Genomic DNA, 57,671 nt, shown 5'->3' with positions numbered 1-57,671 from the left:
TACCGCATTAACCCCTTCGATCTGACGAAGATTTGGCCGCACTCGGATTACCCGCTGGTCAAGGTGGGCCGCATGGTGCTGGATCGCAACCCGCAGAACTTCTTCGCCGAAATCGAGCAGGCGGCCTTCTCCCCCTCGAACTTTGTGCCCGGTATCGCGGCTTCACCCGATAAGATGCTGCTCGGTCGTATCTTCTCCTACCCGGATGCGCATCGCTACCGCATCGGCACCAACTTCGCGCAGCTGCCCGTGAACGCACCCCACGCGGCGCCGGTGAACAACTATTCGCATGATGGCTCGATGCGCTACAACTTCAACGACCCGTCCGTTCCCACCTACGCGCCGAATAGTTTGGGCGGTCCGCATGCGGATGCGGAACGCGCTGGCGAAGGTAGCTGGGAGTCTGACGGCGAGTTGGTACGCACCGCCTACACCCTGCGCCCGGACGACGATGATTTCTCGCAGGCGCGCACCCTCTACGAAGTAACCATGAACGACGAAGAACGCGAACGCCTGATCAGCAACATCTCTGGTCACGTGAGTGCTGTTCGTTCCGACGAGATTCGTGAACGTGCGTTCCAATACTGGGACAACGTTCACCCTGAGCTCGGCTCTCGCGTCCGCGAGGCCGTGGCAGCCGCCGCATCTGGTTCGTAAGATACGGCAGCGTCTGTTCTCCTGTAGGTTCGAGAACATGACGCACGGCTGCAGCATGGGGTCGGTGACTTTCAGTGAGGTGGAGTCACCGGCCCCATATTTTTAAAACCGTTTGCAGGATTACACCCCCCTCCAAACACAAAATCACCCGGAAGAGATAACACCGTGTGGGTGTTTCTTCCGGGTGATTTTAGCGTGACGGATTTTATGAACTATGCGGATGCACTGGCACCAACGGGAGAAGCGCCGAAGACCGCTTCCTGTTCACGCACAATATCGAGGAGCTCGCGGATCTGCTTGATATCGAGCACAGCGCTGGGGTTGAAGTAGTTGATCTGAATACCCGGGGCGTTGAGCTGTTCCGCGAGGGTCAGTACCTCAATCGCGTGTGCTACGCGCACCTCAATCGCGGGGTCAATAGCGGCAACTTCAATCGGCGAGGTGAACGCCAGCATGTTCGTGGGGTTGCCTTCATCATCGGGGACGAATGCCGGCCCCTGTACCTCACTCTTGGGGTCAATCGCCACCACCAGAATAGAGTTTGGTGCCACCAACGAGCCGAGAAGCTGCTGCATATTGTCGTTGATAAGAGCCATTTTCGCGCCGTCATTGCGGGGCGAGTTCACAACCCACTGCACCTGGGCGCGCTCAATATAGCATTCGTGGTTAGAACCCGGATCTATCGCAATCAGATCAAGGTCGGGGTTGCTCAAGAAATCCATGAAAATCTTGACGGCCGGTTCGCGCAGAATCAGCTCGTCATCGTCGGAGTTTTCACGCATGTAGCTCTTCGAAACGTACTCTGCCGACGAGAATACGCATAGCGCCTGCATCCCGTTTTCAAGGCGAATAACCTGGTAGCGCAGCTGCGATTCGGGACCAATGTCAAGGTGCCCTGCGGGAACAATAGTTGAGCCGGAAGCATCCACGAGCAAATCGCCGCCGAGCATGGTTCGCACTACGTTAATGAGGGTTCGTTCTTTGACATCCTTCTTAAAGGCTTCGAGTGCGGCGGCGAGGTAGGGATTGGGGACCTCGTAATCGGTTTCTTTATGCAAACCCGAAACATCGCGAGCACGACCGTGCATACGTTCGGTTGCCCAAGCGGGAATACGCTCGGAATCACGCGGGAACATGTGCAGATGCTCGCGCACATCCGAAGCACTCAGGGTTCCTTCAGTACCCCAGTTTTCCGGTTCTTCGTCGCGGTTATAGGATGCCCCCACGCTGAACTTCGGTTCGGGCCAGTTATTGGCCGCCACCACTACAGATGCGGTAAACCAGGTGCCGCGGTTGCCGTCGTAGGCGGCGCGCTGGAGTTTGCGCAGATCGGGCAGTACGGGCGAATCTTCCTTGAGGGGGCCCACCGAACCGATGTACTCTTCGCCGTCACGGAATTCACGCACGCGAATATAAACCTGCCCGGCGAGGGGTTTTACGTCGAGGATCATCTCGCTCCACCCGGGCTCAGCCTTGACGACATCAAGAAGCCAGCTACCGATACGGTTGAGCGCATCCTGGGTGCGGGCGGCTCTACTCGTCGGTTCAGAACGTCGGGTATCCGTCATGGTTTTCCATTCCTTTATCGTCAGCTTGCATCTTAGGTCCCGGCGGGAAGCTACCCGCTACTCTAATGATTTTAGCGAAGCATCCGCCGTCACGCCGATTTATAACGTCATGATAGGTTAGGGAACACACTTTTGCGTGTGTGCTCTAGCATCGGTTACCGAGTTGTCTTTTGTTCAATTTTTTCTCCATCCGACCTATAAAATTGGTGCAGTTTGTGGGTACTCACAGCAAAAAGGTTGTTACCCTTAACCTATGACGAATTCTTTGCAGGATCTTATTGACGCATCAATCTTTATCTCGACCGAATACCAGGCGCGGTTGGCTGAACTTATTGGGTCTGCTGACTACGATGTAAACTTCGCCGAGCAGTCCCTCACGTTCAAGGCCGCCGATCCGGTGTCTTTTCAACCCTACCTGCTCGGTACCGAATCTGAAAACCGTGGAACCTGGATTTGGTCGTGGCAGCAATTGGGATATTTTCCAGATTCGGTAGTCTCAGCGGCGCTGCAGGCGCGAGATGCCGGTGAACGCGACTCAGTGCTAGAGCTGAGTACCGACGAAATTCCGCTCTCAGATGGATTAGCACGTCGTCTGACTTTGGCGACTAAGACAGTGACCGGTTTATACGCTCACTATCCCCTGCCGTCGGGGTCCGTGCGGGCGTGGTGCCTGGTTGACAGCCCCGAACTGACCCTGGATGCGCCCACGTACAAAGGTGTAGGGCGCGTAATTGCGAAGGCTCTGCAAAGCGAAGATATTCACGATCATCCACTCGCCATTAATTCTTATGCACGTCAGCGCGGGTTCCATACCGCCTGGGATACCGAGGCCACCGTGGTACTCACCATGACCGACGGTGCCCTGCGGTTGTGGTTCGATGAGGGGCGCATCAGCGGTATTGAGCGCGCGAAGCCCGAGGTGACCGCCCAAGAACTTGAGCAGCTTGCCTCAGAGGCTGAGCAGTACCGTGCGGAATTGGCGGCTGAACGCGCCGAAGTCGAGCAGGCTGCCGCCGCCGAGGCTGCAGAGCAGGTGGCTCTGCGCGAACAGCAGTCGGCAGAGCGTGCGGCGGCACGTGCCGAAGTCGAGCAGGCACCCACCGCACAGAAGCCCGAGGCAGCACAGGTAGCAGAGAGCACCCCCGCGCAGGAAAATGCACAGCAGGAAGAGGCAGCACCGGCTCAGCCTCAGGCTCCTGCGGCGGCTGCAGAGCGCGCTGTACCCGCTGGCGCAGCGCAGAAACCGGTGGCGGGTGTGCGCACGACCGAGAACCTCTACCCGGATACTGAGGCTCCTTTCGATCAGGATCCACGCGAGGATTCCGAGCACGGTCGCGTAACGGTCAATACCCTACCCGGCGATGTCGTTCCGAACGCTGCCGCAGCACAGACCGGCACACCTGCGGGTCAGGCTAAGGCGGCGAAGCCCGGTGCCTCCGAAACCTCGAAGTCCCGCACATCGATCACCCCGCGCGCAGCTGGCAAACCCGGCGCGAGTGCAGGTCAGGGACAGACCACTCCTCAGCCCGGCACACAGAAGTCCGCTGCGGCAGGTGCCCAGCAACAGCCGAAGCAGGCACCTAAACCTGCCGCTTCAGGTACCGGCACATCCGCACCGCAGACCGAGAGCACCCCGGCAACTGCAATTCCGGTAATCAAACCCGCCGAGCAGAAGACCGATCAGCACGAAGAACAGGGGCAGACTCAGGAAACCGGCAAGAAGAAGGGCTTCTTCTCGCGGTTCTTCGGTCTGTAGACAACGCGGTATCAGCAGGTGTACAGGGTCTTTACCCCGTACCTGCGGCATATTATCCTGACCTAGGAATTTCATCATTCCGGTGGGGTGCAACGCTGTATTATGTTGCGCCCCATCGGCGTTTAATAGGCGACTCGCCTCCGCCAGTCGGCGCCTCATACTCGTGCAAGAGTGCAGTGAAGAGTAGAGTTGTTAGAAGTTCACATCTCATCTTTCGTTCACAGATAGGGAGGATCCCTCACACTATGGCGCAGAACGCTCACAGCGCTACAGCACCCACACCAGGCACGGCGGCACACGCTGCACAGACCCGCAACGGTTTTATCTGCCTTTTCACCACCTACGCGATCTGGGGTATGTTGCCGCTGTATTTCTATCTCATGGCGTCTTCGTCTGCGCTGGAGATTGTGCTCTCGCGTGTGATTTTTTCGCTGGCATTCTGCGCGGTTCTGCTCCCTATTTTCCGGTTGACCAAGCCGTTTAACCGGGCGGTGCGTACTCCGCGCACTATGGGTATTTTGACGGTCGCGTCTTTGCTAATCGGTGCGAACTGGATGATCTATGTGTATTCCACCACGCACGGGCATACGATCGACATGTCGCTGGGGTACTTTATTAACCCGCTGGTCTCCGTGGTGTTAGGGGTCGTGTTCCTGCACGAGCGGCTGCGAAAAGTTCAGTGGATCGCCATCGGGATATCGACCGTGGCGGTGCTGATTATGAGCGTGGTGTACGGGCAGATTCCGTGGCTGGGCTTAGGTGTTGCCTTCACCTTCGGAACGTACGGGCTGCTCAAGGCGCGGGTGGGGTCGAGCGTGCATCCAGTGGTGTCGCTATCGCTTGAGACTTTTATTTTGCTTCCAGTGGCGCTCGTGGTGCTGTGGTGGATGAATACGCAGGGACAACTCACGTTGTTTTCGCAAGGCCCCGGGCACTTCTGGCTACTCGCTTCCACCGGCATTGTCACGGTGACTCCGCTGGTTCTTTTCTCGGCGGCGGCGCGGGCTCTGCCTCTGTCGGTGATCGGCATGGTGCAGTATATGGGCCCGACCATTCAGTTCTTCCTGGCGCTCTTCGTGCTGCACGATAGGATTACCCCGGATAAGTGGATTGGCTTATCTCTGATTTGGGTGGCTATCGTAATTTTTACGGTGGATGCGGTGCGCGCCTCACGCACCTCGCGCCCGTCGAAACTCACGGCGGTCGAGACCGGCATGATCCCTATTGTGCAGATTTCTCAGTCCTCTGAGGGCGGCGAAGGCCGGGAGCAGAACTATCTTCTGGATGCGGTGCAGCTCTCGCCCGAAGACACCGAAGATTCCGCAGCGAGTGCCTCCGACAAATCCTGAGCCCTTGCCGTATATGCATAAAAGTGTTGGCACGAGAACCGGTCAGAGTTCTCATGCCAACACTTTTTATTCGCGCCGAATGCGCGAGTATTCTATGTTTTTACGTGCCGGGCACGGTCCGCAGACCTGCCCGCGCGCGTAAACGGTATTATTCGGTGGCTGCCTGCTCGACAGCATCATCCTCAGGTTCTTCGGGGTGCCTGCTCAGGTTTACGAGGGCAAACACCAGGCCGCCCCAGATAATGAGGATTGCCACGATCATCATAGCGATAGCTGCACCGCTCATTATGCCTCCTCACCCTGTGTTTTTGCATGTGCTTTCAACGCGGCATCGTCCACATGCGTGTGGGCGAGTTTACCGCCGATAACGGGCGGTGCCGGAGGTTCCTCGGCAGCACGTGACTTATGCGACCACGGCAGGAATGAAATCACGATGGAACCAATAATCAGGAATGCCACCATGCCCCAGCCGAAGATGCCGAGCAGATCTGCCGGGTAGCCTTCGTAGGGTTTATTAATGGTCTTCACGAGCGTGGAGATCAGGCTGTACCCCAGGATCAGCGGGGTAACGCCCGCCAAGAGAATCATCCAGAGCCAGCCTACTTTCAAGGAGGAGACAGAGTTCAGGTGATCCCGCAGGGTCGGCAGGGCCTGCAAGCAGTAGACAACCACAACAATGGAGGTGAGGCCAGCAGCAAGAATGCCGAAATTATTCACGAAGTTGTCGAGAATATCCAGCACGTACAAGCCGGATGCGGTGGGCATCAGCAGGGTCGAGATAATCGCCAGCGGGATAATTACGATCATGGTTGAGGTCAGGCGTGAGGTCCCAGCTTTATCCTGCACACCGGCGACAATGACTTCAAGAACCGAGATGAGCGAAGTGAATCCTGCGAAGAGGAGCGAACCGAAGAACAGGAATCCGATGAGCGCACCAGCCGGAGCCTGCGAAATAATGGTGGGGAAAGCGATGAACGCCAGGCCGGTACCTTTTTCGACGACTTCGCCTACGGCGATGCCCTGTGCCTGAGCCATGAAGCCCAGCGCCGCGAACACACCAATACCCGCCAGCAGCTCAAATCCGGAGTTGGCGAAACCCACGACGGTGCCCGATCCGGTCAGGTCGGTCTTGGGCTTCAGGTAGGATGCGTAAGTCACCATAATGCCGAAACCGAGGGAGAGCGAGAAGAAGATCTGTCCGTAGGCGGCGACCCACACCTCGCCATTAGTTAGCGCACCCCAGTTGGGAGTAAACAGGGTGTTCAGACCGTTCATCGCGCCGGGCAGGGTGAGCGAGTACGCAACCAGACCTACGAACATAAAGATCAGCAGGGGCATAAACACCACATTGGCGGCACCCACGCCTTTTTGCACACCCAGCGCCATGATGACGATCAGGGAAATCCACACCAGCACGAGCGGAATAAGAATGCCGGGGTTAAAGTCAAAGGAAAGCTTTGGATCCCCCACTTTCAGGAAGTCCTTCATGAAGAAGGATTTCGCGTCGCTGCCCCATTCCTGGTTGAACGAGAAAATCATGTACCGCACCGCCCAGGCGATAATCGCGGCATAGTAGATGGCGATAACCGCGCTAATACCCATGTGCCACCAACCGATGAACTCGGTTTTGCGGTTAAGGCGGCGGAATGCCAGCGGGGACGATGCGCGCCCGCGGTGGCCAATCGCATAGTCGAAGAAGAGGAAGGTGAGGCCTGCGGTCAGCAACGCCACGATGTACGGGATCATGAAGGCGCCGCCACCGTTCTCGTAAGAAACAGCGGGGAAACGCCAAATATTTCCCAGACCAACAGCTGAGCCGATGGCGGCAAAAAGGAAGACCCTGCGGCTGGAGAAGCCTTCACGCTTCGCCGGGGTCTTGGCGGGTTTTGTACCCATGATAGTGGTTACCTCGGTCTAGATGTTCATGTATGCACGTCACGCGACGATGCGCCTTTAAGGGTAGACAGGGCATGTCGTCGTGAACGGAGGCGCGCTAGGGTTTGGGCGCGATTCTCCGGGTGCTCTGTGCTCTCAATGATGTATGGGCACAGACGTTCTTTAGGTTTACCTGATGTAGGCTATTTGGTCAATGATAGCCCATCATGTGGGATTCTGTGGGATTTATGAGGGGAATGTAATAGATAAACGCAAGCATTTTTAAACTAATACTTCTCGATCTTCAGCCCTCACGGCCTCTCATGCCGAGCAGCAGGTGCATCCTGGAAGAGACCGGATTTATCGGTACTTTTACGGCTCTCTACCTTTGAACCCCTCAAGATTCCCACCAGAATTACCGTGAATCCGCACAGCGGAGCAGCCCCGAGGGCGAGCTCGGTACGGCTCACCACATCCAGCGGCACGTGCAGCAGGAGCAAGGCCAACGCAGCCGCACAAACCCAACCGCTCACATATAAACGGTGCATATTCAAGGCAATAGCCAGATTTCCGGCGAGCACAAGCAAGGCGATAATCGCGGATTCAAGGGTCAAAATAGCAAGCATCATTCCGGGTGCAAGACCAGCATATTTAGAGTAGAAAATGTCAAAGAGAAAAGGTCCGATAAGATAGGCAAGCAGTGCGCCGAAAACGCCGATTCCCAGGACCCACAGACACGGGCGTGCTAAAGCGCGCAGTGGGTGATCTTGGTGCTTTAAGAAAGCCGATATGGCGACCCCTTGAAAGGCCTGAAGCGGCATCATAATCGGCGAACGTGTAACCCCAAGAGCAGCGACCAAGGCATTGAACTGTGCGCTTTGATCCTGCGTTGTGAACTGTAAGAAAAAGGGAAACGCCGTCATAAGAATCGATGCACCGGCGGACGAAAGCATGAGCATCACAATATTTCGTGCATACCGCCGCGAACTAACATCAATGCTCGCGTGCCAGACGCGCCGCCCGGTACGTGAAAATACGACGCACGGAAGCCAGATCAGCGAGGCAACGACAACGGCGGTCTCAAATCCGAGCAGGTGCCACGACAACACTACCGCCGCCAATGTTGCCGCCAAACGTATCAGTGCCTCACCACTGCCTAAAACGGCGTAAAAATACCAGGAATCCCGCCCGGCGGATGCGCCGCTAACAGCAGCGTAGACGGCGTACATTACGACACCAAACGCTATCAGTACAACACTCATCTGCGGGTAGGTGGGGAAAGCGGAGGACCACAGTGGTGAGGTCATGACGACGACCGCGGCAATACTCAGTCCTAACAGGGCTGCCACAGCGGAATATGAAAGTCTATTAGTGTGTGTTCGTGATTCCGGGTTCTGCAGAAGGGACGCCCCGACTGCCCGCGTTGTTTCCTGCTGAATAGCGCCGGTTATGCCGTAAATTCCGAACACGAGGGACCAGAATGCTGACTGAAACTGCCTAAACTCACTGTGCGATAAAAAGTACGCAGCAATAACCGATATAGCAAACGTTGCCGCAGCCGCTATAACCGAGCTGAAGAATATTGCGGCAGATTGATATGCGGTAACGGTTTTGTGGGCCATAGTTTCCCTTATAGAACTCTATCGAGTTCAGCTCCACCTGGGCGTTCTTCACACACTACGCTGCATCGATATACACATTCTCGTGAAGAAGTCTTCCTGAAGCAACCGTATCACGCGGTTTAGCCCTCGCGATGCACCACGGCATGTGCGAAGGATTCCAGCGCCGCCTTCGCGGTGGAATCCGGCAGCGGCGCAATGGCCGCGATCGCGCGATCCGCCCAATCATAGGCTATCTGCCACGCTTCCTGCGTGACCGGATGCGCGGCGAGCGCGGATACGGCGGCGGCAAGCGCATCGTCACTCGAGAGGTCTGCCTCAATGAGTGTTCGAACCTGACGGGCTGATTCGTCCCCGGCCTCTGCGGCACGGTTGAGCAGAATGGTCGGCAGGGTCGGCACACCCTCACGCAGATCGGTGCCCTGGGTTTTCCCGGAGGATGCACCATCGCTGACAATATCGATCACATCATCGGCGAGTTGGAATGCCACGCCCACGAGTTCGCCGTAGGTGGCGAGCATCTGAATAACCTCTTCGGAGGCGCCCGCCAAGAGTGAGCCGTACTCCCCCGCCGCCGCGATCAGCGAGCCGGTTTTCCCTTCGATCACGGAGATATAGTGATCGAGAATATCCTGGTTTTCGCGTACACCGGTTGTTTCGTAGAGCTGTCCCAGCACCAGGCGTTCGAAGGTTTGCGCCTGAATTTTCATGGGTCGCGTGCCCAGATCGGAGACCAGCAGCGAGGCACGCGAGAAAATGAGGTCACCCGTTAGGATGGCGACGGAATTTCCCCAAATGGTCTGGGCGGTATCGACGCCGCGGCGTTTAGGCGCATCGTCCATCACATCGTCGTGGTAGAGGGTCGCCAGATGGGTGAGTTCGACGACCACTGCGGCCTCAATCACGTCGTCGTTAATCTGCCCGTCCACGGCGGCGGCAAGCAGAGTCAAGAGGGGACGCACGCGCTTTCCACCGGCGAGCAGTAAGTGTCGGGCGGCAACATCGGCGAGCTTATCGGTGTAGCTGATAGCCTCGGCAAGCCGCTCTTCAATCCGCGCCAGTGAGGTAAGAATCTGGGGGCCAAGCTGCGGGTCGGACGCAATGAGCTCAAACCCGGCGGGCAGGTTGAAATCAAGTCCTGCCATCAGGTCGGTGGCTGCAATGGATTGCTCTGAGGTGCTCACGATGCCTTCTTCGGTGTGTTGGTGCGTAGCTGTATACTGTGTGTTGCTCAATGATGATGTGCTGAGTGTTAGTTTTGGGGTTTGAAGCCACGGTGAATGGCAACAATTCCGCCGCTGAGATTACGATATTTGACGTCCTGCCAGCCCGCCTGTGCGAACTTGTGGGCAAGGGTTCTCTGATCCGGCCAATCGATAATCGACTCCGCCAAATATACATAGGATTCCGGGTTCGAGGAGATCGCGCGCGCTACGGGCGGTATCGCCTTCATAATGTATTCCTTATACACCTTACCGAAAGGGGCGAAGGTTGGGGTTGAGAATTCCAGTACCACGATGCGCCCGCCGGGCTTAGTAACCCGGTACAGTTCGCTCAGCGCACGGGGGTAATCCGCAACGTTACGCAAACCGTAAGACATGGTGACGGCGTCGAAGCTGTCGTCCTCGAAGGGAAGGTCGGTGACATCCGCCCGCACGAAGGTCATATCGGGGCGGCGTTTGCGCCCGACCTCCAGCATTCCTTCGGAAAGGTCCGCGGCGATAACATCAATCCCGGCGTCGGCGAAAGGCTCGGATGAGGTTCCGGTACCGGCGGCAACGTCGAGGACCTTCTGCCCGGGATGTGCATCCACGGCGGCGACGGTCTGTTTGCGCCAGTAGATGTGCCGTCCCAGCGACAAGATGCCGTTCATCAGGTCGTAGCGCTTCGCGACGGTGTCAAACATGGCGGCGATATCGCCGGTCTTCTTGTCAAGGGTTGCGCGGGTACCCTGAACATTTTTCTCTACGTTGCTCACGCCTTCAATTGTGGCATGTTCTGCCGCCCGTGGGGTAGTTGAGCACCTCCTGATGCGTCATCTGAGGTGGCGAACACTTTAACTCACGAAAATATGCACTCTTGTGCCCGGTGTTGCGCACGTGCAGCACGTTTCTCCCGCCGTCCGCTGCGGCGCGACAGTATTCCTGGTTTTATGCATACTATGCATACATAATTCTTCATTTACTCAGAAAAATAGTGAATATTTATAGGCATACTTGCATTCTTTATCGCACAGGTGCACAATGGAAAACATCAAAATTTTCTACACACGGAGCACACCATGTCGATTTTCACCGCAAAACCCAACCTCAAAAAGTCCCTCGCGATCCTCGCGCTCGCACCCCTCGTCCTCACAGGATGCGTCTCAACCGCATCCGACGGCGAAAACGGAGAGGTAAACCTCATCAACAACGGCGTCCTCACCGTCTGCACCAACACCCCCTACATGCCCTTCGAATACGAAGAAAACGGAAAAATCGTAGGTATCGATGCAGATATCGCAAACGCTATCGCCAAAGACCTGGGTGCAGAAGCACAGCTCACCTCCATCAGCTTTGAAGGCCTCGATTCGGGTACCGGGCTCACCAGCGGACAATGCGATATTGCGCTCGGGGGTATCAGCGTAACCGACGAGCGGAAATCCAAGATGGAATTCACCGACGTTTATTTCGAAGACAACCAGGCAATTCTGGTTCCCAAAAACTCTAAGATCTCCTCCGTCGAAGATCTTAAGAACGCCAAAGTCGGCGCTCAGCAGGCAACCAGCGGCGAATCCTATGCCAAAGAAAAAGGCGCGGACGTTGTGCAGTACGAGGACAACGAACTCATGTTCTCGGCATTGAAGACCGGTCAGGTGCAGGCCGTCTCGGCAAACCTCTCGGTTATTTCTGAGGCTCTGACCAAAGACCCCGACTCTTTCAAGATCGCCTATCAGACCTCGGAAAATGCCGACCAGATTGCCGGTGCGGTAGCCCCCGAAAAGAAAGCCCTGCTGGATAAAGCAAATAAGACAATTCAGCAGCTCAAGTCCAGCGGCGAACTCGATAAGATCAAGGAAAAGTGGACCAAGACTAAGTCTTCGCCCTCATCCGCATCTTCATCCAGCGCAAACTAACCGCGATTAGCGCGGCGCGCATTCGTTCGCTAACGTGCGCCGCGCATCCTGAATATCACGATCAACACAGACTACGTTAGTGTAACGATGGCACAGAATAAACTATCTCCCCGCAAAAAACAGGCTATGTTCCGGTACTCCCAGTATGCTCTGCTGGCGGTTATCGCGGTTCTTATTATTGCCCTTGCCGACTGGAAAACACTGTCCAGCCAGGTATTCAACCTTGAGGTTGCGCAAAAGCAGTTCCCGAACGTTATTACGGTAGCGCTCAAGAATACCCTGATCTACACGGCCCTGGGTTTCGCCGTGGGTCTAAGCCTTGGCCTTATCCTGGCGCTCATGCGTATCTCATCGATCGCACCCTACCGGTGGCTGGCGACAATCTATGTCGAAATTTTCCGTGGCATTCCGGCGCTCTTGGTGTTCTTTACCTTCGGCTACGGCATTCCCCTCGCCTTCAAAATCCGGTTTGTCGATAACCTCATTCCGGTAACACTCTCCCTCGGACTGGTGTCCTCTGCCTATATCAGCGAGGTGCTGCGTGCCGGCCTACAGGCGGTTCCGAAAGGTCAGTATGAGGCGGCACGGTCGCTGGGCATGTCGCACACCCGGGCGATGCTCTCGGTAATTATTCCGCAGGCATTCCGCATCGTGCTCCCTCCGCTGACTAACGAAGTTATTCTGCTGACCAAGGATTCCTCGCTCGTGTACCTGCTGGGTGTACAAATCGCGCAGTACGAGCTGGCGAAATTCGGTCGTGAAGGTATTACCGCATCCGGCGCAGGGCTCACTCCCCTGGTGGTCGCGGGCCTGTGCTACCTGATTATTACCGTGCCGCTGGGGCAGCTATCCGCATATTTTGAGAAGCGCACGGGCGCATCACGCAAGTAACCACGACAAAGACTTTGGGAGATTGTCATGACTGACACAGTAACATCGGCGGCATCGGTGAGCATCACGGGGCTACATAAGTCTTATGGCAAAAACGAGGTGCTGCGCGGTATTGATATTCAGGTTGAACCGGGCGAGGTCGTCTGCCTGATCGGCCCTTCGGGGTCGGGTAAATCAACGCTTCTGCGATGCGTAAACCTGCTCGAAGAGCCCAATGCGGGAACCATTACCGTGGGCGGTGTCGAGGTAACCGATCCGGATGCCGATATTAACGCTTTGCGCACCCGCATGGGCATGGTGTTTCAGCAGTTCAACCTGTTTGGGCATCTGAGCGTGCTTGATAACTGCACGATTGCCCAGATCAAGGTCTTAGGGCGTGATCGTGCAACGGCAGAGAAGATTGCCCGCGAACAGCTGGCGAAAGTGGGGCTGGCAGATAAGGAAAATGCCTACCCGAGTAAACTTTCGGGCGGTCAGCAGCAGCGTGTGGCGATCGCTAGGGCGCTGTCGATGAACCCCGAACTCATGCTCTTCGACGAGCCGACAAGCGCGCTCGACCCCGAAATGGTGGGCGATGTTCTTACGATTATGCGTGATCTCGCCGACGAAGGTATGACGATGATCGTGGTGACCCACGAGATGAGCTTCGCCCGCGATGTCGCCGATAAGGTCGTCTTCATGGCGGGTGGCGTGGTCGTCGAAGAGGGACCCGCCGAGCAGGTGATCGGCGGCCCGCAGCATGAACGTACCAAGACATTCTTAGCGCGTGTGCTTGATCCCACCCACGTGGATGAAACCCCCGCAGATCAGGATGCGGCAGCAAACGCCTAGTCCGTTTGCCTTGTTTCAGACCAGCCCCGCAGATACGTTTTCCTCCAAGTGCTCCGTGAGGAAGGTATCTGCGGGGTTTTTACTGTTTCACAGAAAACCTGCTCATAACAGCTTTGCCTGTGTTGGGGAGAATATACGACAATGTCCCGTATCCGTCGCTGGATACGGGACATTACCGTGCTTAAAGGGATTTATTTATTTCTAAGGCGTTGTGCCCTAGACCTGTTCAACCTCAATAGTGATATTAGGCTCCGGATGTGATTCTCCGGTCAGCATAATGACCATCAGGGTTGAGTCTTCGAGTGCCGTTACCGAGTGCAACAGCTTTGCCGTGGTGTGGATGAGTTTACCGGGTTCCAGAATAATGCTCTGCCCCTTGGTACTGTAATCAACCTTGCCTTTAAGCACCTGCACGACCACCGGGTGTACGCTGTGGTGTTCGTGCCAAGATTGACCGGCTGCCAGCTCCATTAGGGTGATACTGCCGCCATCGGCATCAAGGATTTTCTTTGCCTGCGGCTTAGTCTCAAAGGGGGTGAGAACTTCGGTGAGCTGTGGGAAAACAATCACACGCCCTTCGTGAGTACCCGCCATGAGTTCTAACCTTTCGCCGATGATGGTTGTTCTTTTAGGATACGCGCATCCTAAAATTTGCATGAACTATACTAAATTCTATGCCCGTTTTACGAGCGTAGGCAAACAGTGACATATATATTTCATAACGTGATACGGCCCTAGTATTCCCACACGCGCGTATAGGGAGAAGATACCTGGTTACGCGGGCGCAGAAGCCGCACCAGTATCGCCGTGGTGCCCGTGCTAACCGCCAAAATCAGGCAGGTTGAGGCAACGAACACTCCCCCGGGCATAGTGGAAAACATGGTGACCGCATACATCGCGACCGCGCAGAACGAGAGGAACAGGCTTGCAATCGTCAGCAGCGGCACCGCAATGGCTCCCACCACGCGAGGGGTCGGCGCGTTAAATTCTGCACGGCGCAGGTACCGAAGAACGCCCAAGCCGAGAACGGTCCAGAGAGCAACTACCAAAATCGCGCTGATAACATCCGCTGGGCGATGCCAGCCGTTAATAATGGTGGATGCGCCCGTAGCGCAGGTCGCCATTGCAGCCAAGACCGCAATCGTGGGTCGAAGCGCGCGAGGCGCTGCGATGAACAACGCGGCACCTGCAGAAGCGGCGAATGCCGTGTGCCCGCTCGGCGCGGAGTTCAAGAGGGCTTCCTGAATACCGAAATTAGGCTTGGTAATCACATAATTCTTGAGAGCGTGGACGCTCAAACACGCGCCCGTACCCGCAAGAATACCCACAATAGCGGGCAGGATACGGTGCTTCCAGATCAGCCCAATAATAATGCCGATCACCGCGATTACACCGGTAATCGTCGGCAGGTTATCGAGCGCCGCCAAGGTAGGACGCTGGTATTCCGCGAACTGGCTGGCATATTCGGTAAACGCATTTTCGTCGAGCTGCTGCCCGGTACGGCTGTAGATGAAGAACTGGAGCGTGGCGTAGAGCAGAGCACCGAACAGCACCATAACGCCCAGGTGCTGCGCCACAACCTTGGTACTCGGCGGATCATTAGGAATGGGGGCTTCTGCGGGAGCGACCACTCCGGGGGTCGCAGGGTTCGGGCGAGCGCTGTATCCGGCATAGTTCGCGGCGCTCATCGTCGGGTTAGCGGCGTGGGGATGCGCGGCGGCATTGTACTGCGTGCCCGGGGGCGTGGTCTGCATACCGGGAGCACCCGTTGGCATGGCGACCGTGGCAGGATAATCAGCCGAAGGGGCTATATCCGGCTGCACACGGGTTTGGGGCTGGGCGGCACGCGTGTGTTGAACGTAGTGAGCACGCGGATCCTGCGATGCGCTGATGGCTTCGGTTGGAGAATCATCAAAAGCGTCGAGGGCTACCGTGTCAGAGCTTTCACGGGGTTTAGGCGCCTCGTGCGGGTTCGGGATGGCGCGGGTTGCGTCCGTATCTGGTGAGGAAGATGGCAGATCCTGAAGGTTCAGAAATTCGGTCGCATCATCATCGGTTTCATAGGAGGATTGGATGCTCGATAACGGAACCGTCGCATCGGCATCGGCACTGTCGTTATCGGCTAGAGTCTGAGGAGATAGAATACGCGTAGCATCGTCCGTGTCATTTGAGGTACTGGTATGGCGAGGAACATGACCACGCGATGTGTGAGGACCCTGTGACATACTTTTTCCCTCCAAAATGTCTGTGATGCGGTGTCTGTAAACACGACATAGAAAACACTATCTCAGGTTAAGCTATGAAAAATACGTGTTTTCTAAATTCCAAGCTGGGAGTTTACCGAGAATACCTTAAGGAGAAACGCCATGTCATCCGTGCCGCCGTTGGGATACGGGTTCATCACTGAGGGCTTAGCTTTGCCGCCGTTAGAGCAGGTTTTACGCGCCGTTCGAGTGGTTGATATTCCCATGCGGGTGACCTTCCGCTCAGTCAATCGGCGCCAGAGTGCGCTGATACAGGGTCCCGCCGGATGGGGCGAGTTCGCGCCGTTTTTAGAGTATGACGATCATGAGGCGGCGGCGTGGTTAGCCTGTGCGTTAGAGTCCGCCTGGCTGGGGGCGCCGCCCGTTCGACGAACCACTATTCCGGTGAACGCAACCCTTCCCGCGGTGAGCGCCGAACGGGTTCCCGAAGTGCTGAACAACTATCGTGGAACCATCCACGAGCTTAAAATCAAGGTTGCCGAGAAGGGGCAGACTCTCGACGATGATATTACCCGCGTTGCGGCGGCGCGGCGTGCCCTCCCGAACGCGCGGTTAAAGGTGGACGCTAATGCGGGGTGGAGCGTCCCCGATGCTCTCGAAGCCCTTGCGGCGCTGAACGAGTACGATCTGCTTTATGCCGAGCAGCCCGTCGCCACGGTTGAGGAGCTTGCGCAGGTGCGTGCCCTGGTGCGCGAGCACGGCCTTTCGATGCTCATCGCCGCCGACGAATCCGTGCGTAAGGCTAGTGACCCTCTCAAGGTGGCGCAGGCGCACGCCGCCGATGTGCTTATCGTCAAGGCGGCGCCTTTAGGCGGGGCTCGGCGCGCACTAAAGATCGTTGAACAGGCGGGTTTACCCGCGGTGGTGTCTTCGGCGCTGGAATCTTCCGTAGGTATCGCAACCGGTGTGTCTCTGGCGGCGGCTCTGCCGAATCTTCCCTATGCGTGCGGGCTGAGTACGGTCTCACTGATGAGCGCCGATGTGACCGAAAATTCGCTGCTTGCTCGCGATGGCGAGCTCCAGATGCGGCAGGTTGCACCTATGGAGTCGGCACTGAGGCGCGTTGAAGCAGAGAGCGAAGTGCAGGATACCTGGATGGAGCGCATCCGACGGTGCTACCTGGTGCTTCAGGAAGCCTTGCACACGAGTCTTTAGCCAGGTATGTTCTGAACACTCTGGTCAGTGTTCTGGGGGCTAACTGCCCGTTTAGGGACCCCATATTCTTCACACGCCCAAACACCGGTCTAGAATAGACGGGTGACTGAAAACCCCGACCGTGCCGACACCGTTCAAACTCCCCCCGTTCCAGACTCCATGCTCTCCGCCGTCGCCGTGCTCGATTCCCTGATTCGCGCGGGCATGCGGCATGTGGTGGTTTCCCCAGGTTCTCGAAGCGCTCCCCTGGCGTATGCGGTTGCGGCGGCCGAAGAGGCAGGTGCGTTGATTGCCCACGTGCGCGTTGATGAGCGCGTGGCAGCGTTTACGGCGCTGGGTATCGCGAAAGCTTCGCGGCTGCCCGTGGGGTTAGTGTGTACCTCGGGAACGGCGCTGGGTGAGTATTTGCCCGCCGTGATGGAGGCTTACCATGCCGGGGTTCCACTGGCGATCATGAGCGCGGACCGTCCCGTAAGGCTGCGTGGGACCGGTGCTAATCAGACGACGGTTCAAACCGATTTTTTCTCTCCCTTTGTGCGTGCAAGTGCTGATTTGACCTCGTACCCCGAACATAATCCTGGGCAGCAGACTGCCGATTTTATGGCATGTTTAGCGGCGCTGACCGGCAGCGATGCGCAAGATTGGTCGCGCACAAGCGATGAGCCCGTGGGGCCGGCGCATATTAACGTGTGTTTCGACGCCCCGCTCACACCTTCGGCTCGGACAGCCGAGATTCTTCCCACCTGGGCCGCATCGCTTGCCGAGCATATTGCCCCGGGGGCCGCATCGTACCCCGTTGAGCTTGAGCCTGCACGGCTGAGCCCTGTCGAGAAGTTCTGGCTGATGCAGCATGAACAGGCGGCTCAGGCCTCGCCACTTAAACCCGAAGGCGCACCAGACTGCCCGAAAACGGTGGTGATCGCGGGAGACGGTGCCGAGCCGTTCGCTGCCGAGTTTGCCCGCGCGTTGAATCTGCCGCTGCTGGCGGAGCCTTCTTCGCAGGCGCGGCACGGCGCCACCTCGATTCCCCAGTACACGACGGTACTCGGGGAACATGCGGTTTCCGAACTGGGGCAGGGCATCGAGCGAACTATTTTATGCGGGCATCCTACGCTTTCGCGCCCTATTTCTGCGCTTTTAGCGCGTACCGATGTGCAGCATGCTTACTATGCGCCTCGGCGCGCCAGCTGGTACGAGCCCGGGAACCGTGCCGTTCGCGAGATTGATTCGCCCGCCGAACTTGAAGCCTTTGCGCTTATGGGATCGGGCATGCGAGCCGATGATACCTGGCTTGATGCTTGGGTCACTGCCGGTCGGCGGGCTCAGGAGGCATCGCTCACATCGATCGAAGCCTATCGTTGTGCCGAGTCTGAAACAGTGCAGCCGCAGGCCTCTGCTCCATCCGAGGAATGTAACCAAGACGGTGCACATACTTCTCAGCCTGCTAGAATTCCCGCTCAGGCGCTTGCACTCCAAACCTGGAATACATGCGCACAGCAGCGCCGTACCCTCGTCGTCGGCTCGTCGAGTATTGTGCGCGATCTAGATATTATCGCCCCCGCTCTTGGTGCCGATGCGCCCGCACGGGTTCTCGCAAACCGCGGGCTTTCCGGCATCGACGGGCTTATCGCAACGGCTGTCGGTGTTTCTTTAGCGGGCTACTACCCCACCGGTAACGCACGCACGGCTGCCGATGATTCCGCCCATGTGGCGGGCGCGCCGATTCCGGTTACCCTCATATGCGGCGATTTGACCTTTCAATACGACATTTCTGCGCTGAATCTGCCCATGACGGAGCTTCTGCCCGATCTTGACGTCGTCGTCTATGACGATGCCGGAGGCGGCATTTTCACCGCGCTGGAACACGGCGCTCTCGCCCAGAATCCACAATTTGCCCGCGCCGTCGAGAGGTTCTTCACGGTTCAGGCGGCACCGAATACGGATTTGGAACGCATGGCGGCAGGCTTCGGTGAGGAGTCAGGTATTCGGGTGCGCATTCACCGCCCGAACGATATTTTCGATACCCAAGCTTAGGTTACGCCTTACCCCTTCTAAGATTCGCAGAATAAAATCTCCGCACAGGGACGCACCATAACCTCGAAATGGTACGTACCCTATGCAGAGGTTTTCAGAAATTCTTATGAATATGACGATATATGTCATACCCAGTCGTCATATGTCTGCGCTTATGCTAGTGCAGGCTGCCAATCGTGATAGGACCGGTGTATCCGGTGGTTTCAGAGCTGTCGGTAGGCACTTCGGTACCGTCAAGCTGTGCCATACGATCTAGCAAGAACCGGGTAGGTCCGGGTGCGTACGGCAGGTGGTACATGGCGGCGGTGGTACTCGCATCATTCGGGTCAATAGTCGAATGGCGAATAGCGTAAATAGCCTTCTTCATGGTCTCCTGAAAACGTTCCACAAAGTCACGCTCTACGGGATCGCCGCAGCCAGGCACGTAGACGCGGTAACGATCAAGCTCAAGAAGCGCGCCTAGGGTCTCTACCCAACGATCGGGGAAAGAGTCTTCAAAGGATGGGTCGGTCCCCTGCTCCAGCAGACCGCCCGTAAAGAGCACATCGTCGGTGCCCACCAAGATATCGCCCTCGGTATGGCCGGGACCCAAGTAGATGAGGGTTGCCGAGCGCTCCCCCAGATCAACTGGGGTAAAGGTAATGCCTTCCCCACTTTGGGCAACCAGATGATTTGGCACCACGATATCGGTTGCCGCCCCCTGGTGGTGTGCCATCTCAGGTTCTAGGGTCTCCACATACAGGCGCTGCCTATCCCCGTATTTCTTGATAGCGCGTGCCGCCCGTGGGTGCGACCAAAACTCTTCGGTGCCCATAGCCGCAAAAACGTCGTTTCCGAAGTAACGCTCGGGGTGTGCGTGCGTATTGACGACGACGAGGGGCATACGGGTAATACGACGAACCTCATCATAAATTTCGGTTGCCTGTCGAGGTCCTGCACCGGTATCGATCACGAGTGCTTTCTCAAGACCGAGGATGAGTCCGGTATTTAGACAGTAGTTATCGGTTGCAATACGATAAACACCGTCCGCTAGTTCAATCGTGGTTGCCATACTTCTAACGGTACTCGACTTTAGCGTCAGATACGGAATATTTTTATAAAGGTTTAATAACACACTTGCGAATGTTTATCACGAAGTTCCCCGTGAGGTTGTTATTATTTTGTTATTTTTTGCCGCATCCTATGGCGTGAGGCACTTTTAGAGGTACCGCTAGGATTAAAACCATGAGCTTACGCAGCACCACCACCCAGGATTCTTTCACAATGCACGATCCTGCTTCAGTAGGCGCAGGCAGGTACGCACCGTCCCCCTCTGGAGACCTACATCTGGGCAATCTGCGCACCGCAATTCTCGCATGGCTTCTCGCGCGACAAGAGGGGCTACGCTTTGTAATGCGCATCGAAGATCTCGATCGTGTGCGCCCCGGCGCCGCCGAACAGCAGCTTGCCGACTTAAAATCTTTGGGGCTCGATTGGGATGCAACGCCCGGCGAAGACCCGCAGCGCCACGACCATGTTTTACGCCAGAGCACACGACTTACCGCCTACGATGCCGCCGTGCAGAAACTCCAGGATGCGGGGCTGCTCTACGAATGCTATTGCACGCGCCGCGAGATTTTGGAGGCAACTTCGGCACCGCACGGCATCCCCGGCTCCTATCCAGGGACATGTCGCAATCTGAGTGATACCGAGCGTAAATCTCGCCGTGAGATACGCCCTCCCGCCCTGCGTTTGCGCGCCGAAGTCAGTGAATTTACGGTACAGGATATGTTTGCTGGTGAGTATACGGGCGCCGTCGATGACGTGGTGGTTCGCCGCAACGACGGCACCTACGCTTACAACCTAGCCGTCGTGGTCGATGACCATTATCAGGGCGTGACCCAGGTGGTGCGCGGAGACGATTTATTATCTTCCGCTCCACGCCAGGCATACTTGGCGGCACTCCTGGGGTATGAACCGCCCCATTATGCCCACGTCCCCCTAGCCCTCAACACGGAAGGTAAGCGTCTAGCGAAACGCGACGGCGCGGTAACACTAAGGCAACTTCGGGATGCAGGGTTTGCAGAGCCCGATATTTTGGAGTGGATTCGCGCCTCCATTCCCATTCCTGATGCCCCACAGTTCCCGAAATCGGCTCAGGATTTTCTGGAATACTTCGATCCTAAAGCCATGAGTTCCAAGCCGTGGATCATTACAAATCCTTTAGATTTATAAGAAGCAAAAGCATCACCACACGCCACCCGTTCACGTTGTGGTCGAAGCAACCTCAAGAGCCGCGAATTTTCGGGGTCGTTTCGCCAAAATTTCCCACATAAAACCACGCTTTACCACGGCATACCTCGTATGATGTGAATATATATTCAGTAGTATGCAAACACGCTGAATGTATTACGAGTTGGTAAATCCATTCCGAGCGGTTAGACTGTATCCCAAGCCACTCATAAAGTCATAGAGTTGCGCATAATTACACAGATAGTTACGTGACGGAATCCCAACCACTAGATAGGAATGAGAGATGACCGACGGTACGTTCCAAGTCATCGCACTGGCGATCTACTTTATCGCCATGATTGTGATTGGTCTGTGGGCAAACAGTAAAAACAACGACCTTGACGACTATGTGCTTGGAGGACGACAGCTCTCCCCCACCGTCGCGGCTCTCTCGGCAGGCGCCGCAGATATGTCCGGCTGGCTCCTGATGGGTCTGCCCGGCGCTGTCTATTTAGCCGGTCTTTCCAAATCATGGATTGCTATCGGTCTGACAATCGGAGCATGGGTCAACTGGAAATATATTGCGCCCCGTCTGCGCAGCTACACCGAAGTCGCTGGCGATGCCGTTACCGTCCCTGTGTTCCTCAGCAACCGACTGCACGATAAATACAATATTCTGCGTATTTTTGCAGGCATTATTATCCTCGTCTTCTTCACCTTCTACGTTTCCTCCGGCATGGTTGCTGGCGGTAAATTCTTCGAGTCTTCCTTCCACCAGGATTACCTCACCGGTATGCTTCTTGTCGCCGGTATCACCATGTTCTACACCTTCTTCGGCGGCTTTATGGGTGCCTCCTACACCGATATGGTGCAGGGTCTTCTGATGCTCGCCGCGTTGATTGCTGTGCCGATCGTGGCTATTACCAATATGGGCGGACTCGACCACGTCACGGATGCTGTCGCCAACGTTCGCCCCGACGCCCTGGGGCTTTTCGCGGGAACTACGTTTATCGGCATCGCTTCGGCGCTCGCCTGGGGCCTAGGCTATTTCGGACAGCCGCATATTATCGTACGTTTCATGGCCCTGCGCACCCCCAAGGATGCAAAAGCCGGGCGTCGCATCGGCATGAGCTGGATGCTCCTGACCGTGGTAGGCTCCATCAGCACGGCATTCGTGGGCGTAGCCTACTTTGCAACCCACCCCGAAGTTTCTCTCACCGATAAGGAAAGTGCGGAGACAGTCTTCCTGGATCTCGCGCAGATTCTCTTCCACCCCTTTATCGCCGGTATGATCCTGGCTGCCGTACTCGCAGCTATTATGTCTACGCTATCCTCGCAGCTGGTGGTCTGCTCCTCAGCTCTCGTGGAAGATCTTTACGGTGTCTTTGTGAAGAAGAAGCTCAGCTCAAACCAGTCACTCTGGCTTGGACGTGCGGGCGTAGCAATTGTGGCGGTCATCGCGACTCTCATGGCGCTCGATAAGAACAACTCGATTCTCTCGCTCGTGGAGTTCGCATGGGCAGGTTTTGGTTCGGCCTTCGGCCCGATTGTGATCCTCTCACTGTACTGGCGCAAGCTCACTCTACCGGGCGCGGTCTCGGGCATGGTCGTGGGTGCTGTCGTCACCTTCTTCTGGCGCCAGATCTTCAACCTCACCGAAACGATCGATGTTTACGAGATGATCCCCGGGTTCTTCCTAGCCTTCCTAGTGACCGTCGTGGTCTCTCTGGCTACCTACCAGAAGAACGAAGAAATTGAACAAGAGTTCGATAAGGCCGCTGAGCTCGCTAAGGCTGGCTAAGGTCTGAACTTCTGCTCACAGATTTGCCCCGATCCGCGCATTACGGATCGGGGCAAATTTTTAATATTTTCAGCTCTAACCTCTGTCTAGGGACTAGTTCACGCGGCTTTTAGAGCGTGCCCGCCATCAGTTCCTGGCACCATTTCTGGATCGGATGGCTAGCCTCCAGCAAGGCTCTGCGCAGGATACGGTACGTTTTCGCATCCGTAGCGTCATCAACGTTGAAGAGTTCTTGCTCAATCTCGTAGCGCGGCTCTCGCAGCTGGTCGAGATGCTGCAATTCGTCCAGCGTCAGCACGCGCACCACCCCATAGTTGTACCCCGTGTGCTCGTTATTCTCGGGAACATACACACTCCGGGCGAAAGAGGGGCTGTCCTCCTCAAAAATCGTGTTCTGAAAGTTCGTGGTGTCGAGATATGCCGAATCCTCAAGATTGACGGGACCGGCAAAATGCGAATCGGAGAAATCGACGGAATCGTTATAGATAGAATCCCCGAACGTGGCCTCCTGCAAATAGGTCGAATGCCAGAACCATGCCCGACCGTAGTAGACGCTCTTGCTCAGGTTCGCCCGCCCGCCGTAGGTGCACCGGTCAAGATCGGCGAAGGTCGCGTAGGTGCTCAAAAATAGGTCTGCGCCGCGCCTGTAATCGCAGTTCCCCAGGCTTGCGTGACCTACGTAGGTGCAGCAGGCAAGATCGGCGTGCCCCTCATAAATACTGTCGTTCAGGGCAGCCTCACCCCAGTAGACGTTGTAGCTCAGGCTGGCGTTGGCACGGTACACGGACTCGCTGAAATCGACGTTCCCGCGGTAGTTGCAGAAGCTCGCATTAACCCCTCCGTTGTAAGTCGAAGCGCTGAAATCGGCCTCTGTGTAATAGGCGGAATTGCTGCAATCTAAATACCAGGTGTAGGTGGAACCCGAAAAATCGGCCTCCGCATAGTAGGTGCACCCGCGCAGGTTCAGACGCCCCTCCCATTGCGAGCGCCCAAAGCTAACCGGATAGAAGAACACGCTGCCCGAAAAATCGAAGGATAGACGGCTCCACGGTCCCGGTCCCTCGTAGCGGGGCATAACCCTCAGGTGAATGGTATCGAGAACGGTTTGGCGGAACCGCGCCTCAGCACGAAATTCGGCTTGTTCGGCGCGGAATCGTGCTTTTTTCTGGGAGTCCCAGCGTTTCTTCGGTTCTCGGTTCAGCCGCATGTAATCTTTATGCCTGGAGGCGGGCAGGAATGGGGCATAGATGCACGCGCAAAATGTATCGATAATAACCTGTGCCTCGGCAAGGCGCTGTTCTTCGGGGGTGCGCTCATCCGCAAGCCACTCGTCGGCAAGACGCACCAAAGCGTTAAACCCTCCCACGCGCGTGGCAAATCCGCTCTCCCCTAAAAGCGCGGTCGCCGCCGCATACCGTTCATGCCGCATTGCATGAAGGTGGATGAGGGAATCATCGGGTGTTGCAGAAGTTCGCGACGTGTACTCTGACATATTCTTCTGTCCTTGGTGGCTGGGCGGGCATAAATAGGCTCTTCCAGCATCTTATAGCAGGAGTGGATGCGCAAGGAATATGAACGTGACATGTTTCGTCGTGTTTGCCACGATATCGGGTAAACACACGGCAAAACCCTTGAATATGGTGCCCAGGCCTGCAATATTTCTTCAAGGAATCAACGGGTTTTATCGGAAAAGTGTGTGTACGCTTTACATCTGCTTCGCGGCTTATCGCTCAAGGGTAACGGAAGTATCCTCTTGGGTCTGGAGCATAGGCAGGTTCATACTGCGTAAAATAGGGGGCATGACTGTTACGTTCCCTCCCCAGGTTTCCGATATTTTCAACCCGCAGCACTGGCGCATCGTTGAAGGGTTTGAGGATTTTACCGATATCACCTACCACCGCCAGGTGCAGCGCGATGAGACGGGTGAAATCCTGCGCGACTTGCCGACCGTGCGCATTGCTTTTAACCGACCCGAGGTGCGTAACGCCTTTCGCCCGCATACTGTGGACGAACTCTACCGGGCGCTCGATCATGCCCGCATGACCTCTGATGTAGGCACTGTGCTTCTGACCGGGAACGGCCCCTCCCCCAAAGATGGCGGGTGGGCGTTCTGCTCGGGCGGCGACCAGCGCATTCGCGGGCGCGACGGCTACCACTACGCCAGCGGCGACACCGCCGAATCTATTGACCCCGCGCGTGCCGGGCGGCTGCATATTCTGGAGGTGCAGCGCCTGATCCGTACCATGCCCAAGGTCGTGATCGCTCTGGTCTCCGGATGGGCTGCGGGTGGCGGGCATTCCCTGCACGTGGTCGCGGACTTGACCATAGCCTCCGAAGAATACGGCAAGTTTAAACAGACCGATGCGACTGTTGGCTCTTTCGACGCGGGCTACGGTTCGGCGCTTTTGGCACGGCAGGTTGGGCAGAAGTTTGCGCGCGAAATATTCTTCCTCGCCAAAGAGTATGATGCACAGCGCATGTACGAGATGGGTGCCGTTAACGATGTGGTGCCCCACGCAGAGCTGGAAAACAAGGGCCTGGAATACGCGGCTCATATTGCCCGGCAGTCTCCGCAGGCTATCCGTATGCTCAAGTACGCCTTCAATCTGCCCGATGACGGCATGCTCGGGCAGCAGGTTTTCGCGGGTGAAGCAACCCGCATGGCGTATATGACCGACGAGGCTGTCGAGGGGCGCGATGCGTTCCTGCAAAAGCGTGACCCCGACTGGTCGAACTACCCCTACTACTTCTAGGGTTTCACGCGTTGCAGAATAACCGTTCTGTTGTACCGGAAGGCCCCTGCGATCCCCGCGAGTCCCGTGTTGATAGCGGCGAAGTAGACGCCGCGATAGGCGCTTTCTCCGGTTTGCTCGCGCCGCTTCCTGCCCCGCACAAGGATGCGCTGCATCCGCACGCGGTCATCCTCAGCGCCGATGAGCCCGCCAATCCGCAAGAGATTCTGCGCGCCTTCGAGCGCTCTCTTACCGGGGACTTGCCGAACAGCGCTCACGATAGTCAAGACCCGCGCGGGCAGACAGAAAGCCCGGAGTCTATTGCGCTCGTGGTGGGCACCTCCGGGTCCACGGGTGCACCCAAACAGACGGCGTTAAGCGTACGGGCGTTGCGGGCATCCGCTCGGGCGACCGAGAGGTTTTTTGCGGACTACCCTTCGGCCGGTTCAGCTAAACCGCAGAGGGCTACTTCTGAGGTTCCTGCGCAATGGCTTCTCGCCCTGCCCGCTCACTATGTGGCGGGGGCTCAGGTTCTCGCCCGATCGGCGCTCGCCGGAACGACACCGGTAGTTGCCGCATCGGTTACTGACGGGGTTAGTTTCACACCCGAAGTATTTCTGAACGCCGCCGAACGGCTCAGCTGCGCCCGCCGATTCGTCTCTCTTGTGCCCACGCAGGTGCACAAGCTCCTAGAAGCCGCCGAAGCCAACCCCGCACTGGGGTCAGAGATTTACGATGCGCTCGGTCAGTTCACCGGCATCCTGCTTGGCGGTGCCCCGGCGAGCGCATCCCTATTGGCGGCGGCGCGCGAGCTTGGGCTGAACGTGGTCACCACCTATGGCAGTGCAGAAACCGCCGGTGGGTGCGTCTATTCGGGGGTAGCACTGCCCGGGGTGCGGCTGCGTGTGATTCCCGAGGACGCGGGTTTAGCAGACAGCCCGATTGTGGCCGGGGCGGAAGCTGCCGGGCGTATCTGGCTTGGTGGTGAGCACCTTGCCAGCGGGTATATGGGCGATAGCGCGCGCACCGCATCGCATTTCTTCGTTGATGCCGGCGGGTGCCGGTGGTACCGCACCGACGATTACAGCTCGCTCACATCCTCTGCCCCGAATGCGCCAGAGGACGAGGGGGCCCCGATGCTGAACATTGTGGGACGCTCCGATGATGTGATTATCACCGGAGGGGTCAAGATTTCCGCTCGGGCAGTTGCCGCCGTTCTTGAAAGCCATCCGGCGGTGCGTGAGGCTGCGGTCATGGGCATTCCCGATGCGCGCTGGGGCTCGGCGGTGGCTGCCGCGATCACCCTGCGGGGCGTATCTGCGGCGCAGAGTGCACCCGATACCTCCGAGGCTACATGCGATATGCTGCGTGAGTTCTGCACCGACAAGCTAGGTGCGGCGGGTGCCCCCAAATTCCTGAGGATACTCGCCGATTTTCCGACCGCGAGCACGGGCAAACCCGACCTGCGGGCTATATACAGTATGCTGTACAGAGAATACACAAATAAGAGGGGCTAAAGACCCCGCCGAGAATCAGTTTTCGCACGCTCGCTACCGGAGGGATCACCGTGGCAACACCCGCAGAGTGGATTGAAGGCGCACGCCTGCGCACCTTACCGCTTGCCCTCGCCCCTATCATAGCCGGATCAGCCGCAGCGTACGAGATTGATGCGTTCAAGCCCTGGTATGCGTTTTTAGCGTTTTTGGTGGCGTTCTTTCTACAGGTCGGGGTGAATTACGCAAACGATTATTCCGACGGTATCAAAGGCACCGATGAGGGCAGGGTTGGCCCGATGCGCCTCGTCGGTTCCGGCGCGGCAAGCGCGAAATCTGTCAAATACGCCGCGTTTTTGTGCTTTGCTCTAGCCATGTGTTCCGGTTTGATTCTGGTGGCGTTGGCAAACCAGTGGTGGTTCTTGGCAATTGGCGCCTCCGCGGTCTTCGCCGCTTGGGGGTATACCGGCGGTAAACGCCCTTACGGTTACATGGGTTTGGGCGATATTTTCGTGTTTGTCTACTTCGGACTGGTCGCCACCTTAGGTACCCTCTACACACAGTCTCATGAGCTGACGGTGACCGGGTGGGTATCTGCGATAGCTATCGGACTCATTTCCTGCGCTCTGCTCATGGCAAATAACGTGCGCGATATTCCGACCGACCGTGAATCCGGTAAGCTTACGCTAGCGGTGCGGCTTGGGGATTGGCGAGCGCGCATCGCCTATTGTGCGGAAATGCTGATAGCACTTCTCATAGGGGCTTTTGTAGTTCCGCATAATCCCTGGTTTTTGGTAACTTTTATTCTTCTGGGACCGACTGTTCATTCTTGCGTAACGGTTTTGTTTAAACAGGGACCGGCGCTTATACCAGTACTCAAACAAGCAGGAATTGTGGCACTAATCTATAGTATTTTAGTTGCTATTTCAGTATGGCTACATGGATTAAATCTATTGAGTAATACCGTTGAGGTTTTCACAGGGTATTAAGAATACGCACCACTTTGCCAAAAACGCCCTGAACTCTGTTTTTACCGCGTATTTTCAAGGATTCCCCATCTTACCAGCATCTCCCCATGCCAAAAAGGCTCTTTATGCGAATAAAGCAAATTTTCTAACGCTTTATTCACATAAAGAGCCTTTTTATGCCCCACAGGGAATGTGGGATACTGCGGACGGATCTCACATGTTCCCACATTGTGAGTTTTTCATGACATAATTCATCTCTTTTTTGCATGTCATATTGACATTTGAAAAAATCTTTATTTACATTAATAGTAATTTCAAGTGTTGACATATCATTCACTCAATTACATAGCGACTCTTGAATCACCACTCTACCCACCTGAAAGGACACTTTCGTGCGCCATTCACTTCAGGGTGCCGTGCAGCGTGCACCCTTTTTTCTTGCAGCATCTTTGCTTGTATCAACAAGTTTTATCCCCGCGAATGCGGTCTCTACCCCTAACGACTCCGCATCGTACGCCCACACCGTCTCTGAGAGAAGCGACGATTCCGCTTCCGCAGTAGCACCTCTCAGCGACGACGTTCTTAACGCCGATCCCCAGGCATCGGTTGTGGCAGGTCAGGAAGGCGAGAACCCGGGGGCTATTCCCGAGGGAGACCCGCGAGTCATTACCTACTGGACGACCGAGCGTATGGAAAACGCTATTCCTGCAGATAACGTAGAGGATCCCCAGCAGGAGATCAACAATGCCGTCTCTCAGATGGAGACTGAAGAGCAGAATCCCGAGGTTGTTTCTCAGGAGGAAACCAACGAGTCCGGCGAGGAATACACCCCGCAGACTCTCACTCAGGAAGCTGACGAGCCTGAAACCACCGCTGAGTCTGTAGACCCCGTTCTGCCCGAACAGAAGGACGCACGCAATGGTGTGCAGCTTCAGGGTGCATCCAAGGTAACGAACTTCTCGCACACCAACGGCAAGATTTTCTACACCGACGCTAGTGACGGTAAAAACTATGTATGCTCCGGCGCGGCGATCAACACTCCCACCAAGCGTACCGTGGTAACCGCCGGTCACTGCGTGCACGGTGGTAAGAATAAGACCTGGCACCGCAACATCGTGTTCGTTCCCGGCTACAACCGGGGCGTGCGCCCACACGGCACCTTCAGCGCGCAGTACCTGCGTGTTGCCAACGACTGGGTTCAGTACGGCCAGCCCACGGGCGGTACCGGCGACAGCTACAAGCACGACGTTGCTTTCATCAAGACCAACACCAACGAGAAGGGTCAGCTCCTCGTGAATATGGTAGGCGGGCACGGTTTGAATGTGGATCGCAGCCCTATCTTCGAGAGCACCGTCTTCGCATACCCCGGCAACAAAGAGTCCGGTAGGGTTATGCACGCCTGCTGGGGCAACACCCACACGATCCGCATTACTCCCTACTACTTCCCCACTCTTTCGGGATGCGAGTTCGCGGGCGGATCCTCAGGTGGCCCGTGGCTTGCCGACTACAATAATGCGACCGGCCTGGGCAAGGTTCAAAGCGTAACCTCGTTCGCAACTGATAACAATACGTCCGTCTCGGGTGCGATCTTCGACCGCCCCGTCTGGGACATCTATCAGAAGGCAGCTCAAGACTAAGAGCTGCCGAGCAGGTAGTTTTTGGTCGAGCGGGTAGGAAAACACTACCTGCTCGGATCGAAAACGACCTGCTCGCCACCTGATACACATAAGATGCGGCATCCCGCGCCCCTGCCACCGCCGGGTGGTTTGGGGCTGGGGTGCCGCATCTTCGTTCTATGGAGGCAGATTTAGTGCTAATGGGAGAATATCTTAGAAGTCTTCGCCCGAAACCTTCTTATGCTCATCGACGAGCTGGTCTTCGAGTGTGCGGTTCTCCGCTTCATCCTTGTTTTTAATGGTGGGGGCGCGTTTGAAAATTTTACGCATATCCGCGCTGGCGGCGGCGTGAAGTTTGGGGAAGAAAATATACGCCAGGGCGAAGGCGCATAGAATAGCGGCAGGACCAGCAATAAAAATACCCGCATCTATCAGCATAAAAAGGTAAAAGAGTACTACGACGAGGACGAGCCGCAGCAGTGTGTACTTGAACAAGTTCATAACATCCAGTGTATCGGGGTTGCAATAAGCCCCCAAGCAAACGAGATGCGGCACGCCGGGAACGTCACAGATTATTTGACAGTTTTCATTGTTGGTTATGCTCAGAGTGTGTAACACTAGAGACTATGATTCGAGCCATGATGATTATTGGTGCTTTCGCCCTGGTGGTGGGGCTAACTCTATATACTCTCTTGGATGCGCTGCGCACGCATCAGGACCAGATGCGTACCTTCCCCAAATGGCTGTGGATTATTGCGGTGATCTTCTTCCCTGTCGTGGGACCTCTCCTGTGGCTTCTGCTGGGCCGCCCGCGCGCCGTGCGAACCCCTAAAACGCAGCAGGGCGGCGGGTTCACGAGCTCCCGGCGAGGCACGCCGCCACCGGCAACATCTTCACCCGACGACGATGAAGAGTACCTGCGCTGGCTCAAGACGAAGGCCGACCGTCAGCGCCGATCCCGTGAAAAGGATGCGGGCACCGGATCTGCGGACGGCGGCACGGGTGAACGCTCTGACGGCGAGAGTGACGAGTCGGATGGAAAAGACGACTCTAAACACTAAGACACGGGGTACTAGAGATTTTTTATAAATATTGTGGGCGGTACTAAAACACCCGGTAGGTGTTTAATACCGCCCACAATACATTAATCACGCAGATAAAACTGCTCTCAAGAAATACCACGCTATAAACATATTCAACTCACGGTATTCTCCACTCGGCATATAACAGCGCAGAGCCAGCTCGTCAGTCATCGAGAGCCGTTATCTCAAGCGTGTGAACCGCTAAATGACATCCCGAAGATGATAATCACGCACCAGAGTACTTTTTGCCGCATCATATACCGGCGAAATACCCTATGTATAAATCACTCTCGGTTTCACGCCCCAGGTTACAACCCCGAATATGAATGCAAACCCGAGAAGAAAATATTCACAACCGTGAAATTAAAGATAATGCATGCATAGCCGATAATAGACAGCCATGCCGAGCGGGGGCCTGCCCAGCCGCGGGTGGCGCGTGCGTGCAGATACGCCGCATACACCACCCAGATCACGAAGGTCCACACCTCTTTGGTGTCCCAGCCCCAGTAGCGTCCCCACGCGTGATTCGCCCAAATCGCACCGGCGGCAAGCGTAAACGTCCACATCACAAACGCCAGCGCGTTCATGCGGAACGCAAAGTTCTCTAGAGCCTGAGCGCTCGGGACCAAGCGCATAAACGCCCATCCGCCCGATTTACCATTCAGGATGCGCTGCTCGCGCCTGGTCTGCACCAGCTGCAGTACAGCCATCGCGAAGGTAATCGTGAACACCCCGGATGCTAACACCGCAATCGATACGTGAATTACCAGCCAATAGCTTTGCAGCGCAGGCTTCAAATGCCCCACCGGCGTGGGGAAACCAATTGTGGCGGCGCACAGCATAATGAGTACAAGCCCAGACACCAGCGTGCCCACGAAGCGCACATCGCGGAATATGAGGGTTATCAGAAACACCGCAGACACCATGAGCGCGCCTGTGGTGCAGAACTCGTACATGTTCCCCCAGGGCACGCGCTGCGCCGCGATACCGCGCATTATCACGGCGGCGGTGTGCACGAGAGCGGCAAGCACCATCACAACCACGGCGATGCGCGCGGCGGGGCGGCGAACGCCCGTGTACAGCATCGCAGAATCGGCAACCTCGCCTTCGAGAGCCCGTGCGGCAGCACCCTTATACCCCATGCCGCGTTCGCCGGTGCCCTGTTCGGTACCGCCCGTGCGAACCGTATCCGCAACGGTATTCGCCGTCGCGGATGCGCCAGAAACAGCGCCTGCACCAACCTTTATCTTCGCCTTGACGCTGGGTTTCTGTGCGGTACCCTCAGACCGCCCTTCCAGGCGCCGTGTCACGCGCGAGTTTGCCACCACATCGGAGGTGAACGCAATAAAAACGACGGTGTAAATCAGCGCCGCAATGTACATAAATAGTTCGCTGGAGCGCGCTAATGAGTCGTTCAGCATCGGCTACTTACCCTCGTTTTCATCATGGTTATCATCATCAAATTCTAGCCCCCAAGCGGCGGCGAAAGCATCGGTGAGGCGTTCGGCCTCGTTCGCAAGGCGCGGGTCTTCCCCGCGTGCCAGCAGACCGTATTCGACCACGAGCACGCCATCGGCGGTGTGGGCACGCACCCATACGCGGCGGCGCGCCACGAAAAGCGAGACGATAAGCCCGGCGAACGCGACCACAAAGGAGTACAGAACAATATTCTGCCCGGGGTCGTGGCGCACATCCAGACCGACATAGCGTTTATACCCCAAAAACTCGATCTTTCCCTTGTTATCGGGCAGCACGGCTTCGGGGTTCTGAGCGCTCAGTACAATGCCGTTGCCCTGTGCCATGGAGTTCAGCTCTTGCAGTTTAGAGGTATCGAGCACGTAAACATTCTGCGGCTGCCCCGAGTTGAGCCCCAGATCGCCCGAATAGGACTGGAAAATCAGCATGGGGTTTGCGGGGGCGGAATCTACCGAGTGGGGTACGGTGGTGCCGCGCGCATAGTCGCCGGTAGGCAGGAACATGCCCACAAAACCAAGCTGGCTAGGTTTGGCATCCGGAACCTTGAGCACCACCGATGAGGTGTATTTACCGTCCGTGGTAATGCCCACCACGGTGCCCTCATAGGCGACTTTACCTTCGCCGTCCGTCACTCGCACCACGGGCGCATACCCATTACCCGAGAGGAAAATGCTGGTACCGCCAATATCGACCGGTTCGTTCACCTTGAGGGTCTTCTGCTCGGTGCCGCCCTGCGGATCATGCACCGTCAGCTCCGCCTTATAGTCAAGGTCTTGCCCGTAGGTGTGGCTGTCTTGCTGGCGGTCGTAGCGCACCTGAAAATTATTGAGCGTAACCGCATACGGGGTAAGCCAGTCGGGGTTGTAATTCGTGCCGGGGGTAAACGAATCGTAGCCAATCAGCGAATTGACGAAAGTTTCATCCTGAACCAGAATTTTTTGTCCACGGTATCCATAGAGCGAACCGAAGGCGACCCCTACCAGAATGCCAATCATCGCCACGTGAAAGAGAATATTGCCGATTTCGCGCAGATACCCGCGTTCAGCACCGACCGAGTAATGGTCGTTCTCTTCGTCCCGAATTTCAACTCGGTAGTGGCTCTTTTTCAGGATGCGCGCCGCATCCTCAATCGCACCCTTGGCACTCAGGTTCAGCCCGGCATCCGCCACGGGAATCTCAAGCTGACGGTGCACCGGCATACGGGAAAGGTTTCTGGGGGTGCGTGCCGGTGGCTTACGCCAGTCTTTCGCGTGCTTGATGGCTCGCGGGGTTACGCATCCGATCAGCGAAATAAACAGCAGCAGATAGATGGCAGAGAACCACGCCGAGGAGAACACGTCGAAAAGCTGAATTTTATCGGCAAATTCGCCCCAGCCGGGATGGTTCTTAATGTAATCGGTAACCTTGGTAGGGTCTTGGACACGCTGCGGAAAGATCGAGCCAGGCACCGCCGCCACCGCCAGCAAAAGCAGAAGCATGAGCGCCGTGTTCATTTTGGTCAGCTGAGTCCAGCACCAGCGAAGCATGCCCACGAACCCGAGGGCTGGCGCATCCTTGCGCGCTGATTTACCGGTTTTCTTGGTCTTCTCGGATGCGTTCACGGCACGCCCGGCATCTGCGGTTTTGCCCGCCTTGCGGTTTGCGGTGTTTGTATCCTTTGCCTCTGTTGAAGTGTTTTCATCGTCGCTGTGTTCGGAAACCATGACAGCCCTCCTTTCTTAGATCGGTAGTTCGTAGGCGGGTAATGCCGCTTGTATCCATGACATCAGGTCGGTCCACAGACCCGTCATGAGCAGTACCCCGATCAGGATAAGTACGGCACCGCCCACCCGCTGTATGCCCAAGCGATGTTTTCGCGCCCACGCCAGGGTGCTCACTCCCCTGCCCATGCCCCATGCCACGAGCAGAAAAGGAACGCCCAGGCCCAGACAGTATGCGAGAGTCAGAACGACTGCCTTGCCAGTGCCGGAACCGCCCGTATATACGAGGGTCTGCACGGCCGCGAAGGTCGGCCCGATGCAGGGTGCCCATCCCAACCCGAAGGTTATGCCCAGAATCGGTGCACCCCACAGCCCGGTGATCGAGCGGCGATGCAGGCGCTTATCGGTCTGAAAAATTGAAAGCCCGCCCAGAAATACGACTCCCATAAGCACAACCAACGCGCCCAGAATCATCGTGACCCAGGACTGCCCCTTGAGCCAGGGTGCGGCACCGAGCTGGGCGAGGACAACCGAGAGAAGCACGAAAATAGCGGAGAATCCCGCGATAAACAGGGCAACTCCGGCGAGTAACCGCCAGGTGGCTTTACGGCGAGTTACAGCATACTCATTCGGTGTCTGAGCTTTACTCTCTGTTGTTATGGGCGCAGAAACGCTGTGATCGTCTACTACATCCTGTGTTTGAGGTGCCGTTGGCGCTAAACGCCGCGCCGCCGCCGGGTTCACGAGGGCAAAAGTTTTCGCATCCACGGGCTCCTCCGCATGCCCATCAGCTTGTGATGCACCCGTTGCCGGTATATTCGCCCCGGTCAGCCCCGCAACATATCCCAAATACCCCGGAACCAGCGGCAGCACGCACGGGGAAGCAAAAGAAATAAATCCCGCAAGCGCGGCAAGCGGTATCGACAGCCACAGCGAGCCGTCTAGCACGGTCGAGCTGATGCTCGCCACGGGGAGCACCCCTACCTCGGCAATAGCGATGAGCGGCTGAACGGGCGTGTGCGGCACGCTAGGCACCCTTCGTCACGGTCTCGACAAGGGTTTTCAGGATGGACGGGTTAGCCTGCCCCAGCACGCGGGATGCCACGCGCCCCTTCTCGTCCAGGATCACGGTGGTGGGCACCGCCTGCGCGGGTACGTATTTGCTGAGCGAGAGAAGAACCTTGCCCGTAACGTCTTTGAAGGAGGGGTAGGTGACGTTGAAGCTGCGCTCGAAGGCTTCCGCGGTGTTCTTCTCATCGCGCACGTTCACGCCGTAAAAGGCGATTTTATCTTTGAATTCTTCGGAGAGTTTCTGCAGGTCGGGCGCTTCGGCGCGGCAGGGGGCGCATCCGGCGTACCAGAAGTTCAGCAGTACCGGTTTACCGCGCAGGGATTCGGCGGTTACGGTTTTTCCGTCGAAGAGTTCGCCGGTGAAGGCGACAGGGTCACCGCGTTCGGCTTCCTGGTATTCGGTGACGGAACCATCGCCCGCGATATAGCCTTTGTTATCACCCGAATTTGCCTGTTTCGCTAGGGAATCATCGCTGGATGAGCACGCAGAGAGGAGCACAGCACCTGCGGCGGTGGCGCAAATACCCGCGCCCGTATGCAGAAGCGCGCGGCGAGTGAGTGGGGTATTCGGCGTCGTGGGTTTTGGCATAGGGTTCATGCTTTCCTTCCGTGCCAGCTGGTGGCGGCATCGGTGTGTGCGAAGGCCTGCGTTCTTAAACTATAGGAGACTAGCTTCCGGGAAGCTGAATCACGCCGCCGTACAGGGGCGAGGCGGGCTCGGAATATCCGCTCACCTGCGGCATTTCATGGTCAAAATCCGTGCTCTTAAAGTCGAGGGAGGTGATCGAGGCAAGGTTACACTGGCGTGTGCGCGGGTCGTGCTGCAGCATGCGGCCTTCTAGCCCCAGGCGGGTGACCCAGATGGGCAGCTGATGCGAGACAATAATCGCTTGTGCGCCTTCGCCGCCTTTGTCGTAGGCGGTACGTGCCGCATCCTGAATAGCGGATGCCATGCGTTTTACCTGGTCAAGGTACGGTTCCCCCCAGGATGGGCGCAGAGGGTTGTAGAGTTTGCCCCAGTGTTTACGATTGCGCAGAAGACCCTGCCTGGTGACATGCTCGCCCTCAAAATAGTTATCGGCTTCGATAACCCGCTGATCCGCATGAGCCTCCAGACCCAGCAGCTCGGTGATTGGCGCGGCAGATTCGCGGGTGCGCAGCAAGGGTGAGCATACCAGATGCACAATCTTGGCACCGTCCTGGGCGCGCTGAGCAAATTCTTGGGCGCTCATGCGCACCATCTGCTGCCCCTTCTCGGAGAGAGCGTAGTGCGGCAGACGGCCGTAGACAATGCGTTCGGGGTTGTGAACTTCGCCGTGGCGCATCAGGTGAACCGTAACCGTGGGCTGAGTAGTCATTCTCTCAGTTTCTCAGACTTTCGGCGCTACCCCAAAATATATTGCGAAGTGTCCGGTTAGCGGGCAAGTCTCTTGTCGAGAATCTTGCGCATGCGTTTGGGGTTAATACGCCAAAAATCCTTCGCTTCGCCGTCGATGCGCAGCACCGGAATTTCGGTCTCATGGCGTTTGAGCAGATCCGGGTTATCGGTAATATCGAGCTCGGTATAGTCTAGGCCGTACTCGGCGCAGATTTCGCTTACGGTTAGGCGCGCATCTTCGCAGAGATGGCATCCGGGACGGGTCAGAAGTTCAATGACAGGTTCAGGCATAGTTCCCAGTGTATACCCGTGCAGCTTCTTGAGTTTCTACCGCGCGATCTTGTGTGCCCACGTCTGCACGCGATATATGTCTGATAGTTATGTTCCCCTATGCTCTATATTCTTGTTCGCATATATGCTCGGTCGGGAATATATACAGGTCACAGCGCCACATCTAGGTTCACGCACTGGTGCGCCAGAGGCAAAACGCCCCGCATCCTTGCGGTTTAACCTGCTGGATGCGGGGCGCAGAAGCCTTAATTACTTCTTATTGCGGCGCTGGTGGCGAGTCTTGCGAAGCAGTTTACGGTGCTTCTTCTTGGACATACGCTTGCGGCGCTTCTTAATAACGGAACCCATAGGATTTCCTCACTTTTCTAGACCCGGCCAAACCAAACCGGTTTGGTAGCTACCCGGGTATGTTTATACCGGTATAAACGCTCTAAAAGGCATTTTAGGCACAGCAGTACCCAAGCGTTTTGAGAACGCTACCTTCCTAGGGTACAAGGTAATAGCCTATTTTCACCATTTGAAGGGCAGAAAACCTTCGATTTTGCGAACTTTCTCTCGCCCCCGGTGTCTTTTCCACCGCAGCGGATATACATGAGGCGGCGAGAACCACGGGTACATAATCCCGAGTTCCCGCCGCCCCAGATGGTGGCGTGATAGCGCTAGTGGCGCCTCTTGCGGTTCTTCTTCCCCTTCGAGAGGGCACTGGCACCCTTAGAAGCACCGTTCTGAGCCGGTTTTTTAGCTTCGCTTGCGGGGTTCTGCTTCTTTGCCTGCTTCTTCTGAGCAGCAGCCGCTTCCGCCGCATGCGCACGCTCGACAGCTCCCAGGACGTCGAAACCCTCAAAAGGATTCGGAGCACCGTTAGCGTCTACCGCCGTCAGAGCCTTCTTGTTAGCGGATGCAGACTTTGAGGCGCTACCTGCTACGGGCGCAGGCTTTTTCGTCTCGGGTTTCTTCGAAGCCGGTTTTGCCGATGCCTGGGCAATCTCCGAAGGTGACGGGGCGGGTTTTACCGGTGTTTTCTCGGTATCTGCCTGAGCCTTCTGCTTGGGTTGAGATTCCACAGGCTTATTCTTAGTTTCGTTCACCGCAGGAGCAACCGGAGTCGAATCGACACCGCTCAGATTAGCCGTTTCCGGGCGGGCAACCGCTGGAACGGGCTGCGGTATGGCTGCAGCCGCAACCGAAACATTCTTCACCGGAGCCTGAGAATCTGAGTCCTTGCGATTGGGGCGTTTGACCGCCACGGGCTCAGCGGTCGGGGTCGGCACCGAATCGGGTGAAGGCTCGTCCAGAGTAATCGCGCTCTGCAGCTCAGAACGTATTTCTTCCGGAGTTTCCTCCAACTCGACATTCGCCGCCGCCCTCTGAACGGGCGCATCCGAAGGTTCTGCCTTCACAGAGTCAGAAGAATCCGTCTGAGGGGTCTCTGTGGCGGGTTTCTCGTGCTTCGCCGAATCTACGCTCTGTGCGGGAGCGGATGCGGGCTTTTCCGCAGGCTTAGCAGGCTTCGAATCTGTCTTATCCGAAGGTGCTGCCTCCGGCGCGGGCTCGGCGCTCTTAGAAGTTACATCGCTCGATGGCTTCGAGGGTTTCGACGCCTCAGCAGGCTTGGGAGCCTCTGCCGCCTTCGCGAGCGAGGGCTCCGCCGCTGGTTTCTTCGGTTCTGTGGAAGCTTCCCGCTCTTGCTCAGCCGCCGAAGACTTGGAGGCCTCGGCGGAGGCAGCGGCAGGGGCATCCTCAGGCGATGAAGCAGAAGCGGACTTAGGCTCTACCTTGGGAGGTTCTGTCGCAAATTTCGCGTTGTCTGCGGCTTTCTGCTCGGCCGCCTCCTGCGCCTCAACCAGCTTGACCGCCTGGGTATGCGGCAAATCAAGACCGAAGTAATGGCGAACGCGGCGAATCAGGCTGATGCGCTCGCTCGCGGGCTTCTCCTGTTTCTCTGACTTTTCAGACTTGCTCGGCGAGAATTGCGCGGGGCGCACGGGCGGCACGTTTCGGCGCAGGGGCGCACGAATAACATCGTCCTCCCCCTCAGCCTCGGTCTGGGCTGAGGCTCCGCTCTCGGCCTGCTGTCCCATGGTGCGCCACGGAATAAGGCCGGTCGCCACAAGCTCTTCGGCGGAGATTTTACCTACCGGAGCCTTCTCAACATAGACTTCCCGAACGGGTTCTTGTTCGTCGGGTGTCTCTTCAGCGTCCTTATCGTCGGTGCTTTCGGTCGAGTCTTCGTGAGAGGCAGAGTCATCCTGTGCTTCTTCCGAAGACTTGGATTTTTCGGATCCATCAGCAGACTTGTCGGGAGCCTTTTCTGCAGTTACCTCTTTAGCAGACTCTTTGTCCTGTGCATCGTCAGATACAGACTCACTGGGCTCGTCAACCGGCAGGACGTCATCCTCAAATTCGGGCTGCACGCTCTCAAGCTGGGGTTCGTGCGCTGCGGTTTCCTCAAGGGGATCGATCGGAGACTCGTGGGTACTCTCCACGGTTTCCTGCTGCTCGGGAATGTCAGCCGTGGGGGTATCACCCGTGTTCTCGGCGGATGCGGTTTCCCCAGCTTCATCTTCCTCGAAGCCCACGGCCACCGGGGTCGGCACGCGCACCCGCCCTTGACGGCGGCGTGAAACGGTGCTTCCTTCACGAATAATTTTTGGAAGCTGCGCGGCCGGAGATTTCTCCTGCTCAGCCTTATATTCTGATTCGGGAATACTCTCGTCGATATCCTGCTCAGGCTCCGCTTCCTCGTGTTCTTCCACGTCAGCGTCGGATTCGGGCTCTTCGGAAGAATCAGTGCTTTCCTCGGAGTATTCCTCCTCCTGGAATTCCTCGTCGTCCTCAGAGGGGTCAGCAGGCATACCGTTCGGGGTATTTGCCGCCTGATCCAGTTCTATGCCAGCTTCGGAGTATAGCTCTTGCAGCTGGTGGGCAATTAGCTCGCGCGCGGTGCGGGCATCGCCGTCCTTGACAGCATCTACAATGGCACGGTTTTCCACCCGGATGCGCGTCATCGTGCTGCTCCACAGCGGCAAACGTCCCATAAGCGACAGCAGGGAATCGAAGGAAGACTGGCGGATCGCAACCAGCAAGCCCACGACCAGTTCGTTACCCGCCAAACGCACCAGCCGGTGGTGGAAGGTCAAAAGCTGGTCAAGAAACTCACCAATACTCAGAGTATCGTCTTGGAGCGTCTCAAGGGCCTCATCAACCTCATCAAATGAGACCTTGTCGGGGTCAATATTAGATACCGCCCAGCTCTCAAGCAGGATGCGGGTCTGCAGCATATCGCGGGTTGGGTAACGCGATGTAGACATGTGCAGACGAATGGGCCCCGCAGCCGCCGCCGCCGGTTCCTCATAGAGATAAGGAATGATCTCTTTACCGCGCCCAGAGTACAGGCGCATCAATTCCATATCTTCAAGGGTTTTGAGTGCATCTCGGGTTCGGGAACGCCCCACACCGATGGCGTGGGCAATCCGCTGATCGTCAGGAAGGCTTTGACCGAGCTGAATATTGCCTTCAAAAAGCTCGGTCTCAAGCCAGCGCAGAATCTTGCGATGAATAGCCAATGAGAACTCCGTTTATACGAGTTAGAGGTGGGATGCTATGAGAACCGTCGTGCACGCGTGCGGTCTATACCGCACAACACCACGAGACGTATGCTGTGAAATATCCATGTTACCGGCGCCTTCCGAAAACGCGTGAAAGCAGCCCGCGCGGGGGTTCTTTCGGGGTATCTGCAGTGCCGAATGCTGAGGTGTATTCCGTCTGTGTCTGGTACGGAAGTTCCTCGTTCTTACCAGATTTTTCGGATGCCGCACTCTTCGTCTTGTCAGAGGCATCGGCTGCCTCTTCGTCCTCTTGAGGACGGGCACCCTGCACGGAACTCATTTCCGGGGTGACGACGGGCAGCACCGCCGTGAAGGTCACGGAATCTGATTTGACCGGCGCATTCTCGGCGAGTTTAGCTTCCACTGCCTTAGCCTCTTCGGACTGTGCCTGCGTCATATTCTGTGCGGCGGCAGGGGCGGCTTCTGCTGGGGTTTCAGCACCCGATTTTTGCGGTTCCTGAGCGGTTGACGATGACTCTTCCACCTGAGCCGCCGGTTTTTTCTCGGGCTCCTGAGTTTTTGCTGCAGCGCCTGTGGAGGCGGTACCTTTAGCAGACCTAACCGTTGCGGGTTTTGCCGGTTCCTTGGTATCGGGCGAGCCAGCGTTCCCCTGACCTTTCTCGGTCTGCTTTTTCTGCGCAGTACCCTGTACCGCACGTTCCCCATTTTCCGTGCTCTTTTCGGCAGTGTCGATGCCGTAGCTCACGGTAGAAGATGTGCCGGGCTGGGTGGCGGTTTGTGCGTTGGTCGCCGTGGTTTCGGCGGGCTTATCCTCGGGTTTCTTCTCGGATGCAGCCGCCTGCATCGGGGATTCGGCGGGTTTCGCAGCCTGGGCTGGGGTTTCTTGAGAACCAGTGTGCGCTTCGGTTTTCGCACCGGGTTTTCCGGTATGCGCCTGCGCCGCCCGTTCCGAACCCGGCTTCGGGGCAGAAACCTCTTCACGGACCGATTGTGCATGAGCCGATTCTGTTTTCGCGGCAGTTTGAGCCTGCGGCGAAGGTGATTCGGGTTTCTGAGGCTTTGTCTGAGCACTCTTGTGAGCATCCTTCACGGGCTTTTGCGCTTCGGCCTTCGCGGCGTGAGAGGTCTGTTTAGACTCGGCGGAGCTCGGCTTCGCGGGCTTAGCACCCTCGGATTGCTGGGCAGGCTGCTGAGCGCCCGGAACGTGCGTGCGCTCTTGAGTCTGTGCCTCAGCGTGGAGCTGTTTCGTATCGTGCGAACGCGCGGAACGCGCGGGAGCCTTAGCCGACTCGGTGCTCTTCACAGACGGTTCAGCGTCCTTCTGAGCTGACGCGTCCTTGTCGGTCTTCACTGCCTCCGGCTTTGCCTGTGCGGTGGTCCTATCCTGCGACTTTGACCGGGGAACAAAGCCGCGAGCCTCGGGCGAGAACCCCTGCTGACCGTCATCAATTCCGTCGTCATACCCATAGGACTGCTGCGGTTTCTCCTGATAGGAAGACCCCGAAGGCGTGAAAGGACGCATGGGAATAAATTCGTTTTCCTCAACGGTTCCGGCGGTTTCTGTGCCCTCTTCCGATGCGGCGGGTGCCGCCTGCTGAGCGGGTTTTGACACGATGCGCGCGGCGGATTTAGTCGAGGTCTTCGGTCCCAGACCGGAGGTCACCGAGTTCTCGGCAGAACGTGCCTCATCATCAAAAATGGCGGGTTTTGCAATCGCGGCGGTCGTCGTCGTCTTCTTAGCCGACGATTCGCCCTCAGCGTGCGAATCATGAGCGCCAGTCTCGTGGGAAGCGCCCTGCCCATCGCGATCTTTCTGCCCGGAAGCCTTCTCGGCATCCCGCTCGCCCGAAGGGCTTGCTCCGGGCTTCACACCAGCGTTCGCGGAACCGGTAGAACCCGGGAAAGCCTCGAAACGCTTGCGCTGCGAAAGGGTCTTGGATACACGTTCCTGAGGTGTCGGCTCGGGCTGCTCAACGACGGAGGAGGATTCAACGGGCTGGGCGGGCGCATCCGAATCCGAGGCCTTGTCTTGATCTTGTACGTCTTGAGCATGGGCAGTGGCAGCTTCACCAGCGGTTTCATCGGTGGTTTTACCGGTAGCTTTAGGGCGCTGCTCTGTATCTTGCTGTTTTTGCTCGTTGGTCTCAGACTCGCCAGCGTGCGCAGTTTTCTCAGTCTTGGCCTCGGCGCTGGGCTCTTCAGTCTTTTCGGTTTTCGCGGTGTCATCGCCTGAGGACTCGACAACATCGACAACCTCAATCACAGAAGCCTGTTTAATCTGTGACTCCCGCTGTTCCTTCGTGCTGTGTGCAATCGCCTGTATATCGGCAACCCAGGCGGTGATCTCGTCAAATACTTCAGGGTTCAGCGAATAGAGGCGGCGCTGCCCCTCGACCAGCACGGTGACTGCCCGTGCCTCACGTAGAACCTTAAGGTGCTTTGAAATAGTGGGTTGGCTCATGTTCAAGTGCTCAACAACGGCACCAACAGTACGTGTTTGTTCAGCCAGAAGATGAACGATATTGCGGCGGGTGGGGTCCGCGATCACTGAAAAAACGTCTGATTGCATATAGCGATTATGACATATTTCGGCGGATGCTCGATACCTGTTTTATGGGTTCTAGCCCGAAACTACGCGGTTTTTCGCTAAGCTTTCCGCGTATATTACCAAATGCTCATAATATTCCGTTCTAGCTATATATCGTTTATGGCATATACACGCCCACACAGTGCATGCACCACAACAACCGTTCCAACATTATCCCTAGAAATACCTATGATGTTCCGCTCAGCTGCATGCCTGGGCGATACACTAGAGAAAGCTAAACATCCCCACCAAGACCGTACCCCGCCCAAACTCTGCGCACGATCGGAAAGGAGGCACCCGTGGGACGCTATCTACGTCGTCTGCGCGCGCATCAGCGCAAACGGGTGCGCGATTTTTCTGAGGGTCGCATCTCCACCGCTATCGGCAAAGTTCCGTCTACATCGCCGATGATGTATGAACAGGAAGAGGTTACTCGCCGCTTCAACCCCTTCGATATCCGAAGCTACGAGAAGCTGCGCAACCTTATTGATACGACTGTCTTCTCCTCACCTTCGCGAACCGCTATCGCGTCCTTCTTTCTGGTGATCATTTTCTTCACCGTAACGTTGAGCCTGCCGATTTCTTCGGTCACGGGCGAACCTGCGCCATTTCACCACGCATTCTTCACCGCCACCAGTGCGGTGACCGTGACCGGTTTGACGACCGTTTCAACAGCGGCTCAGTGGTCAGTATTCGGGCAGGTTATGATTCTGCTCGCCTGTCAGATTGGTGGTTTAGGGGCGCTGACCATGACCTCGCTTCTTGCCCTGGCGATCGGGCGGAAAATGGGTTTGCGCTCTAAACTTATCGCGCAGGAAGAGCTCAGTATCGGGCGTCTCGGTGAGGTCGGCAGCGTGCTTCGTACCGTCGCTTATACCTCAATCGGGATCGAATCGACGATCGCCCTCGTTCTTACCCCGCGTTTTTTGCTTCTTGGCGAGAATCTGCCCACCAGCCTGTGGCACGGTATTTTCTACGCCATTTCGTCCTTTAATAACGCCGGGTTCACCCCGCATTCCGATGGCTTAGTACCCTATGGACACGATTTTTTCGTGCTCGCACCCGTCAGTATCGCCGTGTTCTTGGGGGCACTCGGGTTCCCCGTGCTGATGACGATTCAGCAGAAACCCTTCCGGCCCCGCGACTGGACTCTAACGACCAAACTCACGGTGACGACCACGAGCATCCTGTTTGCGTTGGGTGCCTTGCTCTGGGGCATAGCCGAATGGGCAAATCCGCGTACTATTGGCAATTACAGCGCGGGTGAGAAAATTCTCAGCTCGATTTTCGCTTCCATCATGACGCGCTCGGGCGGGTTCAACCTGGTCGATATGAACGATATTCGCCCGGTTACCGGCCTCATAACCGATGTGCTCATGTTTATCGGCGGCGGCTCAGCATCTACCGCAGGCGGCGTGAAAGTCACCACGATTGCCGTGATTATGCTTGCAATTATTGCGGAGGCACGCGGCGACCAATTCGTGATGACTTTCGGGCGCACAATCCCGGTGTCGGCGCTGCGCATCGCCATTTCGGTGACGATGATGAGTACCGGAATTGTACTTGTGGGCACCGGAGTTCTGCTGGCGATAACAGACCAGCCGCTCATGCGCGTGCTCTTTGAAGTCATTTCCGCATACGCAACCTGCGGACTATCAAATGGACTCTCCACGGAACTGCCGCCCTCGGGCATCTATGTGCTCTCCCTGCTCATGTTTATTGGGCGAATCGGCACCATTACCGCCGCCACCGGTTTGGCGCTGAGGTCTCGCCGCCGCCTGTATAAGTACCCCGAAGAAAGGCCCGTCATTGGCTAGTAACCACAACGCCCCCGTACTGATTATTGGGTTAGGACGGTTCGGTTCGGCGACCGCCGCCCAGCTTCACGCCCAAAATAAAGAGGTTCTCGCCATTGAGAAAGACCCCGAGATTGCGCAGAAATGGACGGGCGTGCTCACCCACGTGGTCTCAGCAGATGCTCGCGATATTGACGCGCTCAGGCAACTGGGTGCAAGTGATTTCGGGTCTGCGGTTGTGGGTGTGGGTACCTCGATTGAGGCTTCCGTGCTGATTACCGCGAACCTAGTCGATCTGGGGGTTGAGCGGATTTGGGCGAAGGCGATCACCCCCTCACACGGCAAGATTCTAGAGCGTATTGGCGCGCATCATGTGGTCTACCCGGAGGCGGATGCGGGCCGCCGCGCCGCGCACCTGGTGTCGGGGCGCATGCTGGACTATATCGAGTTCGACGACGATTTTGCGATTGCCAAGATGCGCCCGCCGAAGGAAACTCACGGGTTCACCCTGGCGGAGTCGGATATTCGCGCGAAATACGGGGTGTCTGTGGTGGGTATTAAATCTCCTGGCGAGGAGTTTACCTATGCGGATGCGGCAACGCGCATCCATTCCCGGGATATTCTGATTGTCTCGGGGCAGGTGGATCTGATCGAGCGTTTCGCGGCCCGCCCGTAGGTTCTGTCTTCCCCTTCTTCGTCATAAAAAGAGCCTTTATTCAAATAAAGGCTCTTTTTATGTAGGGAGAAGGCAGGAGGCGGGGGCTAGTCAGCCGTGTACTGTTCGCTCAGCTCGGCGGAGCGGGCGGCGCAGGCGCGCATCGCGTCCTCGGTGAGATCGAAAAGTCCCTTGTCAATAAAGGTATTGATAGCGCGCTCAGTGGTTCCGTTCGGGCTGGTAACAGCCTTACGCAGGGCAGCGGCATCCGGGTTACTATCCAGCAGGTACCCTGCTCCCGCAATCGTTGCGGATGCGAGCCTCTGTGCGGTCTCTTCATCCAGACCGAGCTTCACACCGGCACTCGCCATAGTCTCCGCCAGCAGGAACCCGTAGGCGGGGCCGGATCCCGAAACGGCGGTGACAGCATCCATCTGATCTTCTCGCACCTGCACTACTAGGCCTACGGTCTCTAGGATCTTCTCGGCGAGCGCAAGCTGCTTCTCAGTCACTGCCTCACTCACAGAGATCGCCAGCACGCCTTTGCCCACGCTTGAGGGCGTATTGGGCATGCAGCGGATCACCGGCTGCCCCGCAGGAAGAGCCTTCTGCAGCGTATCAAGGGTGACTCCTGCCGCCACCGAAATGACGAGTGCATCCGGGGCGAGGGCGGGCGAAATTTCGCGCGCCAGCTCGACGATTCCATAGGGTTTAACCCCCAGAAGCACTACGGATGCGCCGCTGACCGCCTCACGGTTGGCTTCGGGCTTGAGCTCGCACCCGATCACGACGGCATCTCGCCCTTTAGGACCCAACTGATGGCGCAAGCGGTCTATGGAGTTTTTGCTGCGCACGGTGGCGCGGATAGCTTCTGCGGGGTACCCGCCCTCGATGAGCCCGGCAGCGATGGAACCGTTCATGGAGCCGGTGCCGAGGAATGCTATATGTTCGGTCATCTTCGATCCTTACTGTTTGCTTCGTTCGTGTCGCGGGGCGCATGCCGCCCGCACCACAGGGTTTGTTATCTAGCATACAATCCAACACCGGATCCGACTGTTCTCCGCCTGTATTCCGATACAAAAAAGGGTTGCGGTTCGCGACTAGAATGTAAAACGATGAAAACACGTCTGATTCGCTGTGCCCACCTTCTGCTGTGCACCGTGCTGGTTGGCGCGGCCACCGGTGGCGGGGCGATTATTCTGCACTACCTCCTGGATATCATGCAGGAGCTCACGTTCGGGCATACGGAGGCGGAGCATCCGATCGTGACGGATCACAGCGATACCGTTCGACGTGTGCTGGTGTTGATCGCGGTGGGCGCGGCGGTCTCTATCATCTGGTTTTTGCTTCAGCGGCGCACTAAGCTGGCGTCTGTTAAAGCGCAGATTCGCGGCGAAACTCCGCAGGAGCGCCGCCCGGGATTTCTACGGCAAACCCTGCACAGCCTCACTCAGATTGTGGCCGTGGGTGCGGGTGCGCCGGTGGGTAAAGAGGTTGCCCCGCGCGAGCTGGGCGCACTGTTTGCTGGGCATCTGGCGGATCTGATGCGCATCCCGCAGACCGTGCGCCCGGTGCTGGTAGCCTCGGCTGCGGCGGCGGGTTTAGCGGCTGTGTACCAGGTTCCGGTGGGCGGTTTTGTTTTCCTGTTTGAGGCTCTCGGTTTAGCCCTGTCGCTGCGCAATATTTTCACGGGTGCGACCCTGATTTTTGTGGCAACCTGCACCGCGCATCTGGTGATTCCGGATGCGCCCACCTACCCCGTCCCGCAGCTGCAGACCACCGGTGAATCGCTGCTGCTCGCGGTTGTTCTTGGTCTGGCTATCACTCCCCTGGCGCTGTGGTTCCGGGCGGCGTCTCAACGCGCAGAGAGCCTCAAGACCACGAATCGGAACGTGCTCTGGCGACTTCCTCTGGTACTTGCGTTGGTGGCGGTGACCTCGATTTTCCTGCCGGAGATTCTGGGGAACGGCCGCCCGCTGACCCAGCATATTTTCGATGCCGCATCCGGTTTGTCTTCGAGCTCCAGCAGGCTTGACACGGCCACCTTAAGCCAGGCTCTTCTCTATGCTCTCGCGCTGCTGGCAGCCAAAGCGATCCTGGTGGTGGCGAGCCTGCGCAACGGTGCATACGGAGGCACGCTCACACCGGGGTTAGCCTTGGGTTCCGCCTGCGGTTTCGTGCTTACGGGCGCTCTAATCCTTGTGTTCCCGACGCTGATTCAGCTTCAACCGGGCGCGGGAGCGCTTCATGCATCAGAACTTCTCGGGATAGCCGGGCTGCTGGGTGCGGTCACTTTCCTGAGCCTGTCGATGAACGCCCCGCTAAGTGCCTGCGCCCTGATTCTCGGGTTCGCCGGGCAAGACTGGCAGGCGTATGCACCTTTCGCGGTAGCGGTCGGCACGGCATGGGGTGTCAAATACCTGTGGATGCGCCTGGGCAACAAAACACAACCATCCCGCAGACCGTATGGCCAGCGTTAAGATCGGCTGGCTGAGCGCCTGTAAGGGAATTTCGCGTGCTTTACGCGTGTCGCACAAGCGGCATGCACAGGTTTCTTGCGTGGATGCGGCTATAATAATTTACTTTACAGTGCATCTATTTTAGGCGTGTTCAGATTCTTCTACCCGCCGTCGGTTTCATAACTACAGTACTGCGGGCGAAGATTCACCGGGCTTTCCGGGCTATACACACACCCGAAAAAGGGTGCCTGCCGCGCATCCGACTGCAGGCTCAAGCTCGACTATACATATGGTGTTGTGCAAGGTAACTTCGTGTTGTACGCTGACTTGGAGATATCTCTCGCTATCCTTAAAGAGCCCAATATTTCCGGGGTGTTTAGGCAACTCGTGCCCGTTTTGGGTACTATTGCAGAGGTTATCCCGCGAAATTCCAGTTCGCAGCCTAGCCATACCGCTGACCGCGCCTTAGCTGAGCTCTTACCGGTGCCTAGCACCCGCTGGATTTTCTAGGCGGAAAACCACCCCGCCCGCACCGGCTCAACACCTGCCCACAGACTTTAACACCAGCCACAGCATCCGAGGGAGACACGATGAGCGATAAGAATCCTCATACCTCTGAGCGCATACAGGATTCGCACCACCAGGGAGGTTCGCCTTTCAGCAATCCTCGACGCTCTCAGACTTCGACGACTGTGCAGCACGCGCAGGAAGAATCACCTGCCCAAAACTCGCTGCCCCCTCAGGATGCCGGGCCGGATGCGCACACCCAGACCTCGCAGGCAGCGCAGGATCCGCAAGACGCGAAGACTCAAGAGTCCGCTGAGAAATCTGCCGAGGATTCCCCGGCCAAGAGCGCTCACGCTACCCAGTCCACACCGTGGGGCTCACAGACCTCAAATCCCCAGCCTGCCGAGGCCGCGAGCGCTCAACCCGCCGCCGTTGAGATCGATACGAACACCCCTGCGGAGGCGCTTCCCCAGAGCATTTCACGCCCGGACGCTGACGAGGCTGTGCACCACGAAAATACGCAGACCCGTCAGCTGCCAGTACAGAGCCGACCTGAGCAGGGCCCGCTAAGCTCATATCTTTCGGAGAAACCACAGGATTCTGAGGCTCCTGAACCCGCCGTCGCACACGCGGAGGCACTGGAGGCTGAACCTGCCGATAACATTCCGCAGTCCATCTCACGCCCGGATGCTGACGAGGCTGGCGACGCGGAAGACGTGAGGACCCGCCAGCTTCCCGCCCAGGCCCAGGAACAGGGCGCATTCCCGTCCATCGCCGATACGATGTCTGCCGCCCGGGCAGAGCGCGGGTCTAGTGCCCCTGCCGACTCCACCGCATCCGAGGCACAGGCTTCCACAGAGAAAACCGGGGCTAAGAAGGTGTATGAAGACACCATGCCCGCATCCGCAATTCCGATCATTACGGCAAACACCCCAGCGGTATCGGTAGGGGCACCGGCAAGCGGTCAGATAGCCGCAACTACAGGGGCGGTGCCTGCGGGTGCCGAGAAAACCCCCGAGCAGAAACGTTCGCGCGAGCTCAAGACCATTGTTACGGTAACCGCGATTCGTACCGTTCTGCTTGCCGCATGCCTGGTGATGTATGGCTTCGGCTTTGGCGGCGGCGGAACCTTCAACATGATGCTCGGCTACGGCGGCGCAGTGTATATGCTCGTGCAGATTGCGGCGTGCATTTTCGCGGTGCGCTCGAAGTCTACGAAGGGCATGCGCATCCTGAATGGAATTAGCGCCGGATTGGGTATTATTCTGCTGATCGTCACGGCGATCGTCTATGCTGGCTGGTCGGGTGAGGATTCTTCAGCCGGAGCCTATATCTTCATCATGGCGGATATTATTCTGAGCGTGATTATTGCTTCGGCTCGGTCAATCATCGAGCAGCCGAAGGACGATGTTGAACCCGAGAGGTTAGCACGCGAATAGGCGGTCGCTTTCTCGCAGTCTAAGGTCGGATGCGCCGGGTACGATCCTGGCGCATCCGACCTTTATGTGCGCTCTTGTGAAAAACACCAGGCTCTACAGCGGAAAACTACCGGCTGGCACGGTTTGGGACTAAATGCCTGTGTACCCCGTCAAAGGACTGCAGACACTTCTAGTCCTAGAAAAACCTGCCTAATCGGCCGATTTGTTACAGACTGTGACGTCATGCCTTATTTACTAGACACTCGTGCTTCTTCCCCGGTATAACGCCTTCAGACCCTCGGTTGAACATGTGTATATCTGAGCTGTATTTAGCTTACGAACATTAAGTTTTGATAAATCATCCCTGAGTATGAGGGTTTTTAATGCCGCAAAGGCATAGTATAGAAACTCAACCTATACACCAGACATGCTTGCGAACCATATTTTGGGGGAATCATGAGCACACGAGCAGCATCTGCGGGAGCGTACACCGCCCTAGGCGGCGTTGAGCGTGCGCACGGCATCCCGCAGCGTGGCTCGGGTGAGGTTACCTTCAGGCACACGTTGGCATCCGTGGGGTACACGGTACGCGTTCTGTTTATGGTACTCCCGTATGTGATGACGTTCTTCGCGCTTCTGGTGAGTGGCGATTTGACTAGCGACTGGAGCCACATACTGTTCCACCCGATGGGGCAGTTCATTCTGGTATACGCGCTGGGGCATATTGTTGCGAACGTGTGCTTCAATTTTCGGATGGGCACCGGGCTGGTGCGGTCCGTCAATGCTTTGGGCGCGGTACTGTGTGTGGCGGTTTCTCCGCTGTGGTTCCGACTGCTTACGAGCGGTAACCTGGCGCTGGATGCGCTGTGGACGCTCACAATCGTGCCCCTTGAGTTTGTGGCGTGCTTGACGTTTTACATGCACGCGGTATGGAGGGATGGGTAGACCCCTCCAGACCCTCGCACAGTGTCAGTGAGAGCACCTCCCTAGTGAGCACCCGACGTTCGTTCTTCCGTCGGGTGCTCACTCTCTGTCCAAAACTTTTCGCAGCGATACCAAAGCGATAGCGAAAAATTGCATGGGGAACACGGTCTTCGCTTCTGGATTTTAGATACCCCGCATATTCTCGCGCGTAACAGCGCATAAGAGCGGGTAAAAGCTCCACCTGTTAAGTGCAGTGTTACCAAAATAACGCCTTGTCACGGAATATTGAAACACTGTTTATGTGGCGTGGGGTGTCTCAGATTCAACTTAAAGGTGTAAAATTCCTGCTGAAGACTAGCTCTACGACAAGTACGGCATTAGACACCCACTCGCCACAAGGAGCCCCGTCATGGACGACCACCGCCTCAACGCAGAGTCACGCATACAAAGCATTACAGAACCGCCGCTTTTAGAGCCTTCTAAGCCGCGGACTGCCAGACCTATCGCCTGGTCGATTCTTATATGTGCGATCCTTTGCGTAATAGCCGCAATTATTATTCCATTCCTCACCAAACAAACCACTCTCTCACTTGTGCTGTATGCGATCGGCGGTGTGCTCACAGTTCTCGCACTCATCATATTCACCCGCCGGAACCGGCCAAGCGTGGCGACGGTCGCCCACAAAAGCGTTGATATTTTTGGCGTTACACGTGCAGAACGTGAGTCTATCTACCAGCAAGCTACCGCTCAGCTTGAGGATCAGCAGGCGAAAACGCGGCAGAAAAGTCTCTATACCCTGCTTGCGCTCGTCGATAAATGCCTTGAGGACGAAACTTTAAGCTACGAAGACCGCAATAAGGAGGGGCAGCGCATCGTCAATAAGATCAGCGGATACATTCAGTCTCCGCCGATTTTTGACCCGCACGCCCTGGAGCTTACGCACGGCGCATTTCACGCGAATAGCGCCCTTCTGCGCGAAGAAGCTGAGCTGCGTTTCGGCCTGATGCAGCAGATTCGTGACCGTCTGCGCGCCCCCTCGGATGCGGGCGGCTACCAGGACGGCCCGTGGACGAACTTTGAATATGATTTTTCGGGAAGCACCTTCTTCTACCCCATCGAGTTCAGCGGAGTCTTCTTCAATAAGACCGCTGATTTCAGCGGGTGCACCTACAGGTACGAAGCCGATTTTAGCGGCACGATCTACCGTAACTGGGCGGATTTCCGCGGTTCTACCTATCTGGCGCACGCAAACTTTAGTGGGTCTTCGTACCACGGCGCGGCATCGTTGAACGATTCCGTATACCGCAGCACCGCAGACTTTAGCGGCAACCTGTACCTGGATCAGGCGAACTTTAGCGGGTCTACATACCATAAGGCGGTAACTTTCGTGAATTCCACGTACCGCAACTGGGCGGTGTTCCGTAACTCAACGTACCTTGGCGCGGTGGATTTCAGCCGCTCTGAGTACCATAATCAGGCGAACTTCCATAACTCCGTCTACACCGGTACCGTGACCTTCAACAACTCCGTTTATCATAATCAGGCGAACTTCCATAACTGCGTGTACACGCGGGTGGCAAGTTTTGGCGACTGCACCTATCATCGGGCGGATTTCAGCGGGTCTGTCTACACGGACGACGTGCATTTCAATCACTGCCGTTACAGTGGCGATGTGTATTTCCGCCGGTCTGTTTATAACGGTTGGGCTGATTTTCAGGGTTCGGTGTACAGCAAGTGGGCGAATTACACGAGCTCGCTGTACTACGGTCTGGCGGGGTTCCAGAACTCGACGTATGCCGACAAGGCGCTCTTTAGGGGTTCCGTATATGGTAATGCGGTGACCTTCCAGGGTTCTGTCTTTACCGGCGCGGTGCCCGCTTTCATGAATGTTGAGGCGTGGGCGCAGTACATTTCGTTCTTCGCACCGACAGAGAATGTCTTCTCTCTGGGGCAGGGCTACGCTATCGATACCGGTGCATCCGGGCTGCCGAGCGAGTGCCCGCCTCTGGCTGTGGAGCATCAGCAGTATTTGGCGCATAAAAACGGGGATCTGCAGGAGATCACCCAGCATCTTCACGGCGACGATGCGCGCAGCACCGATAAGCTGGGTCTGACCAAGGAACTTTCGGGCAGGCTGAAGTCTACCGTTGAGGAACTGCACGCCTGGCGCGAGAAAATCACGACGATCCCGCTGCAGGAGCAAGACCGCCAGCAGGTAGGGGTTTAGGGGCTCTCTCCCCTGTCTCTTGCGCTTCTTGCGTAAAAAGGCTCTTTATTCGAATAAAGCGTACTTTTCGCCTCTTTATTCGGATAAAGAGCCTTTTTTAGCGGCTGAAATCTGGAGGCGGTAAACAAGGATGCGGTAGGGTGAAAAGGCACGCCCCAACCACCACGCAAGGAGCCGCCCGCCATGACCGCCAGAGACGAGAAAACCCTGAATACTTCACGGCAGGAACGTTACCTAAAAGCCGTCGAGCTGCTCGGCTCCGCGCACTCCTACACACGGCTAGGCGCGGTGCACGCCCTCGTGGGGCTGGCGGATGAATACCTTGCCGATGAATTTTTATCGGCGGAAGAAAAGCACACGGAGGGCCAGCGCATCGTAGATATTCTCTGCGCCTACATCCGCTCCCCTTTTGAGCTAGCGTTTCGGTACGATGAGCTCTCGCAGAATAAGCCCAACCCACACAGCGCGTACAGGGAGAACCACCAAGAGTTTTCCGTACACAGAGCAGAGCTTTTGGCAGAAGCAAAGGTTCGTCAACGGGCTTTGCAGGAAATTCACCGCCGGTTGCGCCATTTTCCTCAGGGTGACAGAAGGAATTATGTAGAAGGCTCGTGGTCTGGGTTTGAGTACGATTTCTCGAATAGTGTTTTCTTCTACCCGGTTGATATGAAGGATTCCTGGTACCAGAATTCCGTTGATTTCAGCGGGTGCACGTACTACGCCAGCGCCGATTTCAGCGGTTCCACCTATGAACGGAGCGCCTATTTTTGCGATTCCACGTATTACGATTGGGTTTTCTTCAACAACTCAACCTATTTTGGTGATGCCCAGTGGAGCGGATCTACGTACCATGATTCGGCGCGTTTCAACTGGTCTGTTTACTATGGTGAGGTTTCCTTCCACGATTCTGTTTACGGCGGATCGGTCTTTTTCGACCAGTCTCTCTACTACGATGAGGCTTTATTCTATAGCTCTACCTATCGGGGCGAGGCTGGGTTCGACGGCTCGCTGTACCGAGGCTCAGTTTTTGTGAGCGATTCTGTCTTTGGCGGCGAGGTTTCCCTGTACGGGTCTGTTTTCTGCGGTGCCCTGAATTTTGGTACCGACTTTTTCGGGGAACCGTTCCCTTCGCGGTTTGTTCAGAGTGCACCCTGTTTTGTTGCTGAGAAGGATGCGCGGGCAACGTTATTTGGCTCATCCAGCAATGATTTTGTGGTTGAAGATAGCGGTTACTCTATAGCTCTCGGATCTGAGGGTCTTCCTCTGGGATGCGGTTTCCTATCTACAGGACAGGCAGACTATCTTGCGGCAAAGTTCCGGGAGGTGTATGAGGCGCGAGCCTATCTTTATGACTCGCAGGTACCACAAGAGCGGCGAGAGCTTCTTGAAAGGTTGGAGGGTTTCAACGAAGAGCTACGAGTTTGGTGGAAAGAAATTACTACCCTATTTGCCAGATAATACTACACAGGAGAAAATAGGTAGATATTAAAAATCTATATAGATTATTATCAACCCAGAGATTCTTAAATACTCTATTTTAGTACATAGTACAACTATTTTATTTTTCTCGATCACCTTGATTACACGGAATAATAATTATTTCACCCCCTTCATCGCAATCGTATTTATCCAAATCACTTAAATTATCATGAATATACCAGTATCTATGCACCATTTTTATTTCAGAATACTTTTCATTATTCACAAAAAGCTCTTTCCGATAAGCCTTTCGAGCTTTACTCCACAAATTCCATATAAACATAAGATGGTACACAGTATCAAGATTCATAGATTTTTTGGGTTTATCATATTTTTCTCCCATAAATATATTACAATAGAAAGATAAAATACTTTTACGATATAAAAAGGAGCTTAAAATAGTCACAGTACAAGCTACTACCAAACTTACCATAAACCATGCTGAGCCGAACTTATACACCCATTCTTGCATCGAATAACCATTACTTATACAAACAAGAACTGACAACAAATTACAATATAGATTAAATATTCCAATCATAAATATTGCAGTTATATGAACTATAAATTTAAATGTATTTTTAAATTTCTTCCGTGATATATTTCTCCTTAGAGCCAAAGGAGTGTAGTACACCTCTAAATATATGTAAAATAATGAATTAAGTATAATTAAAATAAATATACGTGGAAGTAGTATAATATTATCTCCATAGAATATCTTTCCTTCCCAGACCCAATTAAAAAATATACCTAATAAGAATAGTTGACCAGAAGCAGATAGTGCGAAGTACCATAAAATTGCCCTAAAAGACCCTTGAGGGAAAAAGAAAGCAAGACGCCTTTCGAGAAATTCTTCACGCAATTTTTTAGTATCTTTTATACAAAAATCACTTAAATACCCGCCAGCTTTTTCTCTATATATCAGTCGACGCAAAATTTTATTTGTATACTTCTGACGATCTTTGGGATAATCGCTCGCAATCTTTCCAACTACAATTACAAATGCAGATAAAAATAAAAAAGTCCATATATACGATGGATTATAAAGCACATTCTTGTCAAATTCGGGATTATTTCGACCTGAAAGAAATATAAATAAACCATACATATAATTAGAAAACATAATTACTCCTGCGCCATTTGCAACTCCTAGTGCAAACAATCGACGAGCGAGAGATACTGCTTCATCATACATATCCAAATTACTATATTTACTATCAACAATCCCCATTCCAACGAATATTGTTAGAGATATTGTCACCAACATAGTGAGTATAGAAGGATCAAGTTTAAAAAGTGAAGGAATAAAGGAAATTACATTATAAGTTATATTAATTAATTCATTAGTATTTTGATTGATATTCAGACCACCCCTAGCAAGTATTGTAAAACTCACCAACATGTATATTACTAAAGCTAATAAAAGAATATACGATACCCATATAAATAAAACACGCAATAATGAATTGTATAATATGTCATTTTTGTAATTATCTATGTCGGAAAATTTATTTTTATTATCTAGAATATTCATTATTTCCTCATGTTTCTCTATCACATTTGATGAAGATGAATCCCTAATAGGATTTTACCTAAATACTCTACCTTCTTAGTGTCCTCACCTTTACATAGTCTTGAAGACCCAGTAGCTAGAATCTAGTCCAGTTCTCTTCTATAGCACTCCTCGGATAGCTACTGCATCTACAGATTTATCCGATACCTCCTATAGTACGTAGTATTTGGAGATTCGGACAGGGTCTAAAACCCTGCGCCTCTTGTTAAAGATATAACATATTTAAAATCTATCAACCAGCATATGTTTGTAAAATAATCCTTGACTCAAAATCTAGGAAAATCTGATATACAGACTGAAGGTGCGATAAAGTAGAGAAGGAACATGCTACTCACTCATGAGGAATAGATAGTCGATGCCAGAAGAACACGAAGATGTAGAGGCTACGTTAGAACAGGTCACTACGCCAGATGCTTCACAGCAGAAGAAGAAATGGCGTGCTATTGATTGTATCGCTGGTAGCACTCTTGTAATAGAAGTCTTGCTAAGCATTATCTGGGTTATTGCGTGGGTATGTGGTTATCGTTTCGAGCACCAGCTGCAAGTGTATTTAGCATTGGTTTTGATTATTCTAACCGGTGGTTATCTTGCTCTAATATTTTGCCCAATCTTCAAGAAAGATGATGATCCTCGCTGGTTCCATGCACGCATTCTTTCTAGTGGCATAGTGGGTGGCTCATATGCGTTCCTACTACCTGTCGTTATGAACCTACCTGAAGGCAGCGTTAATTCTGGTGGAGCGGCGGCGCTCCGACAAGCAATTCTTCTAGCAACAGGTGGACTTATTGGTCTTATTGCGCTCGGTGAGACTCGCCGAAAAAATGATAACGACCGTGAAGCTGCCGAGAATCTTCGGTCACATCAAGAAAATGTGCTTATTCAACAAAAGGAACAGTTTGAAGCGAATGCTTTTAAGGAACGTAAAGCAGAACGCCGAGAACGGTATACCAAAGCGATAGAACAGCTGGGCGATGAAAAATCCTCCGTCCGTATGGGTGGCGTATATACACTCGTTGGACTTGTGGACGAATGGCTCGAAGAAGAGTCTATAAGAAAATATGAGGACAGACTCAAAGAAGGACAGGTTATTATCAATAATCTGTGCGCCTATATTCGTTCTCCATTCACTCTTGCTACTCGATATGATGAGCTAGAAGATAAAGATAGTCCTACATCTGATGGGGTTTATAAAGATAATCAACAGGAATTCTATAAAGATAAAGCAGAGTTCAAAGCTGAAGCAGATGTTCGTCTGGGTATTATTAAAGAAATTCACGACCGTTTACAAGGTCTAGAAGAAAGTACTCCGGGTAAATGGTCAGATTTTGAATATAACTTCTCAGGAAGTATATTCTTCTACCCTATAGACTTCACGAACTCTTACTATACAAAACCTGTTAATCTCAGTGAATTACGTTGTTGTAAGAAGGTAAATTTCAGCCGCTCCACCTATAAGGGTAATGCTGACTTTAGTGGCTCCACCTACCATGATGATGCCGATTTCCGCAGTTCCACGTATCAAGGCGGGGTTTACTTCGGTGGAT

Annotated in this window: 45 protein-coding genes and 1 pseudogene (1 of these 46 running past the window's edge); 24 read left to right on the top strand and 22 right to left on the bottom strand. The window is 55.6% G+C overall.

The window, feature by feature from the left end:
* On the top strand, nt 1–657 hold the end of the coding sequence (locus tag HMPREF2554_RS02765; protein ID WP_070553961.1) for a catalase. It extends 834 nt beyond the left edge of the window; only the last 657 of its 1,491 coding nucleotides appear in the window; its start codon lies off the left edge, out of view; the stop codon is at nt 655–657.
* A gap of 212 nt (nt 658–869) precedes the next feature.
* On the opposite strand, the gene HMPREF2554_RS02760 is transcribed toward HMPREF2554_RS02765, so the two are convergent.
* Nucleotides 870–2,225, bottom strand: coding sequence for an SseB family protein (locus HMPREF2554_RS02760; protein ID WP_070553932.1), 1,356 nt, complete (start codon nt 2,223–2,225; stop codon nt 870–872).
* Between the two features lie 253 nt (nt 2,226–2,478).
* Here HMPREF2554_RS02760 and HMPREF2554_RS02755 point away from each other — a divergent pair, with 253 nt between their 5' ends.
* Together HMPREF2554_RS02755 and rarD are read left to right on the top strand one after the other, a co-directional pair.
* The gene (locus tag HMPREF2554_RS02755) at nt 2,479–3,981 is read left to right on the top strand and encodes a DUF6882 domain-containing protein (protein ID WP_070553931.1); all 1,503 of its coding nucleotides are present in this window, start codon (nt 2,479–2,481) and stop codon (nt 3,979–3,981) included.
* Nucleotides 3,982–4,226: 245 nt separating this feature from the next.
* Entirely contained in the window at nt 4,227–5,330 is a 1,104-nt protein-coding gene (gene rarD, locus HMPREF2554_RS02750) for an EamA family transporter RarD (RefSeq protein ID WP_070553929.1), read from the top strand.
* A gap of 148 nt (nt 5,331–5,478) precedes the next feature.
* Here rarD and HMPREF2554_RS11185 read toward each other — a convergent pair whose 3' ends face one another.
* From HMPREF2554_RS11185 to HMPREF2554_RS02730, 5 genes are all read right to left on the bottom strand, one after another.
* Nucleotides 5,479–5,616 carry a methionine/alanine import family NSS transporter small subunit gene (locus tag HMPREF2554_RS11185; RefSeq protein WP_080513847.1) on the bottom strand — a complete coding sequence of 46 codons (138 nt, stop codon included), beginning with the start codon at nt 5,614–5,616 and terminating at the stop codon, nt 5,479–5,481.
* Entirely contained in the window at nt 5,616–7,226 is a 1,611-nt protein-coding gene (locus HMPREF2554_RS02745; RefSeq protein WP_070553927.1) for a sodium-dependent transporter, read from the bottom strand. Before HMPREF2554_RS02745 ends, HMPREF2554_RS11185 begins: the two co-directional genes overlap by 1 nt.
* A 290-nt stretch (nt 7,227–7,516) precedes the next feature.
* Nucleotides 7,517–8,827, bottom strand: coding sequence for a hypothetical protein (locus tag HMPREF2554_RS02740; RefSeq protein WP_070553925.1), 1,311 nt, complete (start codon nt 8,825–8,827; stop codon nt 7,517–7,519).
* Between the two features lie 119 nt (nt 8,828–8,946).
* On the bottom strand, nt 8,947–10,008 hold the full coding sequence (locus HMPREF2554_RS02735; RefSeq protein WP_070553923.1) for a polyprenyl synthetase family protein: 1,062 nt from the start codon (nt 10,006–10,008) through the stop codon (nt 8,947–8,949).
* 68 nt (nt 10,009–10,076) lie between these two features.
* The gene (locus HMPREF2554_RS02730) at nt 10,077–10,802 is read right to left on the bottom strand and encodes a demethylmenaquinone methyltransferase (RefSeq protein WP_004005403.1); all 726 of its coding nucleotides are present in this window, start codon (nt 10,800–10,802) and stop codon (nt 10,077–10,079) included.
* Between the two features lie 303 nt (nt 10,803–11,105).
* On the opposite strand from HMPREF2554_RS02730, the gene HMPREF2554_RS02725 reads away from it, so the two are divergent.
* From HMPREF2554_RS02725 to HMPREF2554_RS02715, 3 genes are all read left to right on the top strand, one after another.
* Nucleotides 11,106–11,939: an ABC transporter substrate-binding protein gene (locus HMPREF2554_RS02725; protein ID WP_070553921.1), complete on the top strand. Its 834-nt coding sequence runs from the start codon at nt 11,106–11,108 to the stop codon at nt 11,937–11,939.
* Nucleotides 11,940–12,026: 87 nt separating this feature from the next.
* Complete coding sequence (locus HMPREF2554_RS02720; RefSeq protein WP_070553919.1) at nt 12,027–12,830, top strand: amino acid ABC transporter permease; 804 nt, start codon at nt 12,027–12,029, stop codon at nt 12,828–12,830.
* A 27-nt stretch (nt 12,831–12,857) separates the two neighbouring features.
* Nucleotides 12,858–13,661: an amino acid ABC transporter ATP-binding protein gene (locus HMPREF2554_RS02715; RefSeq protein WP_070553917.1), complete on the top strand. Its 804-nt coding sequence runs from the start codon at nt 12,858–12,860 to the stop codon at nt 13,659–13,661.
* A 216-nt stretch (nt 13,662–13,877) separates the two neighbouring features.
* On the opposite strand, the gene HMPREF2554_RS02710 is transcribed toward HMPREF2554_RS02715, so the two are convergent.
* A complete protein-coding gene (locus HMPREF2554_RS02710; protein WP_246825982.1) occupies nt 13,878–14,255 on the bottom strand; it encodes a cupin domain-containing protein in 378 nt (125 codons plus the stop codon).
* A gap of 140 nt (nt 14,256–14,395) precedes the next feature.
* Nucleotides 14,396–15,886, bottom strand: coding sequence for a phosphatase PAP2 family protein (locus tag HMPREF2554_RS11750; RefSeq protein WP_246825981.1), 1,491 nt, complete (start codon nt 15,884–15,886; stop codon nt 14,396–14,398).
* Nucleotides 15,887–16,027: 141 nt separating this feature from the next.
* On the opposite strand from HMPREF2554_RS11750, the gene HMPREF2554_RS02700 reads away from it, so the two are divergent.
* Together HMPREF2554_RS02700 and menD are read left to right on the top strand one after the other, a co-directional pair.
* Nucleotides 16,028–17,080 carry an o-succinylbenzoate synthase gene (locus HMPREF2554_RS02700; RefSeq protein ID WP_070553913.1) on the top strand — a complete coding sequence of 351 codons (1,053 nt, stop codon included), beginning with the start codon at nt 16,028–16,030 and terminating at the stop codon, nt 17,078–17,080.
* A 102-nt stretch (nt 17,081–17,182) separates the two neighbouring features.
* On the top strand, nt 17,183–19,114 hold the full coding sequence (gene menD / locus HMPREF2554_RS02695; protein WP_210396006.1) for a 2-succinyl-5-enolpyruvyl-6-hydroxy-3-cyclohexene-1-carboxylic-acid synthase: 1,932 nt from the start codon (nt 17,183–17,185) through the stop codon (nt 19,112–19,114).
* Nucleotides 19,115–19,271: 157 nt separating this feature from the next.
* Here the strand turns inward: menD and HMPREF2554_RS02690 are convergent, their stop codons facing one another.
* A complete protein-coding gene (locus HMPREF2554_RS02690; RefSeq protein WP_070553911.1) occupies nt 19,272–20,165 on the bottom strand; it encodes an MBL fold metallo-hydrolase in 894 nt (297 codons plus the stop codon).
* Between the two features lie 173 nt (nt 20,166–20,338).
* On the opposite strand from HMPREF2554_RS02690, the gene gluQRS reads away from it, so the two are divergent.
* Nucleotides 20,339–21,328, top strand: coding sequence for a tRNA glutamyl-Q(34) synthetase GluQRS (gluQRS, locus tag HMPREF2554_RS02685; protein ID WP_246825980.1), 990 nt, complete (start codon nt 20,339–20,341; stop codon nt 21,326–21,328).
* A 301-nt stretch (nt 21,329–21,629) separates the two neighbouring features.
* The gene (gene putP / locus HMPREF2554_RS02680) at nt 21,630–23,126 is read left to right on the top strand and encodes a sodium/proline symporter PutP (protein ID WP_070553909.1); all 1,497 of its coding nucleotides are present in this window, start codon (nt 21,630–21,632) and stop codon (nt 23,124–23,126) included.
* Between the two features lie 109 nt (nt 23,127–23,235).
* Here the strand turns inward: putP and HMPREF2554_RS02675 are convergent, their stop codons facing one another.
* Nucleotides 23,236–24,618 carry a hypothetical protein gene (locus HMPREF2554_RS02675; RefSeq protein ID WP_049775416.1) on the bottom strand — a complete coding sequence of 461 codons (1,383 nt, stop codon included), beginning with the start codon at nt 24,616–24,618 and terminating at the stop codon, nt 23,236–23,238.
* A gap of 307 nt (nt 24,619–24,925) precedes the next feature.
* On the opposite strand from HMPREF2554_RS02675, the gene HMPREF2554_RS02670 reads away from it, so the two are divergent.
* From HMPREF2554_RS02670 to HMPREF2554_RS02655, 4 genes are all read left to right on the top strand, one after another.
* A complete protein-coding gene (locus tag HMPREF2554_RS02670) occupies nt 24,926–25,879 on the top strand; it encodes a 1,4-dihydroxy-2-naphthoyl-CoA synthase (RefSeq protein ID WP_070450967.1) in 954 nt (317 codons plus the stop codon).
* An 11-nt stretch (nt 25,880–25,890) separates the two neighbouring features.
* A complete protein-coding gene (locus HMPREF2554_RS02665) occupies nt 25,891–27,375 on the top strand; it encodes an AMP-binding protein (protein WP_070553907.1) in 1,485 nt (494 codons plus the stop codon).
* Between the two features lie 50 nt (nt 27,376–27,425).
* Nucleotides 27,426–28,340, top strand: a complete 915-nt coding sequence (locus HMPREF2554_RS02660; protein WP_070553905.1) for a 1,4-dihydroxy-2-naphthoate polyprenyltransferase — start codon at nt 27,426–27,428, stop codon at nt 28,338–28,340.
* A 371-nt stretch (nt 28,341–28,711) separates the two neighbouring features.
* Complete coding sequence (locus tag HMPREF2554_RS02655; protein ID WP_246825979.1) at nt 28,712–29,956, top strand: trypsin-like serine peptidase; 1,245 nt, start codon at nt 28,712–28,714, stop codon at nt 29,954–29,956.
* Between the two features lie 192 nt (nt 29,957–30,148).
* Here the strand turns inward: HMPREF2554_RS02655 and HMPREF2554_RS02650 are convergent, their stop codons facing one another.
* Entirely contained in the window at nt 30,149–30,436 is a 288-nt protein-coding gene (locus tag HMPREF2554_RS02650; protein WP_070553903.1) for a DUF4229 domain-containing protein, read from the bottom strand.
* Nucleotides 30,437–30,573: 137 nt separating this feature from the next.
* On the opposite strand from HMPREF2554_RS02650, the gene HMPREF2554_RS02645 reads away from it, so the two are divergent.
* On the top strand, nt 30,574–30,996 hold the full coding sequence (locus HMPREF2554_RS02645) for a PLD nuclease N-terminal domain-containing protein (protein ID WP_246825978.1): 423 nt from the start codon (nt 30,574–30,576) through the stop codon (nt 30,994–30,996).
* Nucleotides 30,997–31,325: 329 nt separating this feature from the next.
* On the opposite strand, the gene ccsB is transcribed toward HMPREF2554_RS02645, so the two are convergent.
* The 9 genes from ccsB to HMPREF2554_RS02605 form a co-directional block, all read right to left on the bottom strand.
* Complete coding sequence (gene ccsB, locus HMPREF2554_RS02640) at nt 31,326–32,438, bottom strand: c-type cytochrome biogenesis protein CcsB (RefSeq protein ID WP_070553899.1); 1,113 nt, start codon at nt 32,436–32,438, stop codon at nt 31,326–31,328.
* A gap of 3 nt (nt 32,439–32,441) precedes the next feature.
* Nucleotides 32,442–34,196, bottom strand: a complete 1,755-nt coding sequence (locus HMPREF2554_RS02635) for a cytochrome c biogenesis protein ResB (RefSeq protein WP_246825977.1) — start codon at nt 34,194–34,196, stop codon at nt 32,442–32,444.
* A 15-nt stretch (nt 34,197–34,211) separates the two neighbouring features.
* Nucleotides 34,212–35,171, bottom strand: a complete 960-nt coding sequence (locus HMPREF2554_RS02630; protein ID WP_141744364.1) for a cytochrome c biogenesis CcdA family protein — start codon at nt 35,169–35,171, stop codon at nt 34,212–34,214.
* A 49-nt stretch (nt 35,172–35,220) separates the two neighbouring features.
* Nucleotides 35,221–35,862 (bottom strand): TlpA family protein disulfide reductase, encoded by a 642-nt coding sequence (locus HMPREF2554_RS02625; protein ID WP_013397728.1) that lies wholly within the window; start codon nt 35,860–35,862, stop codon nt 35,221–35,223.
* Between the two features lie 70 nt (nt 35,863–35,932).
* Nucleotides 35,933–36,622, bottom strand: coding sequence for a histidine phosphatase family protein (locus HMPREF2554_RS02620; protein WP_070553895.1), 690 nt, complete (start codon nt 36,620–36,622; stop codon nt 35,933–35,935).
* 56 nt (nt 36,623–36,678) lie between these two features.
* Nucleotides 36,679–36,933 (bottom strand): glutaredoxin family protein, encoded by a 255-nt coding sequence (locus tag HMPREF2554_RS02615; protein ID WP_070553893.1) that lies wholly within the window; start codon nt 36,931–36,933, stop codon nt 36,679–36,681.
* Nucleotides 36,934–37,182: 249 nt separating this feature from the next.
* Complete coding sequence (locus HMPREF2554_RS11180; RefSeq protein ID WP_005504750.1) at nt 37,183–37,281, bottom strand: 30S ribosomal protein bS22; 99 nt, start codon at nt 37,279–37,281, stop codon at nt 37,183–37,185.
* A 311-nt stretch (nt 37,282–37,592) separates the two neighbouring features.
* Nucleotides 37,593–40,499: an FCD domain-containing protein gene (locus HMPREF2554_RS02610; RefSeq protein ID WP_070553891.1), complete on the bottom strand. Its 2,907-nt coding sequence runs from the start codon at nt 40,497–40,499 to the stop codon at nt 37,593–37,595.
* A gap of 109 nt (nt 40,500–40,608) precedes the next feature.
* Entirely contained in the window at nt 40,609–43,071 is a 2,463-nt protein-coding gene (locus HMPREF2554_RS02605; RefSeq protein WP_070553889.1) for a metalloregulator ArsR/SmtB family transcription factor, read from the bottom strand.
* A gap of 425 nt (nt 43,072–43,496) precedes the next feature.
* On the opposite strand from HMPREF2554_RS02605, the gene HMPREF2554_RS02600 reads away from it, so the two are divergent.
* Together HMPREF2554_RS02600 and HMPREF2554_RS02595 are read left to right on the top strand one after the other, a co-directional pair.
* Nucleotides 43,497–44,906, top strand: coding sequence for a TrkH family potassium uptake protein (locus tag HMPREF2554_RS02600; RefSeq protein WP_070553949.1), 1,410 nt, complete (start codon nt 43,497–43,499; stop codon nt 44,904–44,906).
* Complete coding sequence (locus tag HMPREF2554_RS02595; protein WP_004005437.1) at nt 44,899–45,561, top strand: potassium channel family protein; 663 nt, start codon at nt 44,899–44,901, stop codon at nt 45,559–45,561. Before HMPREF2554_RS02600 ends, HMPREF2554_RS02595 begins: the two co-directional genes overlap by 8 nt.
* 86 nt (nt 45,562–45,647) lie before the next feature.
* Here the strand turns inward: HMPREF2554_RS02595 and proC are convergent, their stop codons facing one another.
* Complete coding sequence (proC, locus tag HMPREF2554_RS02590) at nt 45,648–46,496, bottom strand: pyrroline-5-carboxylate reductase (protein ID WP_070553887.1); 849 nt, start codon at nt 46,494–46,496, stop codon at nt 45,648–45,650.
* 159 nt (nt 46,497–46,655) lie between these two features.
* Here proC and HMPREF2554_RS02585 point away from each other — a divergent pair, with 159 nt between their 5' ends.
* The 6 genes from HMPREF2554_RS02585 to HMPREF2554_RS02560 all read left to right on the top strand — a co-directional run bounded on the left by HMPREF2554_RS02585 (nt 46,656) and on the right by HMPREF2554_RS02560 (nt 54,533).
* The gene (locus tag HMPREF2554_RS02585) at nt 46,656–48,020 is read left to right on the top strand and encodes a chloride channel protein (protein WP_070553885.1); all 1,365 of its coding nucleotides are present in this window, start codon (nt 46,656–46,658) and stop codon (nt 48,018–48,020) included.
* 291 nt (nt 48,021–48,311) lie between these two features.
* A complete protein-coding gene (locus HMPREF2554_RS02580) occupies nt 48,312–48,509 on the top strand; it encodes a hypothetical protein (protein WP_037231202.1) in 198 nt (65 codons plus the stop codon).
* Between the two features lie 80 nt (nt 48,510–48,589).
* Nucleotides 48,590–49,945, top strand: coding sequence for a hypothetical protein (locus HMPREF2554_RS02575; protein ID WP_070553883.1), 1,356 nt, complete (start codon nt 48,590–48,592; stop codon nt 49,943–49,945).
* A 435-nt stretch (nt 49,946–50,380) separates the two neighbouring features.
* On the top strand, nt 50,381–50,869 hold the full coding sequence (locus tag HMPREF2554_RS02570; RefSeq protein WP_070553881.1) for a hypothetical protein: 489 nt from the start codon (nt 50,381–50,383) through the stop codon (nt 50,867–50,869).
* Between the two features lie 388 nt (nt 50,870–51,257).
* Nucleotides 51,258–53,075, top strand: a complete 1,818-nt coding sequence (locus HMPREF2554_RS02565; protein ID WP_070553879.1) for a pentapeptide repeat-containing protein — start codon at nt 51,258–51,260, stop codon at nt 53,073–53,075.
* A gap of 183 nt (nt 53,076–53,258) precedes the next feature.
* The gene (locus tag HMPREF2554_RS02560) at nt 53,259–54,533 is read left to right on the top strand and encodes a hypothetical protein (protein ID WP_070553877.1); all 1,275 of its coding nucleotides are present in this window, start codon (nt 53,259–53,261) and stop codon (nt 54,531–54,533) included.
* Between the two features lie 100 nt (nt 54,534–54,633).
* Here HMPREF2554_RS02560 and HMPREF2554_RS02555 read toward each other — a convergent pair whose 3' ends face one another.
* Nucleotides 54,634–56,088, bottom strand: coding sequence for a hypothetical protein (locus HMPREF2554_RS02555; RefSeq protein ID WP_070553875.1), 1,455 nt, complete (start codon nt 56,086–56,088; stop codon nt 54,634–54,636).
* 394 nt (nt 56,089–56,482) lie between these two features.
* On the opposite strand from HMPREF2554_RS02555, the pseudogene HMPREF2554_RS02550 reads away from it, so the two are divergent.
* Nucleotides 56,483–57,671, top strand: a pseudogene (locus tag HMPREF2554_RS02550) (hypothetical protein); the annotation flags it as partial.

The sequence above is a fragment of the Rothia sp. HMSC071F11 genome, assembly GCF_001809115.1.
Taxonomy (GTDB): Bacteria; Actinomycetota; Actinomycetes; order Actinomycetales; family Micrococcaceae; genus Rothia; species Rothia dentocariosa.
Note: the sequence above shows the minus strand (reverse complement) of the source record. Positions and strands in the feature narration are given on the sequence as shown.

Bases quoted from the DNA above. Each gene is read 5' to 3' on its own strand.
- HMPREF2554_RS02760 (WP_070553932.1), bottom strand. From the start codon at position 2,225: ATGACGGATACCCGACGTTCTGAACCGACGAGTAGAGCCGCCCGCACC.
- HMPREF2554_RS02755 (WP_070553931.1), top strand. From the start codon at position 2,479: ATGACGAATTCTTTGCAGGATCTTATTGACGCATCAATCTTTATCTCG.
- rarD (WP_070553929.1), top strand. From the start codon at position 4,227: ATGGCGCAGAACGCTCACAGCGCTACAGCACCCACACCAGGCACGGCG.
- HMPREF2554_RS11185 (WP_080513847.1), bottom strand. From the start codon at position 5,616: ATGAGCGGTGCAGCTATCGCTATGATGATCGTGGCAATCCTCATTATC.
- HMPREF2554_RS02745 (WP_070553927.1), bottom strand. From the start codon at position 7,226: ATGGGTACAAAACCCGCCAAGACCCCGGCGAAGCGTGAAGGCTTCTCC.
- HMPREF2554_RS02740 (WP_070553925.1), bottom strand. From the start codon at position 8,827: ATGGCCCACAAAACCGTTACCGCATATCAATCTGCCGCAATATTCTTC.
- HMPREF2554_RS02725 (WP_070553921.1), top strand. From the start codon at position 11,106: ATGTCGATTTTCACCGCAAAACCCAACCTCAAAAAGTCCCTCGCGATC.
- HMPREF2554_RS02720 (WP_070553919.1), top strand. From the start codon at position 12,027: ATGGCACAGAATAAACTATCTCCCCGCAAAAAACAGGCTATGTTCCGG.
- HMPREF2554_RS02715 (WP_070553917.1), top strand. From the start codon at position 12,858: ATGACTGACACAGTAACATCGGCGGCATCGGTGAGCATCACGGGGCTA.
- HMPREF2554_RS02710 (WP_246825982.1), bottom strand. From the start codon at position 14,255: ATGGCGGGTACTCACGAAGGGCGTGTGATTGTTTTCCCACAGCTCACC.
- HMPREF2554_RS11750 (WP_246825981.1), bottom strand. From the start codon at position 15,886: ATGTCACAGGGTCCTCACACATCGCGTGGTCATGTTCCTCGCCATACC.
- HMPREF2554_RS02700 (WP_070553913.1), top strand. From the start codon at position 16,028: ATGTCATCCGTGCCGCCGTTGGGATACGGGTTCATCACTGAGGGCTTA.
- HMPREF2554_RS02690 (WP_070553911.1), bottom strand. From the start codon at position 20,165: ATGGCAACCACGATTGAACTAGCGGACGGTGTTTATCGTATTGCAACC.
- gluQRS (WP_246825980.1), top strand. From the start codon at position 20,339: ATGAGCTTACGCAGCACCACCACCCAGGATTCTTTCACAATGCACGAT.
- putP (WP_070553909.1), top strand. From the start codon at position 21,630: ATGACCGACGGTACGTTCCAAGTCATCGCACTGGCGATCTACTTTATC.
- HMPREF2554_RS02675 (WP_049775416.1), bottom strand. From the start codon at position 24,618: ATGTCAGAGTACACGTCGCGAACTTCTGCAACACCCGATGATTCCCTC.
- HMPREF2554_RS02670 (WP_070450967.1), top strand. From the start codon at position 24,926: ATGACTGTTACGTTCCCTCCCCAGGTTTCCGATATTTTCAACCCGCAG.
- HMPREF2554_RS02650 (WP_070553903.1), bottom strand. From the start codon at position 30,436: ATGAACTTGTTCAAGTACACACTGCTGCGGCTCGTCCTCGTCGTAGTA.
- HMPREF2554_RS02645 (WP_246825978.1), top strand. From the start codon at position 30,574: ATGATGATTATTGGTGCTTTCGCCCTGGTGGTGGGGCTAACTCTATAT.
- ccsB (WP_070553899.1), bottom strand. From the start codon at position 32,438: ATGCTGAACGACTCATTAGCGCGCTCCAGCGAACTATTTATGTACATT.
- HMPREF2554_RS02635 (WP_246825977.1), bottom strand. From the start codon at position 34,196: ATGGTTTCCGAACACAGCGACGATGAAAACACTTCAACAGAGGCAAAG.
- HMPREF2554_RS02625 (WP_013397728.1), bottom strand. From the start codon at position 35,862: ATGAACCCTATGCCAAAACCCACGACGCCGAATACCCCACTCACTCGC.
- HMPREF2554_RS02620 (WP_070553895.1), bottom strand. From the start codon at position 36,622: ATGACTACTCAGCCCACGGTTACGGTTCACCTGATGCGCCACGGCGAA.
- HMPREF2554_RS02615 (WP_070553893.1), bottom strand. From the start codon at position 36,933: ATGCCTGAACCTGTCATTGAACTTCTGACCCGTCCCGGATGCCATCTC.
- HMPREF2554_RS11180 (WP_005504750.1), bottom strand. From the start codon at position 37,281: ATGGGTTCCGTTATTAAGAAGCGCCGCAAGCGTATGTCCAAGAAGAAG.
- HMPREF2554_RS02605 (WP_070553889.1), bottom strand. From the start codon at position 43,071: ATGCAATCAGACGTTTTTTCAGTGATCGCGGACCCCACCCGCCGCAAT.
- HMPREF2554_RS02600 (WP_070553949.1), top strand. From the start codon at position 43,497: ATGATGTATGAACAGGAAGAGGTTACTCGCCGCTTCAACCCCTTCGAT.
- proC (WP_070553887.1), bottom strand. From the start codon at position 46,496: ATGACCGAACATATAGCATTCCTCGGCACCGGCTCCATGAACGGTTCC.
- HMPREF2554_RS02585 (WP_070553885.1), top strand. From the start codon at position 46,656: ATGAAAACACGTCTGATTCGCTGTGCCCACCTTCTGCTGTGCACCGTG.
- HMPREF2554_RS02575 (WP_070553883.1), top strand. From the start codon at position 48,590: ATGAGCGATAAGAATCCTCATACCTCTGAGCGCATACAGGATTCGCAC.
- HMPREF2554_RS02570 (WP_070553881.1), top strand. From the start codon at position 50,381: ATGAGCACACGAGCAGCATCTGCGGGAGCGTACACCGCCCTAGGCGGC.
- HMPREF2554_RS02565 (WP_070553879.1), top strand. From the start codon at position 51,258: ATGGACGACCACCGCCTCAACGCAGAGTCACGCATACAAAGCATTACA.
- HMPREF2554_RS02560 (WP_070553877.1), top strand. From the start codon at position 53,259: ATGACCGCCAGAGACGAGAAAACCCTGAATACTTCACGGCAGGAACGT.
- HMPREF2554_RS02555 (WP_070553875.1), bottom strand. From the start codon at position 56,088: ATGAATATTCTAGATAATAAAAATAAATTTTCCGACATAGATAATTAC.